The sequence below is a fragment of the Anaeromicrobium sediminis genome (genome assembly GCF_002270055.1).
Taxonomy (GTDB): Bacteria; Bacillota; Clostridia; order Peptostreptococcales; family Thermotaleaceae; genus Anaeromicrobium; species Anaeromicrobium sediminis.
On record NZ_NIBG01000010.1, the window covers coordinates 115,343 to 166,343 of the forward strand.

Sequence of the window (51,001 nt, forward strand, 5' to 3'; positions counted from 1 at the left end):
TTCTCTATCTTTAGGATCGCAAGGGTCACAATCTAATTTCTTTTTTCTATGATCAAATTTTTTCTTATCACAACAATCGCTATAATCATCATATCTGCAATCGTCCCAATAATCACATTCTTTTCTTCTATGATCTTTTTTATAGTAGTTAATACATGATGCCATAAATAATATCCTCCTTATATTATTAAAATGAATTTGAAAAGTTTCAACTGTCCATAAATCCATTCTATTTTTTATTTGCAATATCCCCTAGTAAAATAAGGTATCGTCCTCTTTCTCAATACATATATATGCATTGAAAATATATATGTTACATAAAAATGTCTGTCCAATATAATCATTAAGTTTATAAGTTATTTCCCCATTAAGTTCACCACGGAGTGTTCTTTTTCGTAATATAATATATAGGTTGTTTTATCTCACATATTGGAATATACCTCCTTAGAAGAAATAGAATCTATCTTAGTAAAAAAATTCAACCAAAAGGTGAATTTTTCCCTAAGATAGATTCTGTTTAGCAAGGAGATTTACAAGCAGCTAATGCTGAAATGTCCCTATTGGTAATATTATATAAAACTCTTGGAGTATTATTGGGTGTAAGAGCAGGAGCAGCTTCAATTAGCTCTATTGTATATTGGCAGCAATCCTCATCAAAACAATCTAAACACTCACAGAAAGTAACTGTAAATGAATCTTTCCATGTTTCACCTGGGTCCACATCATTATGCCTATATTCCCACCTTTGTAGTTCTTTCTTTTGACCTTTTTTGCACTTTTTACACAATCTAAATTTTAAATCTATGAAACCATCAATAAAATCAGTAACGCCAGTAAGAGTAATAATTGAAGAATACTCAATTTTTACACATGGCTTACATAGACATTTAGTATTAATAGTAACAGTTGCTAATGGAACTGGGGTATCGGTAAGGGCTAGTTCAGTTGGTAAAGGTTGATCTGCCGATTGTCCACATTCTAAAATTGGTATACAATTTTTACCTTTTTCTCTATCTTTAGGATCACAAGGATCACAATCTAATTTCTTTTTTCTATGATCAAATTTTTTCTTATCACAACAATCGCTATAATCATCATATCTGCAATCGTCCCAATAATCACATTCTTTTCTTCTATGATCTTTTTTATAGTAGTTAATACATGATGCCATAAATAATATCCTCCTTATATTATTAAAATGAATTTGAAAAGTTTCAACTGTCCATAAATCCATTCTATTTTTTATTTGCAATATCCCCTAGTAAAATAAGGTATCGTCCTCTTTCTCAATACATATATATGCATTGAAAATATATATGTTACATAAAAATGTCTGTCCAATATAATCATTAAGTTTATAAGTTATTTCCCCATTAAGTTCACCACGGAGTGTTCTTTTTCGTAATATAATATATAGGTTGTTTTATCTCACATATTGGAATATACCTCCTTAGAAGAAATAGAATCTATCTTAGTAAAAAAATTCAACCAAAAGGTGAATTTTTCCCTAAGATAGATTCTGTTTAGCAAGGAGATTTACAAGCAGCTAATGCTGAAATGTCCCTATTGGTAATATTATATAAAACTCTTGGAGTATTATTGGGTGTAAGAGCAGGAGCAGCTTCAATTAGCTCTATTGTATATTGGCAGCAATCCTCATCAAAACAATCTAAACACTCACAGAAAGTAACTGTAAATGAATCTTTCCATGTTTCACCTGGGTCCACATCATTATGCCTATATTCCCACCTTTGTAGTTCTTTCTTTTGACCTTTTTTGCACTTTTTACACAATCTAAATTTTAAATCTATGAAACCATCAATAAAATCAGTAACGCCAGTAAGAGTAATAATTGAAGAATACTCAATTTTTACACATGGCTTACATAGACATTTAGTATTAATAGTAACAGTTGCTAATGGAACTGGGGTATCGGTAAGGGCTAGTTCAGTTGGTAAAGGTTGATCTGCCGATTGTCCACATTCTAAAATTGGTATACAATTTTTACCTTTTTCTCTATCTTTAGGATCACAAGGATCACAATCTAATTTCTTTTTTCTATGATCAAATTTTTTCTTATCACAACAATCGCTATAATCATCATATCTGCAATCGTCCCAATAATCACATTCTTTTCTTCTATGATCTTTTCTACAGTGGTTAATACATGATGCCATAAATAATATCCTCCTTATATTATTATAATGAATTTGGTAAGTCTCAACTGCCCATAAATCCATTCTATTTTTTATTTTTTTATTTGCAATATACCCTAGTAAAGAAGGTATTGTCCTTCTGTTCAATACATATATATGCATTAAAAATATATATGTTACATAAAAATGCCTGTCCAATATAATCATTAAGTTTATAAGTTATTTTCCCATTAAGTTCACCAAGGAGTGTTCTTTTTCGTAATATAATATATAGGTTGTTTCATAATTACATTGTTAACAACTTAATAGTAAAAGGGGGTGTAATTTAATGGGTAATTCATATCCAGTCATTTTTGTTCATGGTTTTGGTGGTTGGGGAAGAGGTGAATTATTTAATATCCTCTATTGGGGAGGCACACAGGAAGATTATGAAAGATATTTAAACCAATGTGGTTTTGAATCATATACGGCTACCGTAAGTCCCTTTTCTAGTAACTGGGACAGAGCTTGTGAACTTTATGCTTATATAAAAGGAACTAGAGTAGACTACGGAAAAGCCCATTCAACAAAATATGGACATGATAGGTACGGAATGAAGTTTAGAGGAGTCTATAAAAAATGGAATAATGAAAATAAAATTCACTTGATTTCCCATAGTATGGGAGGACAAACTGTAAGGGTTTTATCTCATCTATTAGAACATGGTTCCTTAGAGGAAATAGAATCTGTTTTAGGAAAAAATCCTACCAAAAGTGAAATTAGCCAAGCAGTTCATAAGGGCCTTTTATCACCCTTATTTGTAGGAAATACCTCTTCTCTCCATTCTGTTACCACTATTGCCTCACCACATGATGGTACAACTTTAACAGAAGGGGTTTTAGGTGTTATTCCCTATGCACAACAATTAGTTGCCTTTGGAGCTGCCCAATCATCCTCGCACAAATCTGACTTTTATAATTTTAAGTTAGATCAGTGGGGATTATACAAAGGTAGCAATGAAGATTTCATAGATTTTTCAAGACGAATATGGGAAAGTCCTCTTTGGAATAACACCAAGGATATAAGTGCTTGGGACTTAAGTCCAGACGGAGCAAAAGAATTAAATAGTTGGGTAAAGGCTCAAAGTAATGTGTACTATTTCTCCTGGTCTACAGAAAAGACAAAGACTCGTCTATTTTCTAGAAAACACATTCCAAAACGGGATCTACATCCTATTTTAGTTCCCTTTGCCATATTTATGGGATCCTTTACTCGTAATGATGTGACTAAAGTTCCCATTAATAAAAGTTGGTTTCCAAATGATGGTGTAGTAAATACTATTTCCATGAATGGTCCAAAACTTGGTTCTAAAGATATAATTAAAAATTTTAAGGGTACAGCCCAAAGGGGTATTTGGAATCATATGGGTGTTCTAGAGGATACTGATCATATGGATATTATTAGCTTAAGCATAAAGGAAACGAAATCCTATTGGTATAAAAAATATATGGAATTTTTATGCTCCTTAGACTAAAGAAGGGACAGTTAGTATTTGAAAAAATTCATGACTAACTGTCCTTAATAATTAATTTTCTAGTATTTTTTTTCAATTCTTAGAATATACATATATAGTAATCTTAAAATTAAATATATACATCAATTAAGGAGGTGACTATCTAGCCATAGTTATGGTTAGAGGATTATTATGATTAAAAAGGATTCTATAGAAAGATTTGCAACTCTAAGGAAGGAATTATTTTCAATTATGTCTAAGGAATTGCACCTACATACAAACCCTAAAAGTTACGAAGGCAAATTTAGAGTAGGCTTCCCTAACTTCTTTGAGGAATATGATTCAAATAACTATAAGCGTTGGTACATTGAATTAGACCTACATATGCTTTACCCCTTTGGAAAAACTCATATTTGGTATGGAAATTCCTTTGAAGAAGCTTTACATAAAGCGGAAAATGAAATTAGAAATTGGATCCCTGCCTCAAAAGAGATCTCATAAGATGCCCTACGGCATCTTTATTTCATTTATATTTTCCTTTTTTCTTAAATACTCTTTCAATATAAGTATTCTATCTATATTTTCTTTTTCAATAGGAACCTTATTATTTTTATCTAATTTATTTTTAATATGGTCCATTATTTCATTTTCATAGTTTTCCTTCTTATAATAAATCTTTCTATATAATAAATCAGAATTTCCTATAACTAAAACTTTTATTTTATCTTCACAAATTTCTTCTGTTGCTATAAAATATCTGTCGTTTAATAAACCTTCTAATTCATTCATCCTCTTTGCATAATCTAGTATTTCTATGGCCTTTTTGTAAATATTGGCCCTTTCAAATTCCATTTTCTTGGCATGACTTATCATCTTTTCTTTTAAGATATTACCAAAAATCTCCATATGGTCTTTAAATATTTTTTCAACATTATCCATATGATCTTTTATGTGTTTCTCATTATTCATTCTATTGGGTATAATATTATATTTAAAATCATAGATGTTCTTTTCTTCATCATATTTAATAGGATATACCCTTTGAAAAAAACTTATAATGTCTTCAATCATATATCTATCCTTATAGGGACCAAAGGATATTTCTTCTTTATCAAAGGTAACTTTCATTTTAGATTTACCTTTGTCTATAGTAAAATAACAATATTTTTCATGGTTTTTTAAAAGTCTGTTATAGGGCGGCTTATGCTTTTTAATCATTTCACATTCTAATAATAGGGCCTCTATTTCCGTATCTGTTTTAATATGATCTATTTTACATACTTCCTTAGTGAGTTTTTCCAGTTTATTAGTCTTTTCCCCCTTATAAAAATAGGTTTTCACCCTCTTTTTTATATGTTTTGATTTTCCTATATACAATATATGATCATATTTATTTTTCATTATATATATGCCGTTACACATGGGTAATTTTTCTATGTTTTCCTTTAAGTTCAATCTTTTCACTCCTACTTTAAAATAAATACTTACAATTTATCATATATATTATATTGAATAATTTCAAGATTAAATGCAATCCTATCTATTATAGGAGGGATTATTATGGAACAACGTGAAATAATAAAGGTTAGAAAAGATTCAAATGGAAATATTACTGATGTAATGTTATCTGATGGAAGTGAATGCACTATGGATCAGGCCATATCCATGGCTAAAGAGGGATTAATAGACGGAGTTCATGTTACTAAGCCAAGGGAAGGAAAGGAACATTTAAGAACTAACAGAAATGCAACTGATGGAGATAATTTAGATAGTTTAGCTTTATTTTAGTTAATAAAGGGAAGATATATTTAATACTATCTTCCCTTTAAATATTATTTCATGTTCATTATAAACTTTTCTAATATATTTTCATATTCCTTCATAGATTCTATGTTTACGTATTCATTTTTCCCATGCCAATTAGCGCCACTAGGACCAAATTCTATGGCAGGTATATTTAATTTAGAAAAGAATCTAGAATCAGCTGACCCATGCTGACCAAATATTTGTGGCTCTTTTTCTGTAGTATCTTTTATTACAGCTTTTAATTTTCTTACATAATCATCATCGATTTTAGTTTTTACCGGGTCTCCTATTAGATTAATGGTAGCTTCCCCTTCTATTAAAGAATTTATTTGTTCTAATATTTCCTCCGGTTTTTGCTCAGGTAAAAATCTTATATCTAATGACATGGAACATAAATCAGGAACCTTATTATAAGCTTCTCCACCATTTAACTTAGATAAGTTTATGGAAGGACTATCGTATAATTCAGACTTTTCCCTTGAGAAAGGAAGATCTAATATATTATTGTATATTTCAAGGGTCTTAGTTATGGCGTTAACCCCTTGCCAAGGTCTACTTCCATGGGCTGATTTTCCATGTATGTCCATATCTATTTGTAATATGCCCTTTGCTTGAAGACCAATATTTAAATTTGTAGGTTCTCCACATATTACAAAGTCTCCTAAATACCCCTTCTCCACAAGATATTTAGAGCAATTTAGGCCTCCTATTTCTTCATCTGTTACAAGTTGCAACATTACTTTACAAGGTAAATCTTTATCCCTTAACCTTATAATAGTTTCCATCAGGGAAGCACAACCTGCCTTCATATCAGCAGTACCTCTACCATAGAGATTTCCGTCCTTTTCATAGACCTCAAAATCTTCCTTATCTGCGCTTACTATATCTAAATGACCATTTAAAACTATGGTCTTTTCTCCATTGCCAATTTCACATACCAACATTTTGTATCCATTGTTCTCTAAAACCTCTGTTTGAATGCCATGCCTTTTTAAATATGTATCACAATAGTCTAGTACTCCCTTAGAAGAATCCCTATCTAAACTTTGAAATTTTACTAATTCCTTCAATAATTCTAACGATTTCATCCTTATTTCCCCCATTACTATGATAGGATGGTTATTAAATATATCACCTATAAAATGAAAAATAATTAAAATTTCCACATGGTTATCTTAAATAACCGTCCAAGTAAATCTACTTTTTAGCTGCTTCTATTAATTTTTTGAATAAATTTAACATACCTTTATTATTTTTTGCTGCCATCATTTCTGGATGCCATTGAACTCCTACAATAAATTCATCTGAATCTATTTCTATAGCCTCAATTACACCGTCTTTAGCCCTTGCTGATACCTTAAATCCATGAGCTACATCTTTAATTGCTTGGTGATGAAAAGAGTTTGTCATAACCTTTTCCCCAAGAATATCACATAACTTAGTTCCAGATTCCACATCTACAGTATGGGTTGGTAGATAAGATGTTTTAAATTGATCATGCTTTATGTTACATCCTTCAATATAAGATAAATCTTGATAATTACTTCCCCCATTAGCTGCATTTAAAATATGATGTCCCCTACAAATTCCTAAAATTGGCTTTTTTAACTCCATAGCGATTTTTACTAATCTGCAATCAAAATCGTCTCTTTCTGGAAGTATTCCTCCTAACTTTTGAAGAGGTTCTTCTCCATATAATAATGGATCTAAATCATGTCCTCCAGATAATATAAGTCCGTCAATTGACTCTATTTGCATTCTAATTAATTCTTCATCATCAGTCATTGGGATAATAAAAGGCATTCCCCCAGCCATTTTTACAGCTTGTATATAATCCTCGTTTACATAAGATCTTCTATAACCTGGGAATCTACCCCCATCATCTATAATTATACTTCCTGAAACTCCTATTACTGGTCTCTTACTCATTCTTCATCCTCCATCTACTTATTCTATTATGAACTTTTAATTATATTATTTCTTTTGCAAAATATATGCCAAAAAAACATTCTTCACATGTTTATAAAATCATACATTTCCCAACCCATTCAGAACACTTCATTAATGGGATTTTCCTAGGTCTATAAAAAAATAAGTAAAAAAATCATATTATACTTAACATAATTTTTTTACTTCATTGTATAAAGTAATAGGATTTTTAGGTTTATATTTAATCCTATTTAACATCCTATTAGTAATTATTAAGAAATCTTTTTCCCTTTTCCGTAATCTTGCTTCCACCTCTGCCCACATTGGATTCAATTAATTTCAGTTCTTTAAGAACAGATAATATCCTTCTTATCTCGCCTTCCGTCATATGATTTTCCCTTTTCTTTAGCATTTCACAAATCTTACTTCTTCCTATGGAACTATTTTTATGACAGGAGTCTAAAATTACACTTAACACATCTAATATGTTTTTCATAAGAAAGGATTCTTTTAAGGTTTCCACTATATCTTCCATATTATCCTCCACTATTTTAATATAGGGAGGCAAGTCATGAAAGTTTACGTACTTAACATTCATAACATCTAAATAGGCCGCTACATTTTGCAGTTCTCTTATGTTTCCCGGCCATTCATAGTTAAGTAATATATCCTCTGATTCATTGCTTAAAGTAATATTCTCTTTTGCAAAATTCATAAGAAGATCTATAATGTCCTCTTGCCTCTCTTTTAAAGGAGGTATGTATAGGGGAAGTACGTTTATTCTATAAAATAAATCCTTTCTGAAATTTCCCTTTTCAACCATTTCTATTAGGTTTTTATGGGTCGCTACAATAACTCTCACGTCTATATCTATTATATTTTGAGAACCTACACGCATTATTTGCCTTTCCTGCAATACCCTTAATAATTTAGTTTGCAATAAGGATGACATATCTCCTATTTCATCTAAAAATAAAGTCCCATTATGGGCTTGTTCAAATAAACCTGTCTTTCCTTGTTTTAATCCACCAGTAAAACTCCCTGCCTCATATCCAAATAACTCACTTTCAAGTAGGGTTTCTGGTAGGGCTGCACAATTTACAGCAATAAAGGGTTGATCTTTTCTGTCTGATTCATTATGGATAGATTGGGCAAATAGCTCTTTTCCCGTACCACTTTCTCCACTTATTAAAACAGTTAGATTTGATTTAGCAATTTTTTTAGCTAGATTTATTGTCTTTACCATTTTTTCTGACTTAGTTAATATCATATTGAAATCATATTTTGCAATTTGTCCCTTTTGCCTTAATTTTTCACTTAGGTTTTGCTCTAATTGTTTTATATGGGTTATATCTCTAAAATTATAGTATATGCCAGAATTATGGCCATAATAGTTCACTTCATGTTTATTTACTACTAAATATTTATTATTATATATAAAAACTTCGTCCTTTAGTTCTTTACTATATAAAATTTTACTAAGTCCCTCATCAATTACATTTTCTATATTAACGTGAACCACATTATCATTAATTGACAATATGTTTTTCATATTTTCATTGCATATGATTATATTGCCCTCCACATCTGTAAGAAGGATGCCATCTTGAGATAAATTTATTAAGGTATGCAATTCCTCATTTTTTATGAATAATTTCTTTATAGTTTCCTTAACACCAGAACTTAAGCTTACTATCTTATTAGAATAACTTAGTAACCTCTTTGAAATTTCCTTATTACTCACTTTTAATAGACTCATTATCTGAACAAAGGTAGATATATCTATACAACGTTGCCCCACATCGATTATATTCTCTATATGTTTAGGAACATGATCTATTTCTCCTGGAGTTATGGCTATTTTTAAATCATCATATTCTTTCCCGTCTTCATAGGGAATTAAATTTACATTATTAACTCCTATTCTATATAAAAGGGATACGGTAGCCAAAGTGGTTTCCTTTGCATCATTTACCACTAACACATCTATTCCCTTTGGTATGGAAAAAACCTTATATATGTATCGTTCTTCTAAAGTTCTATTAATAACTATAATATTACTCTTATTTTTTACTCTTTTCACTATTTTAGGTGCCACTTCTTGTATCATTACTAGAACCACATCATCTTCAATCATTTCATCTTGTCCTAGTTCATTTAGATAATAATTATTAATTTCCACGTAATCTTCAAATATTTTATAAACATTATCTCTTAAATATTTGGCAACTATGGAATTAGACCTGGTTACTATTCCTATACTCTTCATCGGATTCTCCTTTATATTATCCCTATCCCTTGTGAAAATCTATAGTAGGTTGTTTTATAATTGAATTTTAATTCTATGGGTATACTTTACTACGAAATTAAATGAAATTTCAAGTTCATTAGATAAAATATTAAAAATAGACTCTAAAAAAACAAGTTAGAATAATTTTTTTACCTTGTCTTCTAATTTAATAAGTTATATTTATAGACTCTTTTAACAATCTTTGACTCTTATTAATTCCATTATTTATGCTAAAACTAATTATTATTAAAACTAGAGAAAGGTATGTATTTATATGGATAATTTGAAGTTTGTTTTTAATTATGTGAAAAAGTACAAAAAAGAAATTATACTGGGACCTTTTTTACTAATCTTAGCTTCTGCTCTAGATCTACTCCAGCCTTTTTTAATGAGTAGTATAATAGATGTGGGTATCCCTAATAAGGATGTGAACCTCATTAAGAACATAGGTATCACCATGGTAATACTTGTAGGCCTTAGTTTACTTGCAGGAATAATTAGTAATATATTAGCTGCCGTCGCCTCACAAAGTGTAGCAACAGACTTACGTAATGACACTTTCAAAAAACTTCTGAGCTTATCCTACAGAAACCTAGACGATTTAGATACGGGTAAAACTATTACTATTATGACTAATGATATAACCCAGGTTCAAAACTTAATATTAATAACCTTAAATATGTTTATTAAGGCTCCTATCTTAGCCATAGGTAGTGTCATAATGGCCTTTGTCACTAGTAAAGATTTATCTTGGATTTTACTCGTTGTAATTCCCATAATATTCATATTCATATTCTCCATATTGAAAAGGGCTTATCCCCTTTATATGGCCGTTCAAAAAACTATTGATAAATTCAACGCCTACATAGAAGAAAACTTATCTGGAATCAGATTGGTAAAAGCATTTGTAAGTTACAGATATGAAGAGAAGAAATTCAATAATATTAATGAAAAGCTTAGAAATGCAAATTTAAAAGCAAATAGATTTATTATATTAATACTACCTGTAATAATGCTCATCATAAATTTCAGTACCATATCCATACTTTGGTTTGGAGGTAAATATGTAATAGATGGAAGAATGGACATAGGACAAATTATGGCCTTTAATAATTATTTACTTCAAATTTTAGCATCCATAATGATTCTAGGTATGCTATTTATCACTTTATCTAGAGCCCAAGCATCCATGGAAAGAATTAAAGAATTTACTGAAATTGAAAATACAGACTTTGAGGATTCAAACCCTGTAAACAAATTAAGTTCCAAAGGCAGTATTTCCTTTAAGGATGTGAGCTTTAGCTATTCAAAGGATAAAGAAAAATGTATCTTAAAAAAGCTTAATTTTCAAATTGATTCTGGTGAAACAGTGGGCATAATCGGTAGTACAGGCAGTGGCAAAACTACTTTAGCCAATTTAATAGCCGGTCTTTATGAACCTACAATAGGCGAAATATATCTAGGGGACAAGGAAGTAAAAACTATACATAAGGAAGATTTAAGATCACATGTGGGCTTAGCTCCCCAAAAGGCCTTTTTATTTTCTGGATCTATAGAAGAAAATCTCTATCTATCTAATGAAAATGCTTCTTCAGATGACTTAGAAAAGGCCGCAATCATATCTGATGCCATTGAGTTTATCAATCAAAAACCAGATAAATTTAATTACTTTATAGAAGAAGAGGGCAATAATTTATCTGGCGGTCAAAAACAACGTTTAAATATAGCCAGGGCTGTAGTTAAAAATCCATCTATCCTAATACTAGATGACAGCACTAGTGCTGTAGATGCTCAAACAGAAGTAAATATACATTCTAATATAAAAAAATATATGAACTCCACTACAAATTTAATAATTACACAAAAGATTTCTTCCATATTAGATGCTGATAAGATCATTGTGTTGAATAAGGGTAAAATAGATGGAATTGGAACTCATAATGACCTATTAGAAAATAGTCATGTTTACAAAAGTATATATGATTCTCAAATAGGAAAGGATGTATCCTAATGAAAGTAAAAAGTTCTTTTAGAAGCCTTTGGAAATACTTGAGCATATATAAGAAAAATATTTTCCTTATCCTTATATTAATATTGTGTACCACCTTGTTATCCCTAGCTGGTCCATATCTAATGGGATACCTAATAGATAATGGTATATTAAAGGGTAATTTAGATTTAGTAGTAAAATATTTAACTATTCTAGGATTTATTTATTTATTAAACAGTTTATCAAGTTGGCTACAAAATTATTTGATGACTGGAGTAGCCCAAAATTCTGTGAAAAAACTACGTGAAGATGTTTTTGAAAAGGTAGAATCCCTTCCACTGAATTATTTTGATACTCGCCCCATTGGAGATGTAATGAGTAGAATGACTAATGACATAGATTTAATAAGTAATAGCTTAACTCAAACTTTTATCCAAGTAATATCCAGTGTTCTTACTGTAACTGGAATATTAATTGTAATGTTTTCTCTAAATTGGATATTGGCCTTAAGTTTAGGCCTTAGTATACCTATAATTTTAGGATTGGCCCTTTTATTTTCTGCCCGAGTAAAGGATAATTTTACAAAGCAACAAGAAAGCTTAGGAACTCTAAACGGAGTAATAAAGGAAGGTGTAAAGGGACAAAAGGTCCTTCGAGTATTTGGTGCAGAACATCATTTCTTTGAGAGGTTTGAAAAGGCCAATGCTTCCCTTAAACACAATGGCATAAAGGCCCAAGCCGTATCTAGTTCCATGACTGGAATTATGAACTTTATAAACAATGCCAGCTTTGCCATAGTAGTACTAATAGGAGGTATATTAGCCGCCAGAGACTATATTACCATAGGATTAATCACAAGTTTCATAAATTATGCAAGACAATTCACAAGGCCCCTTGGCCAGTTAGCTGGCCAGTATAGTCAAATTCAATCAGCTATGGCCAGTACGGATAGGGTATTTGAAATCTTAAATGAAGAATCAGAAGCTAACATAGATGATCCTATAGATAAATCCTATTCTATAGATGGAGAAGTAATCTTTAAAGATGTGAGTTTTTCCTATGATAAAAAAGTTCCAATCCTTCGTAACATTAGTTTTAATATAAAACCTGGAAAAACAATGGCCATTGTAGGACCTACTGGTTCAGGTAAAACTACCATAATAAATTTACTTACTCGATTTTACGAAATTGATGAGGGAAAAATATATGTGGATGATAAATCCATAAAGGATATTCCTAAAAATCAGCTGAGATCACGACTGGGAATAGTTCTTCAAAACAACTATATATTTTCTGGGACTATAAAAGATAATATCCTATATGGAAAGGAAGATGCCACAAATGAAGAAGTAATTAATGCAGCAAAGGCAGCCAACGTACACGATTTCATAGAGTCCATGCCTAATGGCTACGACACTAAAGTTGGAAAAGGCGGCGGTATCCTAAGTGAGGGCCAAAAACAATTATTATCCATAGCCAGGACTATTCTTTCTGACCCAGATGTTCTAATATTAGATGAAGCTACTAGTAGTATTGATACAAAAACAGAATTACAAGTTCAAAATGCCCTTTCAAAATTAATGAGCCATAGGACTAGCTTCGTAATAGCTCACAGATTGAAAACCATAAAAAATGCGGACACTATTTTAGTTATCAAAGCCGGTGAAAAAATAGAAGAAGGTAATCACAATGAACTTATGGATAAAGAAGGATTTTATTATACACTATATACTTCTCAAATGAAAAACATGAAATAAGCCAGTTTTAAACTATTTAATATAAATGTGAAAAATCAAAGTAGGATGGTTATTACTAACCATCCTACTTTTAGTGACTATCCTTCTCCCCTTTGGATTTAATAAATTCCAATTTAGTTTCAGTAATTATAATTCCTACAAAAATCACTATACATCCTAAGACCATTTCCCTTGTCATTATTTCTCCCAATATGTATACCCCTAAAATAGTTCCAAATACAGACTCTAAGGACAATATTATGGCCGTGTGAGTTGATGATGTATATTTTTGAGCCACGTTTTGAACAGTGTAGGCAAACACGGTTCCTACTATGGCTAAATATAAAGCCGGCTTTAAAGTATTAGGCTGTAAAATATATTCACTTCCCTCTAGTACTAGGGCAGATACTAGAAATAATATGGCCGTTACACCAAATTGAACTATACTAAGGACAATAGGTTCCATATCCTTTGCAAAATACCCAATAGATACAATATGGCCTGCAAAGAAGATAGCACAGCATAAGGTAAGAATATCCCCCTTATTTAAAGCACCTATAGAGAAACTTCCATCTATAGTTAAAAATCCAATTCCTACCAAGGCCAATACGGCACCTATTATGGAATAACTGTCTGGTCGTTTCTTATGTAGTATCCAAACTAAAAATGGAACTATTACCACATATACGGCAGTTAAAAAGGCCTGCTTTGAAGCGGTAGTGTATATAAGTCCTATAGTTTGGATTAAGAGAGCTAAATAAAGCATTACTCCTATAATAGCCCCTGCCTTAATCTCTGATTTATTAGACTGTCTAAGTTTCTTGTTAAATATGGCTCCTAATATGACTGTTGCCAAAATGAATCTAAGGGCCATAAATCCTAAAGGCTTTGCATGGGATAAGGTATCCTTTATGACTACAAAGGTAGAACCCCAAGCCAAAGCTACTAAAACTAATGATAAATCTGCATATAACCATTTTTTATTCATATAAAATCCTCCCCTATAAAATATACCCCATTTATATTTTATATATTAATCCAAAAAATCCTTTATATATAAAAAACTAACTGGAATATTCTTTCCAGTTAGTTTTTTATTCTTTTATTTCTCATTAATATTAATCCTAAAACTAATAAAACATATATTAAAATTGAATTTGGTTCACTCATTTCGATTATGTCTCCTAGTTCCAGAGAAGATTTTGCTTCTAATAGCTGTTTTTGCTTTTCAAGCATTCTCTTTTCCTGATCTTTACTTTCTAGCACTATATAGGATGTGGAGTGACTCATAATATTACTTTTAATACTTTCTTTTACCGTGTTAAGGGTGCTATCTACATATTTTTCAGGATGAAGGGTGCTACTCATATGGGCAGATTTCAACAAAAGTCCCTTTTCCCATAGATCACTAACTTCCACATCCTTTAAATTAATATTATGATTTAATAATGCAATACTATCTTTCCCATTGTCTGGTAAATAATATGTTCTCCCATCTTTACTTTGCCATTTTAGAACTTCTTTCTTTTCTATTTCATCTATTTTAAATGGCCTATTAGTAAAATCTACATCACTTAAATACCTCTTTATTAAATTATTATTTTTGTCCATTTCATAATAAGCCATTTCCTCTGGCATGGTGAATTTAAAATCCCTTAGAGAATCTGTAATCACACCATTTTCTATGGAATTACTATAAACTACTATTATTGGTCTGAAGGTACTGTTTTTCACATAGTTTTCATATAGTATTCTCTTTATGGATTTTTCTAAATAAAATCCTCCTCTATTCTTAACTCCATTTAACTTACTTATTTTAAATTCATCATAGTTAAATATATTCTCTTCATAATTTAGACCTATTATTTCTCCAACCCTATCCTTCAAATTGTTTTCTTCTATATAAATTTCTATAGCCTTTACATGATCATGTTTATAATTTTTGTTTTTCTTTGAAAAGTTCACTATGAAATAATATTTATTAGGTCTAACTACCCTTTCTAAATTGTCTTTTTCTAGAGCTGATATATATGCAAAATTTCCATTCTCAAATTCTATATTATTATTTTTTCCTTCTAACTTAATTTTTCTACCTTCAAACTCCATGGTTATGGGGCCCTTATGGATTATTTCTATTCCAGTTTTTCTCAATTGTCTATCTTCAAAGGGAAAAATTTTTAACAAGACCCTATTATCTCCCCCGTAAGTTAATACTCCAGGATCTCTTCTTTTTCTTTTTTCACTTTCATATATCCAATTAGCTGCCCTTTTATCTGCCACAAGACCATATTTTTTAATATTATTAACATATAAATAATAATTAGTTATGAATGACCCTTCTGGTAAATTAAAAGTAGTTCTAAATTCATTTCTCCAATTCTCATCATTTTGTATTTCTAAATGAATCCAACTTTTATATATTTTTAAACTTTCATCATATGTAGTTTCACTACTTATGTTCTCCAAATGTATTCCTTCATTTTCCTTGTAGTAATCTTCCTCCCAAGCACTTACATCCTTGCTACCTAAAAACACTTGCTCCATTTTTTTAGCCTTTACTTTTGATATGGATTTATTTTTTAATATATTTTTTTCGTAAAAGGATGTTATATAAGGAATAGTAGTTTTTCCCCGATCATTTCTTTCTAATCCCTTAATGTATTTAATATTAGTTAAAGTTCTCTTTATTCCACCTATATTTATTTCACTTTTTTTAGTATCTTCTAATCCTCTCTCATATACATATTCCATTGCCCTATTAAAGTTGTCCCTATCATTTTTTACTGTCATATAAAAAGACGCAGGTATTACGCTAATTCCTATGACAAAAATTAAAGCAAGGGATAACTTTCCACCTTTAATCTTTAAGCTCATAAAATCATTCCATAGACATATAATATGAACTATCATTAAAAAGATTGGAACTATCATTAATATTCCTAATCCAAATAGTATAAGCCCTATCATGGCAAGGGGCAACAGTTGAACAAATATTATAAAAAAGTACAAAGTAAAAGAGAATGTTATGGATTTTATTCCATACAAAATTAGTTTAATCCTTTCATCCAATACCCTTACAAACGAAAGACTTACACATGTTATGATAGTTACTATATAAAAAACAGGATGGGAAAAATCTCCAAATAAATTATCCATTGACTCATTTAAAGAAAGGCCACTTATGGCTCCCACTAAAATAATCACACTCATATATTTCTTCCATAATCCATCCTTATTTTTTATGTTAGTATATGTAGATTTTCCAATAGAAAAAATAGTATATATGATTACTCCTGTAATTATGGTTAATGACATTCCTATAGCTATTTCCTTCGGAGATAGTAATCTATTCATTATTAAACTAGCTATGAAATACCAGCCTAAAGGAATACCTATAAATAACAAGTTCTTATATTCTTTTCTCACAAACATTCCCCCATTTCTCAAACCCCTTAGAAAATATATAATAAGACACAAGCATATAAGTAAAATAAAATGATACACCTATGAATTCATGAGTTAATCTTTCATATTTCATATACTGGGTAGGAATTAACTTTAAAATGCATATGGCTCCTATTATCCTGATGCTAGTGGACAAAATCGTAGCCATATATGAATATATTAATACTGAAAATATAAAAAATAATTTATTTGCACTTTTTTTAATGTTTTTTATGAATGACGTGATTATCATAAAAAACATTACTATGAAAAAATTTATGCCCAAGCAGGACTTTCCAATACTTATATTCATATTTTCATTGAAAAAACCTAGATTATTATAATACAAAAAACTAACATTAAAGTACTTTTCCACAATCCACACTATGGGATTTAATAGAAATAAAAAGTTATCTAGTGGAGCTTTAATACTTATGAATTTAATAGTTCCCATTAAAGCGGCCACCAGCATATACCAAATATAATTCATTCTCTACTACCTACTATTTCATCTATACTCATACTATCCCTCCTAACCCCTTTTAACATAAACTATAATTAAATCTACTTAATCATCCACATACTCTAGTATGTCCCCTGGTTGACAATTAAGCTCTTTGCATATAGCCTCTAGGGTCGTAAACCTTATGGCCTTAGCCTTGTTATTTTTCAATATGGATAAATTAGCATTAGTTATACCCACCCTACTAGCCAATTCAGATAATGAAATCTTTCTCTTTGCCATCATAACATCTAAATTTACCACAATAGCCATTTTCAATCCTCCTCTATATGGTAAGATCATTGTCTTCTTTTACTTCCACAGCTTGCTCAAAGACTTTAGATAAAATTAATATGAAACATCCAGCAAATAGAAATATGAAAAATTCCATATCCGTATGTATTCCTTTCATATCAACTGTAATCAAATTAAATTCCACATATTTAGGATTTATTACAAAGTTTATTAGATAGCAACCTGTAATAATAAAACACTCCAAGGCTATGGAATTAAGTCTTTTCACGTTTCCCCTTATAAAAGGGTTAATATCAACTAATGAATCTACTATTTTCTTTAAGTTATAAACTATGAGTATTAAGGATATACTGCCTATGAAAAATAACCCATATATACCTATTTTTCTAAAAATACTTATCTGTAAATCATTAGAGCTCATTACATTTTTAGATATATATACAAACATACAAACTCCAATTATTAGTAAAAAGTTTAAAACAAGTTTTAATGCACTTGCTAAAGATTTTTTTCCATAATATTTCATACGATCTAGCCTCCTATTTGAAATTTTTGTCAATCTCCATTAATATAATATCACTGTTAAAAATGTTTTTCAATATGTTTTTATCGAAAAACGATATGTTTTTATTCCGTTTCAATATAACATATTTACGCGCACGAAAAAAGACCTTCTACTTTTTTAAGTGAAAGGTCTTCAAATCTATATTATTTACTACTAGGTTTTCTTTTTCTTCTTCTCTTGTTGCTCCCATTAGCTGGTTCTATAACTATTTTATTTCCTTTTATAGTGTTCTTACTCATAATTTTTAATACCTTTTCAGCATCTTTTTCTGGTATTTCTACAAAAGTATAGTTATCATAAATATCTATATCTCCAATTGAATTTCCTCTAATACCAGTTTCTCCTGCAATGGCACCTACCACGTCATTAACTCTTATTCTCTTTTGTTTTCCTATGTTAATGAACATTCTAACCATTCCAGCTTTTCCACCTGTATCATTTAAGCTACCAGAACGTCTATTAGAACCTCTCTTATTATCTCTATTGTCTCCAAAGCTAATAACTTCAACATCTTTAGATTTTCCCATTTCAAGTTCCATCTTAAGTAAGGCTGCTGCAATTTCAACAGAAGTATGATCATCATCTTCCATTAATTTTTCAACTATATCAATGTACTTTTTAAGTTTACCCTCTTCAATCTTATCCTTTAATTTCGTCACAAAGGCTTCGATTTTTATGTTCTCAATATCTGTGATACTTGGAATTTGTTTTCTCTTTATTTTCTTTTTAGTATATTTCATTATATTCTTTAATAAATAGAAATCCCTTTTAGTTACAAATGAAAATGCCTGTCCTTCTCTTCCTGCTCTTCCTGTTCTTCCTATTCTATGAACATAATATTCTTCATGACTTGGTACATCATAATTGAATACACATTCCACATCGTCAATATCAAGACCACGAGCTGCCACATCTGTTGCCACTAACATTTCTACATCTGCTTTTTTAAACTTATCTATTACATTTAATCTTAAAGATTGCTTCATATCTCCATGGATTTTATCTACTAAGTAACCTCTCATTTGAAGTAAATTAGTTACTTCATCAACCTTCTTCTTAGTATTACAAAATACTATAGATAATTTAGGATTATTCATATCCACAAGTCTAGATAATACTTCTAATTTATCTTTTTCCTTCATTTCTAAGTACCATTGACTAATATTTGGTGTAGTCAATTCCTTATGTGCTACTTTTACTATTTGTGGATCCTTTTGATATTTATTTATAATTTCTAGTATGGCTTTAGGCATAGTAGCAGAGAATAATAGAGTTTGTCTTTCTTCGTTTTCAACGCCTTCTATTACAGTTTCAATATCTTCTCTAAACCCCATATTTAGCATTTCATCAGCTTCATCTAATATTAATACTTTAAGATTTTGTAACTTTAAAGTCTTTCTTCTCATATGATCTAATACTCTACCAGGAGTTCCGATTACTATATGTGCTCCTCTTTTAAGACCTTTTATTTGTCTGTCTATAGGTTGTCCTCCGAATACTGGGACAATTCTTAAATCTTTTTTATATTTACTAATCTTAGACATTTCTTCAGAAACTTGAACTGCAAGCTCTCTAGTAGGACACAAAATTATCCCCTGTGTTGATCTATCTTTTAAGTTGATTTTATCTATTAAAGGTATCCCAAAAGCAGCTGTTTTACCAGTTCCCGTTTGGGCTTGACCTACTACATCCTTTCCTTCTAATACAAGTGGAATTGCCATTGCTTGTATCGGAGTAGCTTCTTCAAAGCCCATGTCTTCTATGGCTCTTTTAATTTCATCCGAGCAATTCAATTCTTGAAACTTTACTTTTTCCATATCATCATTCCTCTTTAATTTTTAGTTTTTCTTCTAGCAAACACTTTATTATATCATTAATCTTTCCTTTATAGTATTTTTTCTTTTTTTATTTATAATACATTTTATTTTAAAGTTTTATTTTTAATTTTCTAATAAAGTTTTTTTGTTAACCCAATAGGGTCTATTATATACATAGATTAATGAATTTTTCAAGTGTTTTTTGGAAAAATTAACAAAATAAAAATTTCTACCCAATACCTAGTAGAAATTTTCACATTATTTTTTTCTTTTTTTAAGCATGGTTTTTAAAAATTCCTCCACTGAAGTTTCCTTTATATATTGGCCTATATCCTCTATTTCCCCTAAATCAACTTCTCCTCTTTTTAGTACATCTAAGGCTCCTAGTAAAGTTACTTGTACTTGTTGGGTTGTATCTAAAGTCAAAGCAAACACCTGCAGTGCTCCCGTAAGTAATCCAGCTATTATTAAAATCTCTGCAGGTGTTATGCCTGGTCTCGTTCCAGATTCTATTTCACCAGACTCTGTTGTTTCTTGATTTTTTTTGTAACGTTTATCACCTTTAAGTCCTAGACTTCTATTAAATTCATTTATTAATTCTTCCCATTCACTAGAAGCAAACACTTAATTTCCTCCTCATTTTTTTAGTTTTACGACGGTATAACTATAGGTACAGGTGTTACACCTTGTGCTGCTCTATTTTCTGTACTTCCACTTAGCAGGGCCGCCGCTAAAAATGTAGCTATTAATATAAGTAAAATATCATTAAATAAATCAATTTGGTCGAATTCCATTGTCATACCATCTTCTTCCCTTCTAATAAGATATTCTTCCTTCCTAATAATATCTTATTTCACTTAGGGTCTAATGGTTACTGTAATAGTATATGCTTATGTTTATCATTAAAGAATAAGTAAGTAAAAAAGGGAATAGTATTTAACTATCCCCCAAATTTTCTTCTCCCACATTTAAGCTATATTTTTTCAAATATTTATCCACATTTATACCTTGGTTCTTCAGTATTTCATAAGTTTTTTCACTCATCTGCTTGAAAGAAAACTTTTTACTTTCCTTTTCAAAATACTCATCCGTATTCTCAATCATTAGTACTGTCTTTAATAAACCTGGTAAATTATTATTAGAAATATTATCTTTTAACTTGTTGTCATAATACTTAGACATGACTTTATCAAGTTCACTGATGGTTCTTACACCTATATTCTTTAATTCTTTAATTACTTTATTATAATTTTCTTCATTTACTTGGAATTTTCCTATATTATTATCATTTATATGTTCTTTAAATTTAATACTCATATACTCCCTTAATGATGTGGAATTTAATTCTATATCTAAATCGCCCTTCTCAATATTATTGACAGTAGCTTCTGCATACATATCTAAATCCTTTGATATGGCATTAAATTCCCTATCAGCCATTTCTAACAACCCTGCTAAAAGGGCAAATCGCCTTTTTATATTAGATTCTTTAGGCAACACGCCTTTAAACTTATAATTTCTATCATGTTCTATTTCAGCCCAAGTATGTTGAAGTAGTGTTCTTACTTGTATTTCAAATACATCATCCTTATATCTTTTAAACTCTGGAAGTTCTAATCTTCTATCTGATAATCTAGCCACATAATGAACAGACTTATATCCAAAAGTGTTATTTGTAAGACCACTGGATTTATCTATCTTTTCTTCTACCTTAAACAACTCTTCTATAACATCACAGGTTCTTTTCACATCATCTTCAATATAATTTATTATTCTAATGCCTGATAAATCTTGCATTTGAATTAATGGGTTCTTATAACCTTTTCTTACAATTTTCTCAGCAAAACTATTTACTTCTTTTGCCCTATTATTAATACTATGATAACTTATAAGTTTTTCCTGTAAAACTTCATTTATAATGTTTTTCACTATTTCTGACAATTTTTTATAATGCTCTCTTTTATCTGTATATTGTTCAATATATTTCTCAACCTTTTTAGATTTTATTTCCATCATTGTCCTCCTAAAGTGATTTTCATTCTTTTTCAAAATTTAGTGTTACCTTATCTATTATATCAATTTTTCTAACTATACAAAATCATATATTGAAAAAAATGGAATTTAGTGTGTTTTTGAAACGACACATGTCCATTATAAATAATAATATCATATAAATGTGTACATATTGTTAACTCGATTATTTAATTTTAAAAATCCCCTTGCAAATTTTTACAAGGGGATTTTAATTTAATTAATATTTCATCACATAGGTTGCTAACATCCTTTGAATGTCATATACACTTTTATCTTTTTTAAATTGTTTTCCTATAGGTGCTTGTGCACCTGATATCCATATTTTTAATTCTGCATCTAAATCAAAGTGACCTGCCGATTCTACACTAAAGTGAGTTATACTTCTATAGGGTATAGTATGATACTCTATTTTTTTTCCTGTTACACCTTGCTTATCTATTAGTATTAACCTTTTATTTGTAAACAAAAACAAATCTCTCACAAGCTTATATGCCTTCTCAATATGTTCTCCTTCACTTAAAAGCTGTCTATATTCTTCTTCAATATTACCTACATTCACTTCTGTGGCATTTCCCATAAGACCATCTAAAAATCCCATAGTTATCCCTCCTTGAATAATATAGTGCGAGAAGTTAATTATACACCTTTTTATAAAAAAATCAATAATTATGTATAAATATATTACTTTTAAAATAAACTATATAATTTATGTAATAAATAAAACCAGTTAATAGAAGGCTTCTGCCCCATTAACTGGTTTAAATTTACTTAATATTTAGTTTAAACAGCAGCTACTACAGATACTTCCACTAGTATTTCTTCCCTAGCCATTTTAGCTTCCACACAAGCACGAGCTGGTGCGTGTCCCTCTGGTACCCAATTGTCCCAAATTTCGTTCATATCAGCGAATAAAGACATGTCCTTTATATATACTGTAGCTGATAATATTTTAGTTCTATCACTTCCAACACTTTCTAATAATTCATCTACCTTTTCTAAAGTAGTTCTAGTTTGTTCTTTAATATCATCTACATATTCCTTTGCCACTTGACCACAAAAGTATACTGTTCCATTATGTACAACGGCTCTAGACATTCTTTTTTTAGTTTCATATCTTTTAATTTCCATATTTTTTACCTCTTTCCTATTTTAATTTAATATGTTTAAATATAACTCTTTTTATTTCATAATCAACATTTTATTACACTCTTTTGTTTATTACTAGTCTAAACTTTTATAATTTTACATACTCTATCTATATTTTTTATAATATTCATCTTTTAACAATGAATATATCATTTGATTTAAATAACCTCTTTCACTTTTATAAGATTGTCTCAAAGTACCTTCATAAACTAATCCTAATCTAGTGTATAATTTTATACCAATAATATTATCAGGATACACATCTAGCCAAAAGCGATTCATATGTAAATCCTCAAAACAATACTTCATAATACCTAACATAACTTCTTTCCCAAATCCCATGCCCTTTTCAGATATGGCAATACGTCGAAGCTCAAATACCTCAGATTTTTCATTTAACCTCATCAGTCCATACCCTATTACGCGTGAATCGCATTTAGCCTTAAACATAAACAATAAAGCAGAATCACTTTTAATCTCTTCTAAATGTTCATCATAACTACCTTGCCAAATAAAATTTTTATTATCAGGGTGTTCTTCTAACTCCATAATTTTAGGAATATCCCCTACCTCCGCCTCATGTACTTCCAACCTCTCAGTTTCAAACACTAACCCCATAGCTTATTCCCTTCTTTCTATATAATTGTTTATTCACCTTATGTTTCTATGATTAATATTTTCTATATGAATAAAGGATTCCCTTTACATAAATTTGACTAGAACCAATATTCCCCCCAAAAGTTATTCATGGTAAGAAATACTATCTGTACTAGATTACTTAAGGTACAAAGAAAGTGACCTAAGCCACTTTAAAATGACTTTAGCCACTTGATTGAACGTTAATGAATCCCCTAGCAAATACAAGGTGGTTTTCATATTAAATATATTTAAATAGTATAAGAAAATGTAATATGCAGTTCTAGAGTACTTTAAGGGGTTTCATGTTAAAATAAATTATGCTACATGTAGATTATTCTAAATATGAAACTGGAGGTTTTTATGCAAAAGTTTATTGATTTTAATTTACCAGATAGTAACGGAGAAAATACAAAATTATCTGAAGTTCTTAAAGAAAGTAATGTCTGGTTATTTTTCTTTAGAGGTAATTGGTGAAGCACCTGAGCTAAGCAGCTTTCACAAGTTTGTGAAAAATACGAAGAGCTAAAAAGTAATTATAATGTTAGTGTATTAGGCATTAGCGTTGATAGTGTAGAAGAGTCAAAAGATTTTAAAGAAAGTTTAAGTTTACCATTTGAACTATTAAGTGATTTGGATAGAGAAGTAATTCAAGCATATGACCTAGTGGACCCAAGACTTAAAGATGTGAGAGAAATCTCTTTATCAGCATTCATCTTAATAAAGCAAGGTGGAGATATTTTATATTTCAATAAAGAAACAAAAGAAGGAAGACCTGATATAAATGAATTAATTAGTGAAATAGAAAAAATGTAATAACTGTATTCAACAAAATAAGTTTTTTGTGGTTTACCTGTATTAATCCTAAATCATGAATATTTATACAATACAGTTTTTTTAATAGCTTTATTATACAGTAATAATCATATTATAAAAGTAATAAGTCTTTCCTATTAACAAGAAAGGCCTTTTCCCATAATATTACATCTGCTTATGTTATTTTTCTTTTCTTACAAGTAGTGAACAAGACTCCACATGCATGGTGTGCCATAGTTACATAAAAATATAAAATTATTTACTTAGAGAATATTATATTAATTCAAAGGGCTAAGGTATTTCCAACCTTAACCCTTTGTTTTAGTATCTATAAAAATGTTAGGATGTAATTTGTGCAAAACTACAGTTATTTATTTTTTTATTTCTTTATCAATTCGCTAAAATATAGTACAATTAGTTTATTATTGAACATCTTGTTCCGTTATATAATATAAATTTCAGTTTTACAATAATGAAAAATAGCTTTATATTCATTATTGCACAATATTTACATTAACTTATTTTATGAAAGGTGATACAATGAATAATAAATTAGACAGACGTTCTCAAAGGACCAGAAAATTAATATTTGAAGCATTTAATGAACTGCTTGCAAAAAATCAATACAGTAAAATTACTGTTCAAAGTATTATTCACAGGGCAAATATTGGAAGAACTACATTTTATTCTCATTTCCAAACCAAAGATGAATTATTATATGAATCCTGTAAAATGATTTTTGAACATGTATTTGCTGAAAAAGTTCTTGTAGAAGCAACTCATGATTTTTCACAATCTAGTGATTTTAAAGATTATATTACTCATATTTTATACCATTTAAAAGATAATAAAAAAATTATTAAATCTATGTTGAAATTTGAAGACAGTGGAGTATTTATGAATTCCTTCAAAGAATATATTCATAAATATTTTTCTAATGTGATACAACCAGTTAATACAAATAATATTGATATAGACTTTATCAATAATCATATTGTATCAAGCTTTATCCAAGCCATTAGATGGTGGTTTCATCACAATTTAAAAGAATCCCCTGAAAAAGTCGCTAATTCTTATATATACATGATTAATCATCTGATTTAACTTAAAACAAGGCTCATTTCACAATGCTGTAAAATAAGCTGAAGTAAATATATTGATCCCACAAAACAAATAAGAAAATACGAAAAAAAAGAAAGTTATTTAGCCTCCTTGCTCAAGACTACAAGTAAAATTGTTTTGCTAGCCGAAAAACGCTCTATTAATATTCTCCTAAATAGCTTTAGCTACTTCAATATTTTTGTTGTCTTGTCTATGATCATATTTTCGGTCATACAATAATGCTGCATTTAATACAACAAGAACAGAACCTGCATTGTGGACAAGTGCACCTGTTATTGGATTCAAAAGTCCCTTAACACTCAAAATTATGGCAATAATATTAATAAGCATTGATAATGTTATATTAAATTTAATTGTTTTTACAGTTGCATTCGCAAGTCTTTTAACATAAGGAATTTTCCCAATATCATCTCCTAACAATGCAATATCAGCTGCTTCAATTGCAATATCAGAACCCATTGTTCCCATTGCTATACTTACATCTGCTGTTCTTAGTGCTGGTGCATCATTTACCCCATCCCCAACCATAGCTACTGTTTTATTCCTATTTTTCAACTCTTTAACATGATCAACTTTATCTTTTGGTAACAAATTACTGTAAACATTTGAAATCCCAATTTCATCTGCAAAGAAATTCGCAGTTTTTTCATTATCTCCTGTAAGAAGTACCACTTCTGTATTCATCATTTTTAGTTCATTAACAACTTCTCCAGCTTCATTACGCATTACATCAGAAAGTCCAATCACACCAACACATAAATCATTGATTGCCACAATTATTAAAGCCATTCCATTATTCTGAATTTCATTAATTTTATTTTTAATTTGTTTATCAATTTCAATATTATTTTCTTTAATATAATCTAATTTTCCACAATATATAGTTTTAGAATCAATTATACCTTTTACGCCTTTTCCTGCTGTCATTGTAAAGTCTTCACATTTTAAAACCTTAATATTTTCTTTTTTTGCTTTTTCTACAACTGCTTTCGCAAGAGGATGTTCTGAAAAGCTTTCAATACTTGATGCTAATGCCAAGAACTTCTTTCTGTTTATTATATCTTTATTAAAATACATCTCACTAACTGTTAATTTTCCATAAGTTAATGTTCCTGTTTTATCAAAGGTTATTGTATCGACCTTACCCATACTTTCAAGTGCTGCACCAGATTTAATAATGATACCTTTTTTTGTAGCCTGACCAATTGCAGCCATTATTGATGTAGGTGTAGCTAATGCCAATGCACATGGACAGAAAACAACAAGAACGGTTACACCTCTTACTACATCACCAGTAAAAATCCAAACCAATATAGCAATGAAAAGTGCAATGGGAACTAGCCATACAGCTAATTTGTCTGCAATTCTCTGCATTGGAGCTTTATTATTTTCAGCTTCTTCCACCAGCTTTATCATCTTCTTAAGTGATGAATCTTCTCCAACGGCTGTAGCTTTTATATCAATTGTTCCATAGCAGTTTAAAGTCCCGCAATACACATGATCTCCAAGAGACTTATCAACAGGTAATGATTCACCTGTCATGATAGACTGGTCAATAGATGAACTTCCATTTATAATAACTCCGTCTACAGGTATTTTTTCTCCCGGTAATACTCTTAAATGATCCTTTAACTTAATCTCCCTTGCATCTATCAATTCTTCTTTATCCTCACCAGTAATGATTCTTCCTTTTACAGGTGTAAGATTAATAAGATTCTTCAAACCTTTATGGGCTTTCTCTAGGGTTTTTTCTTCAAGTATAGCACCTATTGCCATAATAAATGCAACTTCTCCCGCTGCAAAATATTCTCCAATCATAATAGATGCAACCATAGCCATAGCTATTAATAATGCAGAGGATACCCATTTTTCAAATATGAGTCTTTGTAATGCTAATATTAGCATGGGTATACCAGAAATTAAAACAGCCCCCCATGCAAAATCAACAGGCACTTCTATTCCTACCATCATACATATTAAACTTAATGCTAAAAATATACCTGACACAACTGTCATTTTCAGTCCAAATAAAAAATCCATTATTTTTTCCATCAGTTATTCCTCCCTTCAAAATACACTACAATGTATTTGTTACAGAACACATTGTTCTGTAATTATAAATCTAAAAATCAATGAAAACAATGATTAATATAATGGATCTGTTCGTTACTGAACATATGGCAGTAAATGTTCCAAATATAATTGAACCGTATAATCAGTAAAATAAATTCATCTTTTAACATTAAAAGTAAGATCGTTTTTATGAAGTGTAAATATTAAGTATCTTAAATTCATTTTGATAATGATAATCATTTACATTAAGTCTTGTTCTTGCTATAATACTTTTGAGTGAAAAAGCAAACATGGAGGTTTATATATGATAAAAATCAATCATGTCACAAAAAAATTTGGTGATTTTACAGCTGTAAACGCCTTAAATTTAGAAGTAACAACAGGGGAATTCTGTGCTTTATTAGGACCTAATGGAGCGGGGAAGACTACATTAATAAAAATGCTCATAGGACTATTAAAAGCAAATGAGGGAACTATTATGATGGATCATATGATTATGAATAGAAACAATAGTAAATTAAAGAAAAAAATTGGTATTGTTCCTCAGCATACAAACTTAGACAAAGATCTTACAGTAAAAGAAAATTTATTATTTAGTGCAAAATTATTTAAAATCCCTAAAATAGAAGCAGAAGAAAAAGCAGATGCATTAATAGATTTTATTGATTTAAAAAGTGTAGAAAATCGAACGACCAGAAGACTTTCTGGTGGAATGAAGAGGAAGTTAATGATTGCTAAAGCCCTTATTCATGACCCTGACATTATATTTATGGATGAGCCTACTATCGGAATAGACTTAAATGCAAGAAGAAAAATATGGGATGTTTTAAGGGCTATGAAAAAGGAAGGAAAAACAATATTAATGACAACCCATTACATAGAAGAAGCAGAATATTTATGTGACCGTGCTGCTCTTATGAATTCTGGTAAGGTGATTTATTACGATAAACCAGAGAATTTAAGATATAATTTAGGGAAATATACAGTAGAATATTTTAATGAAGAGAAAAAATCAATGTATCGATACTTTAAAACGAAAGAAGAAGCAAGGCTTTATGTAAATTCATTGAATGATGAATATACCCTTAGAGATACTACTTTAGAAGACGTTTTTTATAACTTTACAAATAGGAAGGTAGATTAATATGGAAATATGTACTATTTTATGGAGAGAATGGATATTCTTCAAAAGACAACTTGGTAAAATTACTGGTGGTGCCATTATGAATCCACTACTCTATTTAATCGCATTTGGCTGGGGATTTGGTGAAGACATTGTAGTAGAAGGCTATAATTATATGTATTATCTGATTCCTGGTATTATTGCATTATCAACAATGAATACGAGCTTTAATGCAATCTCTTTAAGAGTAATAGTCTCTAAAATATATGAAAAAAGTTTTGAATATTATTTAACTGCTCCAGTTAATATTTATTTATTAGCTCTTGGACATGTATTAGCGGGTGCTCTTAGAGGCATGTATGCAGCCTTTCTGATTATAATTATATCTTATATTTTCGGCATATATATTAAAATCAATTTGGCACTTATTTTTATTATATTTCTAAATAGTATGTTATTTTCTGCATTTGGTTATTATGCAGCTATTCTTATAAAGAGTCATTACCAAATCAATTGGTTTAAAACCTATATAAATACACCCATGACTTTTTTATGTGGAACCTTTTTTTCTTTAGAAAAAATGCCTAATATTGTTAAAGCCATTATTGAAATATTACCATTGACTCACGCTTCAAGAAGTTTAAGAGCCATTGCATTAAATGGACAAATAAGCATAACTTCTATAGGTGTATTATTTATGTATTTAATTGTATTTTATTTTTTAAGTGTATATGCTAGTTTTCAAGAAGTAGAATAGTATGTATTGAAAAATTTATAATAGTTTATTTTATTTCGTAAGAGTTTATATAGATATACACTGTCAAAACTAAAATTATATTAGAATTTTTTTTGCTTAATTGATTGAGTTTGCAAGAAATAAAAGAATGTAATAAAAAGAAAAAGGGGTATCTTTTAATCCCCCTTAGTAAATACTTATTCAATAATTATTGTAATTCTAATAGTAGATACAGTTGCCCTTTACTTTCTAACTAACTTCGATACACACTCGACATGCGTAGTATGTGGAAACATATATAATAACTGTCCTTGTTTATTAATAACTTTCTAAAACTTAAGCTTAGCCAATGCATCTGCTAAAGCAGTATTTATTGGCTCATTATTCTTTTGTTGCTTCTTTAAATAATTTCCTACATCTCTTTTCGAACCCTGCTTTTTCTTTTCTTCTTTTCTCTTTTTAAATGCAGATAATTTTTCTCTGTGACCGCAAGGACAAACGAAGATTTGACCTTCTCCCTCTCCACGCATTTCCATCTTTTTATGACAGTTTGGACACCTAGCATTAGTAACTTTACTAATTCCTTTTTTGTATCCACATTCCCTATCTTGACATACTAGCATTTTACCTCTTTTATTTTTTACTTCTAAAAGATATTTTCCACACTCAGGACATTTTGTTCTAGTCATGTTGTCATGTTTGAATTTGCCTTCACCAGTTTTTATGTCCTTAATAATTTCTTTAGTGTAGTCTTTCATTTCTTTTATAAAGTTATTTTTCTTGATTTTACCTTTAGATATGGCATCTAGCTTTTGCTCCCATTTAGCTGTTAGGGCTGCTGATTTTAAGTCCTTTGGAACTAGTGTTAGAAGTTGCCTTCCCTTTGAAGTAATATATATGTCTTTTCCCTTTTTCTCTATTAAAAAAGAGTTAAATAACTTTTCTATAATGTCAGCTCTAGTGGCTACTGTTCCTATTCCACCAGTTTTACCTAAGGTTTTTATTAATTCCTTATTTTCCCCTGCCATAAACTTAGCTGGGTTTTCCATAGCTGAAAGTAGACTACCTTCATTAAATCTAGGTGGTGGATTAGTTGCACCCTTAGTCTTTGATATTCTATTTATCCTTAAAGATTCACCCTTGTTAATGTTAGGTATATGTTGTTCTTTAATATTGTCTTCATCTTCATCCTCATATTTATTTGAATAAATTTCTTTCCAACCATTTTTTAGTATGGATTTTCCCTTAGCTACAAACTTTTCTGTACCTACTTTTCCATCTATACTTATTTGTTCATATTCAAAAGGATCTGATAATACGGCTAAAAATCTCTTTACTACTAAATCATATATTTTTCTTTCCCTATCACCTAAGTCCGATAAGAATGCCGTTTCCTCTGTTGGTATTATAGCATGGTGATCTGTTACTTTTTTATTGTCTACAAAGGATTTACTAGGCTTTATGTTTTTCTTATATAGTTTTGATGCCCATTGAGAATAGGGCTTTATCATACAAGCCTTTATTCTATCTTTTAGGGTAGGTACCATATCATCTGTTATGTATCTAGAATCTGTTCTAGGATAAGTAAGTACCTTGTAGTTTTCATATAATCTTTGAGTTATTGATAGTGTTTCTTTTGCTGAATATCCAAATATTTTATTAGCATCTCTTTGAAGTTCTGTAAGGTCATATAATCTAGGTGCATAAGTTTTTTTGTGAGTTTTTTTAATGTCTATTATGTCTAGTTTTTCACCATTTAGTCCTTTAATAATCTTGTCTATTCTCTCTTCATTAAAGGAGCTAGTACTTCCTGATTTACTATCTTTCCAAGTAAATTTTAATTTATCTGTAGAACATGTTATGCCAAAGTAATCTTTTGGTCTGAAAGTTCTTATTTCTTCTTCCCTTTCATTTATCATAGCTAAAGTTGGTGATTGAACTCTACCACAAGAAAGTTGGGCATTGTGCTTACATGTTAAGCCACGAGTGGCATTAATACCTACTATCCAGTCAGCTTCTGCACGAGCTTGAGCTGATGCATAAAGGTTTTCATAGTCTTTACCATCTTTTAAGTTGTTAAATCCATCTCTTATGGCCTTATCTGTTACGGATGATATCCAAAGTCTCTTTATAGGTTTATTTACTTTAGCCTTTTGAATTATCCACCTAGCCACAAGTTCACCTTCTCGCCCTGCATCTGTGGCTATTATTATTTCTGATACATCTTTTCTATGCATTAAGCTTTTTACTGTGTTAAATTGCTTAGAAGTCTTTTTTATTACTACTAGACCTAATCTATCAGGAAGCATTGGTAGGTCTTCCATATTCCAATTTGCATATTTTTTATCATAAACTTCTGGGGCTGCCAAAGTCACTAAGTGACCTAGTGCCCATGTTACTATGTATTTATTTCCTTCAAAGGACCCATTTCCTTTTTTACTACAATTTAATACTCTAGCTAATTCCCTTCCTACAGAAGGCTTTTCAGCTAATACTAGAATTTTACTCATTTAAACATTCCTTTCAATTACACCTTTTTTATCTTCTCTATTCTAACATAAAAGACCCTTTTAAAAAAAGGGGCTTAGTTCCTTCATAAATTAAGGTTTACATTAACTTATTTAGTATCCTTTCCTTATGTATTAAACCTTATGTATTAAAGAGTAATCCATAAAAGCTTCATCTAACCGCTGCTATTAGTTAACCTTTAAAAATTTCCCTTTCATACCTAAAAAAGTGATGGAATGACTAGGGTTGTCAATTCCATCACTTTTGCCAGATAATTGTATTCAGATTTCATATACTGATTTATAGTCTTCTGCATACGATGAATACTCATTTTTAGATATACATCCTTCTAGTAATCTATGAAATGATTCTATATGAGCATTTTTATTTGGAGTTTTACATGTAATTCTCTCATGTTCTAAATTCATTTCTACACATTCATCATTAAATTTTTTACTAAATCTCTTAAAATAGCTATTTCTAAATCCTTTTCACCAAGTAGTTCTTTCAATTTTACATTTTCTTTTCATCTGGACTTACTCCTTATAAATCTATAATATAAAATTCACAGAGATTTGCCCAAGATGATTAGGGTGATTATGAGATACGGCAGATAAACTTCTTCCCTCCATCCTTTAAAGTGCTCTTTGCAAACATTTTAATTTCTTTAGCACTTTTAACTTAGAGGGATGTTCACGTAGAAGTGAATGAAGTTATCTCTATTTTGTACACCAAAATCAAAACCATGAAGATCGAGAATACTTTTTGTTATAGAGAGACCAAGGCCGAATCCACCTAATTTTCTACTCCTTGCCGTATCTGCTTTATAGAACCGATCCCAAATTCTAAGGAGATCAATTTTTTGGATATCCTCAACTTGGTTCTTAATATAACAGTGTATCCCTTGATTATCTTTTTTCAGGCTCAGATATACTGTGGTACCTGCTGGAGCATACTTCAATGCGTTGGACATCATATTGGTAAAGACCTGATTAATACGTTCTAAATCTGCATAAATGAATATGTCACTTTCCACATCTACGAGTAGTTGAGTCCCCTTTTCTTCATATATAGGATAGAATCTTTCTACTAGATCCAACATCTCTTGGGATAAATTGAACTCTCTTCTTTGTAACATATCCATCTTGGATTCTAGTTTTGAAAGTTCCAGTAAGTCGTTGATGAGTTTATTCATTTTCCGATTTTCATCTAGTATGATGCTTGTATAATATTTAGCTTTATCCTCATAAATATATTTATCTTCAAGCCTTTCCGTATAAGCTCTTACAATACCAAGGGGAGTTTTTAATTCATGAGAGGCGTCTGCCACAAATCTCTTTCTTGCTTCTTCAAACTCCTCCTTTAATTTTAATTCTTCTTTAAGTTGTTTATTACTCTCTTCTAGTTCCCTTAGAGTAATTTCCAATTTATCTGCCATTTTATTAACGTTTGAAGAAATCATACCGATCTCATCTGAGGATTTTACAACTAGGCGATCCTTAAAGTCTAAATTAGATATTTTCTTTGTAATATTATTAATATTTAAAATAGGCTTAACTACAAGTTTTGTTACAAGTAACAATATTAGAATAAGTAAAAAAATTGTTAGTAGGATAACATATATTAAGAACTGAGGAATTAGTTCAATCACTTCCGTTACTGGTTGCAAACTATATAAACTAAAGGCATATATATCCCCATAGGGTATAACTACCAGATAATTTTTTATACCCGTTTTCACATCTACGTTTTCAATAACATATGAGTTCTTATTGACAGTCTCTGGCTTTAAGTTGCCTGAATTTGTCATCTGATACATCATGTCCTGCCTATATATCGAACCACTTTCATAGGTTGCAAGTTCATAATCTATCACTTTACCAGTAATTCTAGTAATCTGAGGAAGTTTATAATTAAAGCTAGCCCTAAGTTCACTTAGTTTATCTTCTGTTAAATCATAGATTGATAATCCCATAAACTTATCTTCGACCCAATATCCTACGAAGGAAAGATTCATTCCCTTTATTATTTTTGTACCTTTATTCTGTATTTGAAAAATTGCATCCCCTAAATCTACGCGAGTTATTCCGTATTCACTTTCTAAATAAATGATCTGACTTCTGCGAGGAAAAAATACATCCCTATCCCTCATTATGGCCAGAGGTTGTACATTAGAAGCAGTGAAATCTGTGACCAAATTGGTAAGATCCTTTTCTTCTAACCTTCCATTTTCTTTGCTTTCTTCTAAAAATCTTTGTATATCCTCTTCAATATTTTTTATCTGTGTCCCTACAAAGTAGGGTTCAAAATAGTTCACTATACCAATAAAAATAGCACCGATTACAATGACAAAGGTTAAAAAAAGCACAATAAAAAGTTTTGTTGTCAGCCCCACCTTATTCATGCACGTACCCTCAATGGTCTTCATACTTATATCCTGCCCTTAATACAGTTTTAATAAAAGAACCGTAAGTGTCCAGTTTCTTTCTTAACTTTTTTATATGTGCATCTACAATTCTTGTATTGCCAAAATAATCATAGCCCCAAATTTCATCTAGGATTTGTTCCCTTGTCAACACATTTCCCTTGTGTCTGAGTAAAAAAAGTAAAATTTCATACTCCCTGGGGGTAAGCTCAAGATCTTTACCATTAAGCTTTGCTACATATGCCTTTTTATCTATTAATAATGCACCTGATGATAAGATATCTTTTCTATCAAGAATAGACCCTTTATACCTTTTCAAAAGAGTTTTTATTCTAGCCACTAGAACCCTTGTACTAAAAGGTTTCGTTACATAGTCATCCGCTCCAAGATCAAATCCCATGAGTTTATCATCTTCATGAGACCTTGCAGTGATTATGATAATTGGAATATCAGATACTTCTCTGATTTTTCTACAAATACTCCAGCCATCTATTTCAGGCATCATAATGTCAATTAGGGCTAGATCCATATTCTCGTAATTAAAATGTTTTAGTGCTTCCTTTCCATCGGGTGCCTCTATCACCTCAAAATCTTCATCCTCAAGATATTCTCTAATAATTGCACGTAGCCTATCCTCATCTTCTGCTATTAATATTCTTTCTTTCATAGGTGCACCTCCTTTATTAGTAGTTTGTCATACAAGCCAGATTAATGCAACAATATGCAGCTCAGAGAAGTTAAATCTCTCAAAGCTGCATACTTATTATCTTTATTGAAATGAAACATAATAATCAATAATCATTTTAATGCTTTCAGCATGTTTTTTTGCTGTTTCCTCTTTATTTGCCTTTTGTGCTTCCTTCATTTTATCAAAAGAATTCATGTACCCATCCATATCCTTGTGAGCGATATAACTTCTATCTGCAATAAACTTTAACTGGGCTTTAAGACTTTCTCTTGTTAATTCCGTTAAAATTTCTTCTTTTGTAAGGGAAACAATTTCAAGATTTTGCTGTTCTTCGTTTTCTTGCTCTTCAAGCTGTTGTTCATATTCAAGTCTAGCTCTTTCTTCTTCAGCAAGAATTCTTTCATATTCAAGACGTTCTTCTTCCTCACGCTTCTGTTGCTCCGCAATTAATCTTTCTTCTTCCCTACGTCTTTGTTCCTCTTGAAGCATTTTTTCTTCTTCCTCTTTAAGTTGCCTTTCGTATTCAAGTCTAGCTTTTTCTTCTTCAGCAAGAATTTCTTCATATTCAAGACGTGCTTCTTCATCACGTCCCTGTTGCTCCGCAATTAATCTTTCTTCTTCTTCCTTACGTCTTTGCTCCTCTTGAAGCATTTTTTCCTCTTCCTCTTTAAGCTGCCTTTCATATTCAAGTCTAGCTTTTTCTTCTTCAGCAAGAATTTCTTCATATTCAAGACGTGCTTCTTCATCACGTCTCTGTTGTTCTTCCGCCACAGTCTCTTCATCAGGAATATTCCCTACTAATCTATCCAGAGCTTGATAATCTTTTTGTACTTGGTCATAGTCTCTTTCTTTAAGGTGTTTTTTTAAGTCCTCGATTATTTTATGTGCTTCATTTTTTTCAGTTTCATTAAGAGATGCTCGTTTTAATAATTCCTCTTCAAGAGATAAAACCGGAATTCCTCTAATAGGAATATATTTTTGTGATAAATTAGTTTGTACAATATATCCACTATCTTTAGTACCATTAACATTTTCAGTACTTGGATCAGCAAAGGTTGTCATAGTGGTAATCATACATGTTAACGCTAGTGTTAAACATAGCATAGACTTCATTTTTTTCATGTTTATCCTCCTTTTAATCTAAGTTTATGTGGTGCACCTTCAGGAGTATTATATAATCACCGTGTGAATTTCATATGAATTTTATAAGAATTTGATATAATTTCACTTATGAATACAAGGCTATAAACATTGACAATTTAAAAATATTAGACAAAATAAATACATGAAACCATCCCTTTTACAAAAAGCTTACTTCATATTTTCGAAGTAAGCTTTTTGTAAAAGGGATGGAAGATTGTTTATCTACTTCCTTTATCATAAGGGATTCCAACAGCTTTTGGTGCACTTGCATTTTTAGATGTCCACGCTAAAGCTATTAAAGTTGTAATATATGGAATCATCTTGTATACATTATTTGGAATACCAATATTATTTAAGAATGCAATTCCTGAATAAGACGCAGCCAAAGTCTTCATAAATCCAAAGAACAATGACTCATTTAAACATTCCTTTCAAGTCTGTCTTCTTTTTATCTTCTCTATTCTAACACAAAAGACCCTTTCTAAAAAAGGGTCTTAGATTCTTTGAAAATCCTTTAATTATTATAGTCCATTTCTTCTAAATACTTGGTTCAGCCATCACTTTCACCTTATCATTTTTTATTTTGTAATAGATATTAGCTCCATCATATACAGATTTTCCACTGGCATTTTCAATAAGTACTTTCTTATTTAAAGTCTTTAAGTCTCTTTCCTTAATCTGTGTATCAATATTGTAAATTATTTGGCCTTTCTCTTCATATATGATGTTTATGTCCATTCCTTCATCTATATGAACTCTACCATAATGGTTTAAATTGTATCTTGTTAATATCTTCTTATTTTCTGTAGAAGCAGATATTATATATGCCTCATCATTAGATACTTTTAATAGTTTTTCTATATCATATAAAAGCGCGGTCTTCCCTTGAGTTTTCATATTTATACTGTATAGTATATCTCCTTCGTTTACAATTAGTTGCTCTCCTGCTAAATCCCACTCTTTTATATTCTCCTATTTGATGTTGATTATTACTAAAATCCATCCTATATATAATTCCATTTTTAGCATAACAAATATAATCATCTTTAATCATAAATTTCTCTGGTTCTTTTATTGGAAGTTTACGAAGTTCATTAATCACTGTATCAAAACACATCAACTTATTTTCAGAGTAGTTATCCAACTCTAAAAAAAGTATTTTAGTTCCATATAAGACAGCTTCATCCACTTCATCACTTAATAAAATTTTTCTATGAGATCCATCTATAGTACTTACATAAATGTCATCATCTAAATTTACGTAATAGATTTTATTATCTTGAATGCCTATTATATCTTGAAAGTCATCTACAAATCTATTTTCTCCCTTTGATATATTATAAATAAACAATTTATCTTTATTAGTGTATATTATATACGGAAAATAACATGTATGTATTTTTTCAATATTAGCAGATATTGTCTTCATTTCCTTAGTTTCATAATTATAAACTTCTCCTATATTTGTATCTTCTTGTTTGATAACGGTCAATTTATCATCTATTATACCTACTATAGAATGTTTATTATTATCATACAAACATCCCCTATAACTATGTTTATCATAACGTTCTACATAGTCCTTAGCTACTATGTAGGTACTATCATCTTCTATATATATTTGACTTTTAGATACAGAATCCAAATCAAATTCTATTTCAATATTTTTACTTTTTAAGTTGTACTCATATTGTTTTCTGTCTTTTATATAATAAACATACTCTTGATCAATATTCAAACTATCTATAGATTTCACATATGTATCGTCTAACAATAAAGTTTTTTCCAAACTGTCTAAATCTACTTTATACAGGCTATACCTATCATCATCAAATATATATAGAGAATTATCTTTTATCATATGAAAAGTTACATGTTTATCTTCAAAAATTACTTTTTCCTCTTTTGATTTTAGATTTTTCCTAATTAAAGCATTTCTTTCTTCGTCATAATAGAATAGATTGTTATTTTTTATGCTCATAGAAGTAATATAACCTCTTTGGACTAACTCAACCGCTGAGACTAAAGGGCCATACCTATATACTCCTGGTTGCTGGTATTCACCTGTGTTTTTTAAACAAAACTCTTTTAAAAAATATATATAATTACCTTCCTTTAACATATTCCATATGGGAAAATCTAAAATCCTTGTACTTTTGCCATCATGAATTGTATAAAGATTATAATTATCATTGTGATTTATGTAATAAATTTCCCCATTTACTTTGGCTACTGGATTTTCATATAAGCTAAAATCCACGTGCCCAATTCCATAGGCTATAGTACTACTTCCTATCACTAACCAAATAACTAATCCCATTAATAACTTGATCCTTTTCATCATGTTTATCCTCTCATTCCAATTTATGTCAAACTACCATATTCTTGAAATATCCTCATATCCTTTATTTATCCAAATTGTTACAAAGAATATTTTTCATTTTCAATAGTAGGGCTTCCTACTACTAGGATATGATAATAAAAAGCTCAGAAGGGAGGTAAGCACACGATACTATTAAAAAACTAATACAGAAAAATATTATAGAGATTAGCGGTAACATATACGAAATATATAGTCTAGCAATGAATATTTAATTCTAAACAGCTACTATTTTTTCCCTTTGTTTATTTAATGCTTTCTCCACTATTCTTCTCAATCTTTCAAGTATTTGAAGATTTTCATCCAAGCTTAATCCATCTACACTCAGGGTAGGTTTTTTAGTACATCCATCTACCCCTCCTGCTCTTAACATACTTTCTAACAGCAATATTTCCGTTATTGAATCATGTAATAACATGGTATGAGAAAGTATTGAAAGAGCTGCCACTAAGGCATGACCCCCCCAATTTGATACTCCTGCTACTATTAGATAATCAGTAGCAGTATTGGCACATATTTGGCCACCTTTATTTACTGAATTTACAACAAAAGACGTAACTTTGCCCATTCCAACTTCATTTCCACCATCTCCAACGGCCAATGTTGTTATTCCAAGTTCCTTTGATTTTTCAAATAATATATCTGTATTTGGAACTAAATCACTAAGGTCTTCTCCTCTCATGGAATAGCAACATCCATCCATTGCTCTTCCAGGCCTTTCTATTCCTACTATATGAGATGGATTATATTTTATTAATAGATCATTGCAAAACTCTTCTGCGTTATTATATGGAACCACTTCTATAGGAGTTTTCATATGCTTTACCATACAGCAATTATACAGCATCTCTTTAGAATATTTGTCTGTTACAAGTACTACTTTTTTACCTAGATTTTCTAATGCACTGGCCAATGATATTGCTCCAATAGGACCGTCCGTTTCCCCAGTAAGGGTATCTCTGATAACAAATCCAGTCACAATGAAAACTGTGGAACTTTTTAAAAGGTCTTTTACCCCTTTTTTAAATTCTCCTGGTAAGTTGATTCTATCCATACCTCTTTCATCTAAATTTTTCCTAATTATATTTTCTATTTCTATAAAATATTTTTCATCCATATGATTTCAACTCCCTATATTCAAATATTATCCCTTTTCTGTAAAAAACGTTCTTCAAAATCACAATTAAAATGAACACAAAAGACTATTTATGCCTATCTAATTTACAAAACTGCCAACTCATGATTTTTTATATCTGTTATAAACATATGTCCAGGTGCATGGGTTATCATTATTTCAGGCTTTACTTTCATTGCAACAGCTTGAGGAGTAACTCCACATGCCCAAAATACTGGAATTTCATTATCTTTTATTTCCACAGAATCACCAAAATCAGGTTTATAAATATCATTTATCCCTATTAGTTTTGGATTTCCCATGTGTATGGGTGCTCCATGTACACCTGGATATCTAGAGGTTATCTGTACTACTTTAGATACTTTATCCAATGGTATAGGCCTCATACTTACTACTGTTGGTCCTGAAAATATACCTGCTGGCTTACACTCAATATTTGTAATATACATTGGTACATTACTTTTATTTGTTATATGCCTAACTTCTATTCCTTCATCTATAAGGGCTGACTCAAATGTAAAACTACATCCTAATATGAAGGAAATAAAGTCATCTCTCCAAATAGATTTTAACTCTCCATATTCTCCTTGAAGTTTTCCTTTCTCATATACTCTATATTTTGGAATATCTGTACTTATATCTGATCCGGTCGCAATGGTTTTTAGCTCCTTGCATCCCTCATTTGTAACTTCTAATAAGGGACATGATTTAGGATTCCTTTGAGCAAACAATAAAAAATCGTAAGCAAGCTTTTTAGGAAGAGTTACCAAATTCCCTTGTACATATCCTCTACACATACCAGATGTGGGCCCTTGTATTTCACCTTTTCGTATCATTTTTCTCACTTCAAAGGGTTTAGAAAAAGATAAATCTCTCATGACTTTATTCTCCTTTCATATGCAATCCAAATATATTTTAATTACTTTAATTTAATATATCTTCGCAAAAATGCAAAAAAACCCAGCTAAACTATACGTTAACTGGGTCTTATTTATAATTATATATAGAGGATAATCCATATACTAATAAACAAAACTTAATATTAAATTTTTATTCAAATACATTTATTATACTTATATAATACCCTATTTTGTTAAATATTTCAATTATTTTTAATCATCATATATTTATTTCGAGCATCCTTTACAGATGCTATTACGGCCTTTTGAGCCATTCCATAAAATCTATCTCGTATCTCTTGTATGATTTGATCTATATCATCTACAAGATTGTAATCTATAAGAATAGATCTTATAAAATCACTCGTAACATCTTTTACCATATTACATGTTGTATCAATTATTTTCCCACTGTCCCTATCCAATATAATTCCTGTAAAAAAAATTTCATACACGGCTGAAATTGGATCATTTTTACTTATCTTTGCAGTTCCTAAAATATAGATTGTATTTTTCTCGTAAATCAAGTATATTCCCCCTCTTATTGCAAATAGCCTAGTTATTTTACTACATTTTTACAATCTTCTTTCATGAACTATTCTATAGAAAATAAAAAATTCCTTTCTTGTTTATGGTAGTTATACTAGAAAAAAATTAATTAAATTCTTTAATAAGGATAAGTATATGAGGTAAAAAACTATAACTAAAAAGGGGTTACATTAACTTATTTAATGTATCTGCAGATTCTTCATAATCCTTTAACACATGGTTTAATATGGACTTAGTTTTAACATCAACGTTCTCTTTTAAATTATTCCTTACAAAATCTACTCCCATATAAATGCCATCTATAGCAGCTTTTACAGCCTCTTTGTCACTTTTATTACGAACTTCCATTTTCAATTTCATATCTCCATAGACACCTTTTAATCCTAAAGTCTCATCTGGCATCTCGCCCATATCTTGTATATGTCTAGCTAAATCAGATATATTTTGCCGATGCTTTTGTTGTATATTTTGAAATGTGCTTTTTACCATTTTATCTTGAACTTCATCGATTAGTACATTAAAGGACTCCACAGCCATATGTTCTCCTTCTAGTACTTTATTTAATGTCTTAACATTCTTATTCATTGGTAACTCTCCTTCACAATATATTTAAACTATTATGAAGCTAGTATATGCAAATTATACATTTTTTAATTCGTGGCCACAGACTCCTGCTTTATATGATTTAACAAATAAATGAAATATGTCATTTACCCTTTGGGCTTCTACACTTTCATTATTCATTTTAAGAAGTTCTATACAAGCTTCTATGGTGCATAAGGACTCTATGCCACGCCTTAAATCATATTCTGTCTTTAATTTTCCCTCTAAGGGTAATATAGGTAGCTTATCTAGGTAATAGCTTTTTCTTAATATTCTTCTAGCCTCTTTCCAAGTTCCATCTATCAATATGAAAAGAGGTATTTTTTCTGACCTATTAAAGGATTTTTTTCTTTTTTCAAGTTCTTCATTATATATAGGAAATACTATATATGGGTCATATTTAGGATTATCTATCATATGTATAAGTTCCTTTGGCTCTCCAGTTCTCTCCCATATTAATATTTTAGTTTTATCTTCGTTTAAAAGTTTTAATAATCTGGCCGTATTAGATGGCTTTTTTACTTCCCTTAAGGTAGAGAGTATTACAAACTCTGCCTCTGTATTTATTTTTTCATATTTATCACAAATACATGTTACTAATGGTAGTCCACAATTATTACAACTTTTATATTTACTAGTTATTTCTTTTACTTTGAATTTTTCTTCCATATTGCCTCCAATAATGTTATATATACTTACCAATACTAGTATACACTTTTCTTATAATCTCTATCAATCCCTACAAATGACCACTGTCTTTTATTCTATTAAAAAAAGATAGAAATGAATATTTTCTATCTTCTTTAATACTTTTTATTTATAAAAACATATGTATGAAATTTCTTCTTTAACATTAACTTGGAACTTTTCATTTGCTTCTACTATGAATGTTTCATTCTCTTTAAAATCCTTCCATTGATCTGTACCTGGAAGCTTTACTAACATTTTACCACTAGTTACAGTCATAAATTCCTTTTGACTTGTTCCAAACTCATATTCACCTACAGCCATAACTCCTATAGTAGCTGGTCCCTTCTCTGGATTAAAACCAATAGACATTACTTCACCTTCAAAATATTCATTTGTTTTAAACATTTTTACCCCTCCTAAGTTTTATATATTTTCTTTTTTTCACATAACCAAATTATACAAGCTTTTTTTGCCAGTGTCCATGTTTTAATTTCATTTTTGTAAATTTTATTTACATTCGTGAAATTTATTCTTTTGTGATACGAGTAGCCCTATAAGAAAAGGTATGATACAATATTTAAGCCGTTGTTTAATTAAAAAACTTAGAAACGAGGTATTTTACATGAGATTATTGAAGAAAATGATACACCAGGATATAGCAGAAATAAAAGGGAATATATATGAAAGAAAAGCAGCACGTGGAATTATATTAAAGGGTGAAGATATTTTACTTTTATATACAAAGAGATACAACGATTATAGTTTTCCAGGTGGTGGAGTAGATTTAGAAGAAAATTTGATTGAAGGTTTAAAGAGAGAATTAGAAGAAGAAACAGGGGCTAAGAATATTAAAGTAATTGACGAATACGGATTACTAGATGAGTATAGAAGCTGTTACTACGAAGGTTATGACTTAATGCACATGACTTCTTATTTCTATGTATGTGACATAGATGATGAACTAGGAGAAACTCATCTAGAAGATTATGAGATTTCTAATGGTATGGATGCTAGATGGGTAAACATTCATGATGCCATAGCTCACAACAAAAAAGTCATTGATTCAAAAGAAGATAGCATGGGCCTTTCCATTGAGCGTGAAACCTTTGTATTAGAATTAGTAGCTAAAGAATTAATAAAAAAGAAATAATACCTTTTATAATTCCATTAGAGGTTATACTAAGATTTAGAAACCTATAAAGGCTAAAATCCATTCATAAATAAAGCCTCCATAGGTTTCTAAGTTTTAAAATTAATCAATATTTAAATTTATACTATATAAATTTAGGTAATACTTTTAGATACTTCAAGTAACGTCTTAAAGTATAAGTCTTCTCTTCAAAATATTTAACACCCTTTTCTATTTCTATAGGTGACATTTTAGGATGTTTATAGACTGTATGTCTACCATCATACTTTGACCAATCTCTCGTAATTAACCGTCCGTCTTTTTCCATTGTCTCAAATAACTTAGTTCCTGGAAAAGGAATAGCTATAACAGAATGGCACACATCTAACTCTATCTCATCTACAAATTTTAAAACCTCATGAAAAATAGTTTCATCATGTTCATCAAATCCAAATAACATGGCCGAATCTACAGCAATTCCATACTGGTGGAATTTCTTTATATATTCTTTTACTCTCTCTCTACTAACAAAGCCTTTTCCCACATTTTTCAATGCATCATTGGATGGCGTCTCTATTCCAACGAGTAAATATGTTAATCCACTTTCAGCAGCCAATTTTAAAAGTTCATCATCTTCTGCAAGTAAAATTGTAGTTTCTCCTACCCATTTTATTTTCAGTGGAATTAAGGCCTTAAATAATTTCTTGGCATACTCCCTGTCAGAAGTTAAATTATCTGAGTGTAATTCAACTATAGATGCTCCAGAGTTTTTGATTTCTTCTACAATAGCCTCAACTGGTCGATACCTAATATTACCAAAGAATGGATGAACTGCACAAAATGCACATCTATTATTGCAGCCTCTTGAAACTAATACAGACCAAACTCCCTTATATACAGATTTATCTATTATGTTTGTGGGATAAGACTTAAGTACCGACATATCAACTGGTGTTTCACGTTCATATATAGTTTTTAATGTACCTCTTTTATAATCCTCTAGTAGTTCTTCCCAGATTCCCTCTGCCTCTCCTACAATAACAACATCTCCATATTGAATTGCTTCTTCTTTATTAAAAGTTGGGTGTAACCCTCCTAATACAACTATTTTATCTCTTTTTCTAAATTCAAAGGCAAGTTCATATGCCCTTATAGCATCTGGAGTAGACATAAATATTCCAATTATTTCAGCATTAGTTTCAAAATTCACTTTCATATCCATAGTCTCATCTACCATTTCAATATGAACATCACTAGGAGTGCAAGCTGCTACTGAGAAAATATTCTGAGGGGGTGCCCCCATATATTTCTTGTATTTCTTAAATTCACTTTCAGCTGAAGCCTTGATTAAACATACTTTCATTACTGTATCACCTCATTATTTAATTCTAAAAACATTAGTTTTGACCTTGCGTTCTATTCATGACATATCTTTTCTGTTACGTAATATGTTCAACTGATCAAAGTCTTTTTCAAGTTTTACCTTTTGTTCTGGTGTAAGTATTTTTCCTAGAGATGTGATCATTTCATCAAAAGGAAGTAACACCTTAAGCGTTTTTTCTGAAATCCAATAATCATCAACAATACTGTAGAATTCCTCAATTAATTTTTCTGCATCAGTATATTCTCCATCTGTAAATGCCCTGTCAATCTCTTCAAAAATATTTCTAGCCCTTTTTTCATCTTCTTCATTTAACTTAAAAGGTAAAATTTCAAGATAATTTTCAAAGGAATATTTATAACTTGTAGAATGTGTTAATTTAGGTAAGGCAACAGTCTTAATGCTATTTTTCTTAGGTACTTCATTGGCAAAAGCAGTATTCCCTAACAATAAGGAACAACTTAATATTACAGTAATAATTTTTTTTAATGTTTTATTCATAAAAATCCTCTCCTTGCATCGTGTATTTATGTAAGTTCATTATAAAGATTAGAGTAACTCCAATGTCAATATGAAAAATTCCATGTTGACCCTAGTGCTTCTCTAAGGTATATAATAGAATTGTAATTCAAACGTAAAAGGAGAATAATTATGCAAGTTACTTTGATAAAAGCTTCTGCTGACTCTGAATTTAAGAAGTATAAAGCTAGTATGGGCGGACCTCCTCAGAATATTTTTTCTGTTGCGGCAACTACTCCAGAAAACATTCAAGTTGAATTAATTGATGAGACAGTAGGGATGAAAGTTAAATACAATACAAAATCAGAAATCATTGGAATATTCATGTCCACTCCAGATGCCATAAGGGCATATGAAATTGCAGATAAATTTAGAAAGAAAGGTAAAGTAGTTGTTTTAGGTGGTCTTCACCCAACATTTTTACCAGATGAATCTCTGTTACATGCTGATGCAATAATACGTGGAGAAGCTGAAGGCTGTTGGGAACAAATTATTAAAGATGTAGAAAACAATGTACTTCAAAAGCAATATAAACAGGATGAGCCCTTTGATTTATCAAAACTGAATCCTTATCCAACTAATATCGTAAATATGAGCTGGTATGGTAACATTTGGTCAGTTGTAGTTGGCAGAGGATGTAATCATGGTTGTAGATACTGTGTTGTAAATCCTTTTTTTAAGAGTTGTAGATTTAGACCTATTGAACATGTAATTGCTGAAATCAAACAATGTGGCGCAAAGCTAATTGAACTACATGCAGATAATCTAATAGCTAATCGAGATTATGCAATTAGTCTCTTTAAAGCAATGGAACCTCTAAACATTCAGTGGATGGGGGAAGCAACTATAATGATTGCTGAAGATGACGAATTACTAGACTGGGCTGTTAGAAGTGGTTTAAAATATATGCTAATAGGTATAGAAACCCCTTCTAAAGAAGCTCTGGAGTCTGTTGGCAAAGGTTTTATAGATGTGGATAATGTTAAAAAGTACGTTAAAAAACTTCAGTCTAAAGGTATCCAATTAGATGCAAGCTTCTTATTTGGATTTGATGCCCATAAAAAGAATATCTTTCAAAGAACTCTAGATTACGCAAAGGAAGTTGGAGTCGATGAATGTCATGGTGTTATAATGACTCCATTTCCAGGCACTCCACTTTATAGACAGATGAAAAAAAAGGGGCGAATTAATACAGAAGACTGGTCAAAATATGATTGTACTCACGCAGTATTTGATCCAATTGGTATGACTCCAAAGGAACTGGAGGATGGTACTTGGTGGTTTGATGTGGAGTTTCACAAGTGGCAAAAGAAAAATAAAAAAGTTCCCAAACCTCCTGTCATTCCTCCTCCAAGTCCTAATAGATCAACAAATTCTTCCCAAAGTAGTGATAGCCTTGGATCTGTAAGAAGTATGGCATTTACAAATCCATCTGATTTTAAATGGAGAACATTTTTAGCTCTGGGATTAATCGCTACAAGTTTATTCATGAACTGGAATTGGATTTGGTCTGTATTTTTCTTATACTGGGCCATTTTAGATATTAAATCTGGTTATACTTTCAGTGTTGAACCTATAAGTAGAAATGAAAATCCGATTTTATACTGGCTTATTATTATTCTGTGGCTTGGATTAGCAATATATTCCATATATGATGTAGTTATAAATCTTTATGTAGATTGGTTTTACCTAAATTTATAAATTTCATCTAAGAAATTTATTCACAAAAATAACCCTAGAAATATATCCAGGGTTATTTTTTATTTTTTTCCTCTATAGGTATCCATATTTCAGCAACATATTCACTTTTATGATCCCCATCACATAAGTTTATAATAGACCTTTCAACTGCATCCCCAGCTATATTAAATCCATTTTTATCTATCCAACTCATCATATTTATATATTTACTATAGATATCACTGTAGTCTCCTTTGTAAATAGAAAATGCACAAGACCTACTAGGAAAATACTCTAGTTTCACATTTTTAGATTTACATTCATATTCTGAGATCATTCCATATCGATAGGTACCTCCATATTGAAAAAAATTCTCTTTACATGTAATCATTGTAAATCTCGATACAGATGTCCATTCACTATCAATTCCTTTATTTAACTCCAAAATCTTATTATAATCAAAATCTTCTTCCTGGCCATTCCACGGAACAGTTACAGCCCACATTTTAGGACATGTCTTTATAGAAATCTTATTAATATCATCATCTAACTTTGTAAGTTGATATTTCAAGTCACTTATACTTTCTTTTAATGCCCTTAAATACTCCATCTTATTTTGTATTTTTTCTTCTTGTGTTCCTAACAAATCTATGAGTTTAGACGTATCTTTTCTATGTAATGTATCTTTTATTCCTTCTAACGAAACATCTAAGCCTTTCAATAAAAGAATCATATATATTAGATCAAATTGTTCTCTACTATAATATCTATAATTATTCTCTTCATTCTTCCTAGGCTTGAGTAATCCTATTTTATCGTAGTACCTAAGGGTGTCTGTGGAAATATTAAATATACTAGCAACTTCCCCTATTAAATAATATTCTTTCATTCATTTTCTCCTTATTATTTATTAGTATCATTTTTTAGTTAACTCTAGAAATAGCTAAATTTCTATTGCTAGGCTAATATTACCACAATATTTTTTCAAATAAAATCCTTTAATACATAATCCTCATTAAATTAGTATATAAAAAAAGAAGAGAATAACTAATTCTTTCTCTTCTTTACATATATGTCATCTTATATTAATAATATACTTTTTATCCTCCAAGGGTTATATCTTGCGTATTATACCAATTTAGAGCATCATAAAAATGTTCTTCCTTAAAATCTGGCCAATAATCATCTACTACGTAAAAATCTGCATAAATAGACTGGACAGGTAAAAAACCACTAAGACGTCTTCTTCCTCCCCATCTTATTATTAGATCCAATCTAGATACATCATTAGAATAAATATGATCTATAATTTTTTTATTGCTACTATCACTATTTTTTAAATAATTTAAGTCCCATTTCCAACCATAGTTAACTAAAAAATTAACTTTAATTCCTCCATTACCCAAGTTTTGCCTTGTAGTATAAGGCATTAATTCTTGTGGAAACATGGGTGACTCTGTATTTCCCACCACAAGCAGTGATGCATTTTCCTTTGATAGTTTCTTTACTGCATTTACACAGGCATCCGTAAAGGCAAGTCTTTGTTCTTTAGGTCTCTTAGTATTATCTGTGGTAAATCCATAATAGGTTATTTCCTTTATCCCTACCTTTTCACAAAGCTTAAATACTTCTACTCCCACATCTAGACCTTCATCATATCCCTTTTCCTTTGTCATCCCTTTAGACGTGGCCCATCTTCTATTTCCATCAGGGATTACCCCTATATGATCTGGTATTCTCATCTATATCACCTCTATATTCTTCTTTCATTCTTCTATTATTGACATAGATTCAAGAGGTAATACTATATAATTACATTCTTTTAAAAATTATTCTTCCTTAAGTAGCTTATTTTTTATGCCTATTAATTTCCTTATATGATATTGCTCTATATCCTCATTCATACCCTCCTTAATGGAATTTAGAATGAATATATGGCTATATACACTCCTAAATAGAGTTAAGTGTTCCATATATAATTTAATGTCTAGATTATGCCTTTCACTATTTATCTCCTTATGATAAAACTGTATTACAGTTCTAAATTCATGCATTTTCAATCTGAATCTCTCTAAATTTTTTATCCTTTTAAATTCACCATTATCATAAATATTATCTTTTATAAAATCTATTAATTCTTCATTCAATCCAGTTAATTTTTCAAAAGGATTTGGTGGCTTTATATGATAATTCACAATCATTGCTATTATAATTCCTATGAATGTCTCTAGTAACCTATGTATTACATGGGTAGTTGGATCAAAATTTTGTACTACATTTACTCTAAAACTTATAACTAAAAACACTACACATGCTATGGATATTAAATCACTTTTTTCAAGGAAATTACATAGATATATTATTCCTACAATCCCAAAGGGAATTGCATATATATTCTCTGGCATGAACAATAGATATATTAAGGAAAAAACTCCTCCTATTACAGTTCCTATCCCCCTTTTTATAGCCATTTCTGACGATCCTATTATGGAACTTTGAATGCATAAAAAGGCAGTCCAGGTAGCATAAAAGGGTGCTTCAAAGCCCAATACATTACTTACAACCATGGCCAATATGGTTGCTATAAAAGTCTTTATACTTCTCATACCTATTTTAGGTAGCTTAAATTTTTTACTCACAAATAATACCTCTCTTAATTAACTATCTTTTCATATTTTCCATGAATCATATAGTATATATACCACTTTATACAAATTCTATTCTGCCATTATATGTTATAATATCTTAAAATCTCAAATTATACTTTAGGATGGTGAATATAGTGAACAGCAATAATATGCAAACTTTCCCGTGGGGGCATATAGAATGGTTTATAAATGAATCCATGTTAAATGTGGCAATTACTACTATTTTACCTGGGCAAAAACAAGCCCCCCATATCCATTATGGCAATGAGCAGTTCATTTACGTCCTGTCAGGTTCAGGGAAACAGTTCATAGATAATGAATATAGCAAAAAAGAACCTGGTATGATGTTTCATATTAAGGCTGGATCATGTCACGAAACTATAAATACTAGCACTGAGCCCTTAGTAGAGTTATTAGTGTCTGTTCCCATAAACTATGAGTATGATTTTTTCACAGAAGACAAACCAAGTTCCTTTTATCCTATAGATAATGTTAGTAAAAAGATTAATCTGGATGAGGATATGGAATATATATATGATAAATTAATCAAACCTTTAAATATTCCCATATGTATATTTGACAATGAGGGAAAATGCTTAATAGAAGGAAAGGACTATCCTTTCTTTTGTAAAGATAGGTGTAATGTTCACAAGTGTATTAATAACTGTTCCCTTTATAAAATAGATGACAATTATTCCACACCGCCTACAAAAAATTCTTCCGCTATTTTATGCGAACATGGAATAAGTATATTTATTTTTCCTTTAATATATGATAATTCCTTCATAGGCACTATTAAAGGTGGTCATTTTAAAGAAAACTATACAAATGATCCCACAGATTTTAATTCTTTTATTACACCTAAGAGTACTATTTTATCCATATTTCAACTCATGAATAAATTGAGAAACCAAATTATTAATTACTATATTTTAAAAAATACTAAAATGGAGTTA

At 30.2% G+C, this 51,001-nt stretch carries 50 protein-coding genes and 1 pseudogene (1 of these 51 only partly in view); 12 read left to right on the forward strand and 39 right to left on the reverse strand.

From position 1 onward, the window contains the following. From CCE28_RS12595 to CCE28_RS12605, 3 genes are all read right to left on the reverse strand, one after another. On the reverse strand, window positions 1–165 hold the 5' end (the start) of the coding sequence (locus CCE28_RS12595) for a DUF4489 domain-containing protein (RefSeq protein ID WP_176461801.1). The gene continues 486 nt to the left of window position 1, outside the view; only the first 165 of its 651 coding nucleotides appear in the window; it begins with the start codon at window positions 163–165; its stop codon lies off the left edge, out of view. 352 nt (window positions 166–517) lie between these two features. After that, on the reverse strand, window positions 518–1,171 hold the full coding sequence (locus CCE28_RS12600) for a DUF4489 domain-containing protein (RefSeq protein WP_176461802.1): 654 nt from the start codon (window positions 1,169–1,171) through the stop codon (window positions 518–520). A 352-nt stretch (window positions 1,172–1,523) separates the two neighbouring features. Next, window positions 1,524–2,177, reverse strand: coding sequence for a DUF4489 domain-containing protein (locus CCE28_RS12605; RefSeq protein WP_176461803.1), 654 nt, complete (start codon window positions 2,175–2,177; stop codon window positions 1,524–1,526). 307 nt (window positions 2,178–2,484) lie between these two features. On the opposite strand from CCE28_RS12605, the gene CCE28_RS12610 reads away from it, so the two are divergent. Together CCE28_RS12610 and CCE28_RS12615 are read left to right on the forward strand one after the other, a co-directional pair. After that, on the forward strand, window positions 2,485–3,669 hold the full coding sequence (locus tag CCE28_RS12610) for an esterase/lipase family protein (RefSeq protein WP_095134083.1): 1,185 nt from the start codon (window positions 2,485–2,487) through the stop codon (window positions 3,667–3,669). Between the two features lie 171 nt (window positions 3,670–3,840). Beyond that, a complete protein-coding gene (locus CCE28_RS12615; RefSeq protein ID WP_095134084.1) occupies window positions 3,841–4,149 on the forward strand; it encodes a hypothetical protein in 309 nt (102 codons plus the stop codon). Window positions 4,150–4,155: 6 nt separating this feature from the next. Here the strand turns inward: CCE28_RS12615 and CCE28_RS12620 are convergent, their stop codons facing one another. After that, window positions 4,156–5,103, reverse strand: coding sequence for a GIY-YIG nuclease family protein (locus tag CCE28_RS12620; protein WP_095134085.1), 948 nt, complete (start codon window positions 5,101–5,103; stop codon window positions 4,156–4,158). A gap of 105 nt (window positions 5,104–5,208) precedes the next feature. On the opposite strand from CCE28_RS12620, the gene CCE28_RS12625 reads away from it, so the two are divergent. Then, window positions 5,209–5,436, forward strand: coding sequence for a DUF3892 domain-containing protein (locus CCE28_RS12625; RefSeq protein ID WP_242972975.1), 228 nt, complete (start codon window positions 5,209–5,211; stop codon window positions 5,434–5,436). A 44-nt stretch (window positions 5,437–5,480) separates the two neighbouring features. Here CCE28_RS12625 and CCE28_RS12630 read toward each other — a convergent pair whose 3' ends face one another. From CCE28_RS12630 to CCE28_RS12640, 3 genes are all read right to left on the reverse strand, one after another. Beyond that, on the reverse strand, window positions 5,481–6,542 hold the full coding sequence (locus tag CCE28_RS12630; RefSeq protein ID WP_095134087.1) for a M20 family metallopeptidase: 1,062 nt from the start codon (window positions 6,540–6,542) through the stop codon (window positions 5,481–5,483). A gap of 109 nt (window positions 6,543–6,651) precedes the next feature. Continuing rightward, entirely contained in the window at window positions 6,652–7,383 is a 732-nt protein-coding gene (locus CCE28_RS12635) for a gamma-glutamyl-gamma-aminobutyrate hydrolase family protein (protein WP_095134088.1), read from the reverse strand. Between the two features lie 262 nt (window positions 7,384–7,645). After that, on the reverse strand, window positions 7,646–9,652 hold the full coding sequence (locus tag CCE28_RS12640) for a sigma 54-interacting transcriptional regulator (RefSeq protein ID WP_095134089.1): 2,007 nt from the start codon (window positions 9,650–9,652) through the stop codon (window positions 7,646–7,648). Between the two features lie 325 nt (window positions 9,653–9,977). Between CCE28_RS12640 and CCE28_RS12645 the strand changes: the two genes are divergently transcribed. Then, on the forward strand, window positions 9,978–11,684 hold the full coding sequence (locus CCE28_RS12645) for an ABC transporter ATP-binding protein (protein WP_176461804.1): 1,707 nt from the start codon (window positions 9,978–9,980) through the stop codon (window positions 11,682–11,684). Further along, window positions 11,684–13,420 carry an ABC transporter ATP-binding protein gene (locus CCE28_RS12650; RefSeq protein ID WP_095134091.1) on the forward strand — a complete coding sequence of 579 codons (1,737 nt, stop codon included), beginning with the start codon at window positions 11,684–11,686 and terminating at the stop codon, window positions 13,418–13,420. Before CCE28_RS12645 ends, CCE28_RS12650 begins: the two co-directional genes overlap by 1 nt. Before the next feature lie 70 nt (window positions 13,421–13,490). On the opposite strand, the gene CCE28_RS12655 is transcribed toward CCE28_RS12650, so the two are convergent. The 12 genes from CCE28_RS12655 to CCE28_RS12705 form a co-directional block, all read right to left on the reverse strand. Then, the gene (locus CCE28_RS12655) at window positions 13,491–14,387 is read right to left on the reverse strand and encodes a DMT family transporter (protein WP_095134092.1); all 897 of its coding nucleotides are present in this window, start codon (window positions 14,385–14,387) and stop codon (window positions 13,491–13,493) included. A 98-nt stretch (window positions 14,388–14,485) separates the two neighbouring features. Beyond that, window positions 14,486–16,825 (reverse strand): MSEP-CTERM sorting domain-containing protein, encoded by a 2,340-nt coding sequence (locus tag CCE28_RS12660; RefSeq protein ID WP_176461805.1) that lies wholly within the window; start codon window positions 16,823–16,825, stop codon window positions 14,486–14,488. After that, the gene (gene xrtK / locus CCE28_RS12665; protein ID WP_095134094.1) at window positions 16,809–17,333 is read right to left on the reverse strand and encodes an exosortase K; all 525 of its coding nucleotides are present in this window, start codon (window positions 17,331–17,333) and stop codon (window positions 16,809–16,811) included. Before xrtK ends, CCE28_RS12660 begins: the two co-directional genes overlap by 17 nt. Before the next feature lie 78 nt (window positions 17,334–17,411). Continuing rightward, on the reverse strand, window positions 17,412–17,618 hold the full coding sequence (locus CCE28_RS12670; RefSeq protein ID WP_095134095.1) for a helix-turn-helix domain-containing protein: 207 nt from the start codon (window positions 17,616–17,618) through the stop codon (window positions 17,412–17,414). Between the two features lie 13 nt (window positions 17,619–17,631). After that, a complete protein-coding gene (locus tag CCE28_RS12675) occupies window positions 17,632–18,126 on the reverse strand; it encodes a DUF2975 domain-containing protein (RefSeq protein ID WP_095134096.1) in 495 nt (164 codons plus the stop codon). Between the two features lie 182 nt (window positions 18,127–18,308). Continuing rightward, entirely contained in the window at window positions 18,309–19,982 is a 1,674-nt protein-coding gene (locus tag CCE28_RS12680; protein ID WP_095134097.1) for a DEAD/DEAH box helicase, read from the reverse strand. Window positions 19,983–20,240: 258 nt separating this feature from the next. Continuing rightward, entirely contained in the window at window positions 20,241–20,606 is a 366-nt protein-coding gene (locus CCE28_RS12685; RefSeq protein WP_095134098.1) for a hypothetical protein, read from the reverse strand. Window positions 20,607–20,632: 26 nt separating this feature from the next. Next, the gene (locus CCE28_RS22275) at window positions 20,633–20,782 is read right to left on the reverse strand and encodes a hypothetical protein (protein ID WP_176461806.1); all 150 of its coding nucleotides are present in this window, start codon (window positions 20,780–20,782) and stop codon (window positions 20,633–20,635) included. A 136-nt stretch (window positions 20,783–20,918) separates the two neighbouring features. Continuing rightward, window positions 20,919–21,995, reverse strand: a complete 1,077-nt coding sequence (locus CCE28_RS12690) for a GTP pyrophosphokinase (protein WP_176461807.1) — start codon at window positions 21,993–21,995, stop codon at window positions 20,919–20,921. A 238-nt stretch (window positions 21,996–22,233) separates the two neighbouring features. Beyond that, on the reverse strand, window positions 22,234–22,614 hold the full coding sequence (locus tag CCE28_RS12695) for a PH domain-containing protein (protein WP_095134100.1): 381 nt from the start codon (window positions 22,612–22,614) through the stop codon (window positions 22,234–22,236). Window positions 22,615–22,796: 182 nt separating this feature from the next. After that, entirely contained in the window at window positions 22,797–23,144 is a 348-nt protein-coding gene (locus CCE28_RS12700; protein ID WP_095134101.1) for a RidA family protein, read from the reverse strand. Between the two features lie 123 nt (window positions 23,145–23,267). Further along, window positions 23,268–23,780 carry a GNAT family N-acetyltransferase gene (locus CCE28_RS12705; protein WP_095134102.1) on the reverse strand — a complete coding sequence of 171 codons (513 nt, stop codon included), beginning with the start codon at window positions 23,778–23,780 and terminating at the stop codon, window positions 23,268–23,270. 519 nt (window positions 23,781–24,299) lie between these two features. Here CCE28_RS12705 and CCE28_RS22280 point away from each other — a divergent pair. Beyond that, window positions 24,300–24,614 (forward strand): annotated as a pseudogene (locus tag CCE28_RS22280) (redoxin domain-containing protein); the annotation flags it as partial. 540 nt (window positions 24,615–25,154) lie between these two features. Beyond that, on the forward strand, window positions 25,155–25,718 hold the full coding sequence (locus CCE28_RS12715; RefSeq protein ID WP_176461808.1) for a TetR/AcrR family transcriptional regulator: 564 nt from the start codon (window positions 25,155–25,157) through the stop codon (window positions 25,716–25,718). A gap of 168 nt (window positions 25,719–25,886) precedes the next feature. On the opposite strand, the gene CCE28_RS12720 is transcribed toward CCE28_RS12715, so the two are convergent. Further along, a complete protein-coding gene (locus CCE28_RS12720; RefSeq protein ID WP_095134105.1) occupies window positions 25,887–27,788 on the reverse strand; it encodes a heavy metal translocating P-type ATPase in 1,902 nt (633 codons plus the stop codon). Between the two features lie 325 nt (window positions 27,789–28,113). Here CCE28_RS12720 and CCE28_RS12725 point away from each other — a divergent pair, with 325 nt between their 5' ends. Further along, window positions 28,114–28,953, forward strand: a complete 840-nt coding sequence (locus CCE28_RS12725; RefSeq protein ID WP_095134106.1) for an ABC transporter ATP-binding protein — start codon at window positions 28,114–28,116, stop codon at window positions 28,951–28,953. Between the two features lies 1 nt (window position 28,954). Continuing rightward, complete coding sequence (locus tag CCE28_RS12730) at window positions 28,955–29,689, forward strand: ABC transporter permease (protein WP_095134107.1); 735 nt, start codon at window positions 28,955–28,957, stop codon at window positions 29,687–29,689. Between the two features lie 308 nt (window positions 29,690–29,997). Here CCE28_RS12730 and CCE28_RS12735 read toward each other — a convergent pair whose 3' ends face one another. From CCE28_RS12735 to ppnP, 14 genes are all read right to left on the reverse strand, one after another. Continuing rightward, complete coding sequence (locus tag CCE28_RS12735; protein WP_095134108.1) at window positions 29,998–32,178, reverse strand: DNA topoisomerase III; 2,181 nt, start codon at window positions 32,176–32,178, stop codon at window positions 29,998–30,000. 279 nt (window positions 32,179–32,457) lie between these two features. Further along, window positions 32,458–32,604, reverse strand: a complete 147-nt coding sequence (locus CCE28_RS21860; protein WP_141228363.1) for a transposase — start codon at window positions 32,602–32,604, stop codon at window positions 32,458–32,460. Window positions 32,605–32,852: 248 nt separating this feature from the next. Next, window positions 32,853–34,580 carry a sensor histidine kinase gene (locus CCE28_RS12740; RefSeq protein WP_176461809.1) on the reverse strand — a complete coding sequence of 576 codons (1,728 nt, stop codon included), beginning with the start codon at window positions 34,578–34,580 and terminating at the stop codon, window positions 32,853–32,855. 10 nt (window positions 34,581–34,590) lie between these two features. Beyond that, entirely contained in the window at window positions 34,591–35,268 is a 678-nt protein-coding gene (locus CCE28_RS12745; RefSeq protein ID WP_095134110.1) for a response regulator transcription factor, read from the reverse strand. A 102-nt stretch (window positions 35,269–35,370) separates the two neighbouring features. After that, window positions 35,371–36,411 carry a coiled-coil domain-containing protein gene (locus CCE28_RS12750; RefSeq protein WP_095134111.1) on the reverse strand — a complete coding sequence of 347 codons (1,041 nt, stop codon included), beginning with the start codon at window positions 36,409–36,411 and terminating at the stop codon, window positions 35,371–35,373. Window positions 36,412–36,650: 239 nt separating this feature from the next. Continuing rightward, a complete protein-coding gene (locus tag CCE28_RS12755) occupies window positions 36,651–36,827 on the reverse strand; it encodes a hypothetical protein (protein WP_176461810.1) in 177 nt (58 codons plus the stop codon). 142 nt (window positions 36,828–36,969) lie between these two features. Continuing rightward, the gene (locus tag CCE28_RS12760) at window positions 36,970–37,329 is read right to left on the reverse strand and encodes a hypothetical protein (protein ID WP_095134112.1); all 360 of its coding nucleotides are present in this window, start codon (window positions 37,327–37,329) and stop codon (window positions 36,970–36,972) included. Continuing rightward, window positions 37,295–38,773: a DUF5050 domain-containing protein gene (locus CCE28_RS12765; RefSeq protein WP_176461811.1), complete on the reverse strand. Its 1,479-nt coding sequence runs from the start codon at window positions 38,771–38,773 to the stop codon at window positions 37,295–37,297. Before CCE28_RS12765 ends, CCE28_RS12760 begins: the two co-directional genes overlap by 35 nt. Before the next feature lie 256 nt (window positions 38,774–39,029). After that, window positions 39,030–39,929 (reverse strand): DUF4392 domain-containing protein, encoded by a 900-nt coding sequence (locus tag CCE28_RS12770; RefSeq protein WP_095134114.1) that lies wholly within the window; start codon window positions 39,927–39,929, stop codon window positions 39,030–39,032. Window positions 39,930–40,033: 104 nt separating this feature from the next. Further along, the gene (locus CCE28_RS12775; RefSeq protein ID WP_095134115.1) at window positions 40,034–40,825 is read right to left on the reverse strand and encodes a putative hydro-lyase; all 792 of its coding nucleotides are present in this window, start codon (window positions 40,823–40,825) and stop codon (window positions 40,034–40,036) included. Window positions 40,826–41,049: 224 nt separating this feature from the next. Then, window positions 41,050–41,373: a DUF3870 domain-containing protein gene (locus CCE28_RS12780; protein ID WP_176461812.1), complete on the reverse strand. Its 324-nt coding sequence runs from the start codon at window positions 41,371–41,373 to the stop codon at window positions 41,050–41,052. A 187-nt stretch (window positions 41,374–41,560) separates the two neighbouring features. Then, entirely contained in the window at window positions 41,561–41,980 is a 420-nt protein-coding gene (locus CCE28_RS12785) for a DUF2383 domain-containing protein (protein ID WP_095134117.1), read from the reverse strand. A gap of 54 nt (window positions 41,981–42,034) precedes the next feature. Continuing rightward, entirely contained in the window at window positions 42,035–42,667 is a 633-nt protein-coding gene (locus CCE28_RS12790; protein ID WP_095134118.1) for a tRNA-uridine aminocarboxypropyltransferase, read from the reverse strand. A 144-nt stretch (window positions 42,668–42,811) separates the two neighbouring features. Further along, entirely contained in the window at window positions 42,812–43,093 is a 282-nt protein-coding gene (gene ppnP, locus CCE28_RS12795; RefSeq protein ID WP_095134119.1) for a pyrimidine/purine nucleoside phosphorylase, read from the reverse strand. 217 nt (window positions 43,094–43,310) lie between these two features. On the opposite strand from ppnP, the gene CCE28_RS12800 reads away from it, so the two are divergent. After that, complete coding sequence (locus CCE28_RS12800; protein ID WP_095134120.1) at window positions 43,311–43,838, forward strand: NUDIX hydrolase; 528 nt, start codon at window positions 43,311–43,313, stop codon at window positions 43,836–43,838. A 124-nt stretch (window positions 43,839–43,962) separates the two neighbouring features. On the opposite strand, the gene CCE28_RS12805 is transcribed toward CCE28_RS12800, so the two are convergent. Continuing rightward, window positions 43,963–45,180: a B12-binding domain-containing radical SAM protein gene (locus tag CCE28_RS12805; protein WP_095134121.1), complete on the reverse strand. Its 1,218-nt coding sequence runs from the start codon at window positions 45,178–45,180 to the stop codon at window positions 43,963–43,965. A gap of 57 nt (window positions 45,181–45,237) precedes the next feature. Continuing rightward, the gene (locus CCE28_RS12810; protein WP_095134122.1) at window positions 45,238–45,699 is read right to left on the reverse strand and encodes a hypothetical protein; all 462 of its coding nucleotides are present in this window, start codon (window positions 45,697–45,699) and stop codon (window positions 45,238–45,240) included. A 150-nt stretch (window positions 45,700–45,849) separates the two neighbouring features. Between CCE28_RS12810 and CCE28_RS12815 the strand changes: the two genes are divergently transcribed. Continuing rightward, window positions 45,850–47,418, forward strand: coding sequence for a B12-binding domain-containing radical SAM protein (locus CCE28_RS12815; protein WP_095134123.1), 1,569 nt, complete (start codon window positions 45,850–45,852; stop codon window positions 47,416–47,418). 52 nt (window positions 47,419–47,470) lie between these two features. Here CCE28_RS12815 and CCE28_RS12820 read toward each other — a convergent pair whose 3' ends face one another. From CCE28_RS12820 to CCE28_RS12830, 3 genes are all read right to left on the reverse strand, one after another. Beyond that, window positions 47,471–48,286 carry a MerR family transcriptional regulator gene (locus tag CCE28_RS12820; protein WP_095134124.1) on the reverse strand — a complete coding sequence of 272 codons (816 nt, stop codon included), beginning with the start codon at window positions 48,284–48,286 and terminating at the stop codon, window positions 47,471–47,473. A gap of 211 nt (window positions 48,287–48,497) precedes the next feature. Further along, a complete protein-coding gene (gene uppS, locus CCE28_RS12825; RefSeq protein ID WP_095134125.1) occupies window positions 48,498–49,139 on the reverse strand; it encodes a polyprenyl diphosphate synthase in 642 nt (213 codons plus the stop codon). A gap of 87 nt (window positions 49,140–49,226) precedes the next feature. Next, window positions 49,227–50,036 (reverse strand): FUSC family protein, encoded by an 810-nt coding sequence (locus CCE28_RS12830; RefSeq protein ID WP_095134126.1) that lies wholly within the window; start codon window positions 50,034–50,036, stop codon window positions 49,227–49,229. 143 nt (window positions 50,037–50,179) lie between these two features. Between CCE28_RS12830 and CCE28_RS12835 the strand changes: the two genes are divergently transcribed. Next, window positions 50,180–51,001: cupin domain-containing protein (locus CCE28_RS12835; RefSeq protein ID WP_176461813.1), on the forward strand; the 822-nt coding region annotated here is incomplete at its 3' end.

Excerpts from the sequence above, each read along its gene's own strand:
- CCE28_RS12680 (WP_095134097.1), bottom strand. The coding sequence starts at position 19,982 with ATGGAAAAAGTAAAGTTTCAAGAATTGAATTGCTCGGATGAAATTAAA.
- CCE28_RS12810 (WP_095134122.1), bottom strand. The coding sequence starts at position 45,699 with ATGAATAAAACATTAAAAAAAATTATTACTGTAATATTAAGTTGTTCC.
- CCE28_RS12705 (WP_095134102.1), bottom strand. The coding sequence starts at position 23,780 with ATGGGGTTAGTGTTTGAAACTGAGAGGTTGGAAGTACATGAGGCGGAG.
- CCE28_RS12815 (WP_095134123.1), top strand. The coding sequence starts at position 45,850 with ATGCAAGTTACTTTGATAAAAGCTTCTGCTGACTCTGAATTTAAGAAG.
- CCE28_RS12775 (WP_095134115.1), bottom strand. The coding sequence starts at position 40,825 with ATGAGAGATTTATCTTTTTCTAAACCCTTTGAAGTGAGAAAAATGATA.
- CCE28_RS12770 (WP_095134114.1), bottom strand. The coding sequence starts at position 39,929 with ATGGATGAAAAATATTTTATAGAAATAGAAAATATAATTAGGAAAAAT.
- CCE28_RS12635 (WP_095134088.1), bottom strand. The coding sequence starts at position 7,383 with ATGAGTAAGAGACCAGTAATAGGAGTTTCAGGAAGTATAATTATAGAT.
- uppS (WP_095134125.1), bottom strand. The coding sequence starts at position 49,139 with ATGAGAATACCAGATCATATAGGGGTAATCCCTGATGGAAATAGAAGA.
- CCE28_RS12800 (WP_095134120.1), top strand. The coding sequence starts at position 43,311 with ATGAGATTATTGAAGAAAATGATACACCAGGATATAGCAGAAATAAAA.
- CCE28_RS12695 (WP_095134100.1), bottom strand. The coding sequence starts at position 22,614 with ATGGGATTTTTAGATGGTCTTATGGGAAATGCCACAGAAGTGAATGTA.
- xrtK (WP_095134094.1), bottom strand. The coding sequence starts at position 17,333 with ATGAATTATATTTGGTATATGCTGGTGGCCGCTTTAATGGGAACTATT.
- CCE28_RS12740 (WP_176461809.1), bottom strand. The coding sequence starts at position 34,580 with ATGAATAAGGTGGGGCTGACAACAAAACTTTTTATTGTGCTTTTTTTA.
- CCE28_RS12730 (WP_095134107.1), top strand. The coding sequence starts at position 28,955 with ATGGAAATATGTACTATTTTATGGAGAGAATGGATATTCTTCAAAAGA.
- CCE28_RS12690 (WP_176461807.1), bottom strand. The coding sequence starts at position 21,995 with ATGGAAATAAAATCTAAAAAGGTTGAGAAATATATTGAACAATATACA.
- CCE28_RS12640 (WP_095134089.1), bottom strand. The coding sequence starts at position 9,652 with ATGAAGAGTATAGGAATAGTAACCAGGTCTAATTCCATAGTTGCCAAA.
- CCE28_RS12765 (WP_176461811.1), bottom strand. The coding sequence starts at position 38,773 with ATGAAAAGGATCAAGTTATTAATGGGATTAGTTATTTGGTTAGTGATA.
- CCE28_RS12610 (WP_095134083.1), top strand. The coding sequence starts at position 2,485 with ATGGGTAATTCATATCCAGTCATTTTTGTTCATGGTTTTGGTGGTTGG.
- CCE28_RS12790 (WP_095134118.1), bottom strand. The coding sequence starts at position 42,667 with ATGGAAGAAAAATTCAAAGTAAAAGAAATAACTAGTAAATATAAAAGT.
- CCE28_RS12820 (WP_095134124.1), bottom strand. The coding sequence starts at position 48,286 with ATGAAAGAATATTATTTAATAGGGGAAGTTGCTAGTATATTTAATATT.
- CCE28_RS12605 (WP_176461803.1), bottom strand. The coding sequence starts at position 2,177 with ATGGCATCATGTATTAACCACTGTAGAAAAGATCATAGAAGAAAAGAA.
- CCE28_RS12745 (WP_095134110.1), bottom strand. The coding sequence starts at position 35,268 with ATGAAAGAAAGAATATTAATAGCAGAAGATGAGGATAGGCTACGTGCA.
- CCE28_RS12760 (WP_095134112.1), bottom strand. The coding sequence starts at position 37,329 with ATGAAAACTCAAGGGAAGACCGCGCTTTTATATGATATAGAAAAACTA.
- CCE28_RS12630 (WP_095134087.1), bottom strand. The coding sequence starts at position 6,542 with ATGAAATCGTTAGAATTATTGAAGGAATTAGTAAAATTTCAAAGTTTA.
- CCE28_RS12675 (WP_095134096.1), bottom strand. The coding sequence starts at position 18,126 with ATGAAATATTATGGAAAAAAATCTTTAGCAAGTGCATTAAAACTTGTT.
- CCE28_RS12615 (WP_095134084.1), top strand. The coding sequence starts at position 3,841 with ATGATTAAAAAGGATTCTATAGAAAGATTTGCAACTCTAAGGAAGGAA.
- CCE28_RS12755 (WP_176461810.1), bottom strand. The coding sequence starts at position 36,827 with ATGAAGACTTTGGCTGCGTCTTATTCAGGAATTGCATTCTTAAATAAT.
- ppnP (WP_095134119.1), bottom strand. The coding sequence starts at position 43,093 with ATGTTTAAAACAAATGAATATTTTGAAGGTGAAGTAATGTCTATTGGT.
- CCE28_RS12725 (WP_095134106.1), top strand. The coding sequence starts at position 28,114 with ATGATAAAAATCAATCATGTCACAAAAAAATTTGGTGATTTTACAGCT.
- CCE28_RS12600 (WP_176461802.1), bottom strand. The coding sequence starts at position 1,171 with ATGGCATCATGTATTAACTACTATAAAAAAGATCATAGAAGAAAAGAA.
- CCE28_RS12735 (WP_095134108.1), bottom strand. The coding sequence starts at position 32,178 with ATGAGTAAAATTCTAGTATTAGCTGAAAAGCCTTCTGTAGGAAGGGAA.
- CCE28_RS12655 (WP_095134092.1), bottom strand. The coding sequence starts at position 14,387 with ATGAATAAAAAATGGTTATATGCAGATTTATCATTAGTTTTAGTAGCT.
- CCE28_RS12785 (WP_095134117.1), bottom strand. The coding sequence starts at position 41,980 with ATGAATAAGAATGTTAAGACATTAAATAAAGTACTAGAAGGAGAACAT.
- CCE28_RS12750 (WP_095134111.1), bottom strand. The coding sequence starts at position 36,411 with ATGAAAAAAATGAAGTCTATGCTATGTTTAACACTAGCGTTAACATGT.
- CCE28_RS12715 (WP_176461808.1), top strand. The coding sequence starts at position 25,155 with ATGAATAATAAATTAGACAGACGTTCTCAAAGGACCAGAAAATTAATA.
- CCE28_RS12650 (WP_095134091.1), top strand. The coding sequence starts at position 11,684 with ATGAAAGTAAAAAGTTCTTTTAGAAGCCTTTGGAAATACTTGAGCATA.
- CCE28_RS12700 (WP_095134101.1), bottom strand. The coding sequence starts at position 23,144 with ATGGAAATTAAAAGATATGAAACTAAAAAAAGAATGTCTAGAGCCGTT.
- CCE28_RS12720 (WP_095134105.1), bottom strand. The coding sequence starts at position 27,788 with ATGGAAAAAATAATGGATTTTTTATTTGGACTGAAAATGACAGTTGTG.
- CCE28_RS12805 (WP_095134121.1), bottom strand. The coding sequence starts at position 45,180 with ATGAAAGTATGTTTAATCAAGGCTTCAGCTGAAAGTGAATTTAAGAAA.
- CCE28_RS12625 (WP_242972975.1), top strand. The coding sequence starts at position 5,209 with ATGGAACAACGTGAAATAATAAAGGTTAGAAAAGATTCAAATGGAAAT.
- CCE28_RS12670 (WP_095134095.1), bottom strand. The coding sequence starts at position 17,618 with ATGGCTATTGTGGTAAATTTAGATGTTATGATGGCAAAGAGAAAGATT.
- CCE28_RS22275 (WP_176461806.1), bottom strand. The coding sequence starts at position 20,782 with ATGACAATGGAATTCGACCAAATTGATTTATTTAATGATATTTTACTT.
- CCE28_RS21860 (WP_141228363.1), bottom strand. The coding sequence starts at position 32,604 with ATGAATTTAGAACATGAGAGAATTACATGTAAAACTCCAAATAAAAAT.